General features: G+C 47.3%; 56 protein-coding genes and 1 tRNA gene (1 of these 57 running past the window's edge). 32 read left to right on the forward strand and 25 right to left on the reverse strand.

Going from position 1 to position 57,671, the window contains the following annotated elements; translation table 11 throughout:
• The first annotated feature begins 340 nt into the window (after positions 1-340).
• Complete coding sequence (locus ABLV11_RS10335) at positions 341-1,072, forward strand: arginine ABC transporter substrate-binding protein (RefSeq protein WP_070557104.1); 732 nt, start codon at positions 341-343, stop codon at positions 1,070-1,072.
• A gap of 41 nt (positions 1,073-1,113) precedes the next feature.
• On the opposite strand, the gene orn is transcribed toward ABLV11_RS10335, so the two are convergent.
• Entirely contained in the window at positions 1,114-1,659 is a 546-nt protein-coding gene (gene orn, locus ABLV11_RS10340) for an oligoribonuclease (protein WP_004097954.1), read from the reverse strand.
• 94 nt (positions 1,660-1,753) lie between these two features.
• On the opposite strand from orn, the gene rsgA reads away from it, so the two are divergent.
• The 3 genes from rsgA (at position 1,754) to mscM (ending at position 7,223) form a co-directional block, all read left to right on the forward strand.
• The gene (gene rsgA / locus ABLV11_RS10345; RefSeq protein ID WP_004109167.1) at positions 1,754-2,815 is read left to right on the forward strand and encodes a small ribosomal subunit biogenesis GTPase RsgA; all 1,062 of its coding nucleotides are present in this window, start codon (positions 1,754-1,756) and stop codon (positions 2,813-2,815) included.
• Positions 2,816-2,910: 95 nt separating this feature from the next.
• On the forward strand, positions 2,911-3,873 hold the full coding sequence (gene asd, locus ABLV11_RS10350; protein ID WP_004117363.1) for an archaetidylserine decarboxylase: 963 nt from the start codon (positions 2,911-2,913) through the stop codon (positions 3,871-3,873).
• Between the two features lie 23 nt (positions 3,874-3,896).
• Entirely contained in the window at positions 3,897-7,223 is a 3,327-nt protein-coding gene (mscM, locus tag ABLV11_RS10355) for a miniconductance mechanosensitive channel MscM (RefSeq protein ID WP_004109171.1), read from the forward strand.
• Between the two features lie 119 nt (positions 7,224-7,342).
• Here the strand turns inward: mscM and epmA are convergent, their stop codons facing one another.
• Positions 7,343-8,320 (reverse strand): elongation factor P--(R)-beta-lysine ligase, encoded by a 978-nt coding sequence (gene epmA, locus ABLV11_RS10360; RefSeq protein WP_004117360.1) that lies wholly within the window; start codon positions 8,318-8,320, stop codon positions 7,343-7,345.
• Between the two features lie 275 nt (positions 8,321-8,595).
• Here epmA and frdA point away from each other — a divergent pair, with 275 nt between their 5' ends.
• The 5 genes from frdA (at position 8,596) to ABLV11_RS10385 (ending at position 12,549) form a co-directional block, all read left to right on the forward strand.
• The gene (gene frdA, locus ABLV11_RS10365) at positions 8,596-10,386 is read left to right on the forward strand and encodes a fumarate reductase (quinol) flavoprotein subunit (protein WP_026055996.1); all 1,791 of its coding nucleotides are present in this window, start codon (positions 8,596-8,598) and stop codon (positions 10,384-10,386) included.
• On the forward strand, positions 10,379-11,113 hold the full coding sequence (locus tag ABLV11_RS10370) for a succinate dehydrogenase/fumarate reductase iron-sulfur subunit (RefSeq protein WP_004109180.1): 735 nt from the start codon (positions 10,379-10,381) through the stop codon (positions 11,111-11,113). The genes frdA and ABLV11_RS10370 overlap by 8 nt, the downstream gene beginning before the upstream one ends.
• A 10-nt stretch (positions 11,114-11,123) precedes the next feature.
• Entirely contained in the window at positions 11,124-11,519 is a 396-nt protein-coding gene (gene frdC / locus ABLV11_RS10375) for a fumarate reductase subunit FrdC (protein ID WP_004117355.1), read from the forward strand.
• A gap of 10 nt (positions 11,520-11,529) precedes the next feature.
• Entirely contained in the window at positions 11,530-11,889 is a 360-nt protein-coding gene (gene frdD, locus ABLV11_RS10380; protein WP_004109192.1) for a fumarate reductase subunit FrdD, read from the forward strand.
• A 129-nt stretch (positions 11,890-12,018) separates the two neighbouring features.
• Complete coding sequence (locus ABLV11_RS10385; RefSeq protein WP_004109193.1) at positions 12,019-12,549, forward strand: lipocalin family protein; 531 nt, start codon at positions 12,019-12,021, stop codon at positions 12,547-12,549.
• On the opposite strand, the gene sugE is transcribed toward ABLV11_RS10385, so the two are convergent.
• The 4 genes from sugE to efp form a co-directional block, all read right to left on the reverse strand.
• Positions 12,546-12,863, reverse strand: coding sequence for a quaternary ammonium compound efflux SMR transporter SugE (gene sugE / locus ABLV11_RS10390; RefSeq protein ID WP_004109196.1), 318 nt, complete (start codon positions 12,861-12,863; stop codon positions 12,546-12,548). The two genes, ABLV11_RS10385 and sugE, sit on opposite strands and share 4 nt — an antisense overlap.
• Positions 12,864-13,002: 139 nt before the next feature.
• Positions 13,003-13,149, reverse strand: a complete 147-nt coding sequence (gene ecnB / locus ABLV11_RS10395; protein ID WP_004109200.1) for a lipoprotein toxin entericidin B — start codon at positions 13,147-13,149, stop codon at positions 13,003-13,005.
• 164 nt (positions 13,150-13,313) lie between these two features.
• Positions 13,314-13,445 (reverse strand): entericidin A/B family lipoprotein, encoded by a 132-nt coding sequence (locus tag ABLV11_RS10400; RefSeq protein WP_024273613.1) that lies wholly within the window; start codon positions 13,443-13,445, stop codon positions 13,314-13,316.
• A 69-nt stretch (positions 13,446-13,514) separates the two neighbouring features.
• On the reverse strand, positions 13,515-14,081 hold the full coding sequence (efp, locus tag ABLV11_RS10405; RefSeq protein ID WP_004109203.1) for an elongation factor P: 567 nt from the start codon (positions 14,079-14,081) through the stop codon (positions 13,515-13,517).
• 42 nt (positions 14,082-14,123) lie between these two features.
• Between efp and epmB the strand changes: the two genes are divergently transcribed.
• Positions 14,124-15,152 carry an EF-P beta-lysylation protein EpmB gene (epmB, locus tag ABLV11_RS10410; protein WP_126488224.1) on the forward strand — a complete coding sequence of 343 codons (1,029 nt, stop codon included), beginning with the start codon at positions 14,124-14,126 and terminating at the stop codon, positions 15,150-15,152.
• Positions 15,153-15,311: 159 nt separating this feature from the next.
• Here epmB and ABLV11_RS10415 read toward each other — a convergent pair whose 3' ends face one another.
• Positions 15,312-15,878, reverse strand: coding sequence for a winged helix-turn-helix domain-containing protein (locus tag ABLV11_RS10415; RefSeq protein ID WP_126488222.1), 567 nt, complete (start codon positions 15,876-15,878; stop codon positions 15,312-15,314).
• 491 nt (positions 15,879-16,369) lie between these two features.
• Here ABLV11_RS10415 and ABLV11_RS10420 point away from each other — a divergent pair, with 491 nt between their 5' ends.
• The 8 genes from ABLV11_RS10420 to yjeJ all read left to right on the forward strand — a co-directional run bounded on the left by ABLV11_RS10420 (position 16,370) and on the right by yjeJ (position 26,418).
• Complete coding sequence (locus ABLV11_RS10420; protein ID WP_004117347.1) at positions 16,370-16,930, forward strand: type 1 fimbrial protein; 561 nt, start codon at positions 16,370-16,372, stop codon at positions 16,928-16,930.
• Between the two features lie 59 nt (positions 16,931-16,989).
• The gene (locus ABLV11_RS10425; RefSeq protein WP_024273611.1) at positions 16,990-17,682 is read left to right on the forward strand and encodes a molecular chaperone; all 693 of its coding nucleotides are present in this window, start codon (positions 16,990-16,992) and stop codon (positions 17,680-17,682) included.
• A 30-nt stretch (positions 17,683-17,712) separates the two neighbouring features.
• Positions 17,713-20,256 carry a fimbria/pilus outer membrane usher protein gene (locus ABLV11_RS10430; RefSeq protein ID WP_126488219.1) on the forward strand — a complete coding sequence of 848 codons (2,544 nt, stop codon included), beginning with the start codon at positions 17,713-17,715 and terminating at the stop codon, positions 20,254-20,256.
• An 18-nt stretch (positions 20,257-20,274) separates the two neighbouring features.
• Positions 20,275-21,300, forward strand: coding sequence for a fimbrial protein (locus tag ABLV11_RS10435; protein WP_126488217.1), 1,026 nt, complete (start codon positions 20,275-20,277; stop codon positions 21,298-21,300).
• 348 nt (positions 21,301-21,648) lie between these two features.
• A complete protein-coding gene (locus tag ABLV11_RS10440; protein ID WP_004117338.1) occupies positions 21,649-22,017 on the forward strand; it encodes a hypothetical protein in 369 nt (122 codons plus the stop codon).
• 109 nt (positions 22,018-22,126) lie between these two features.
• Positions 22,127-23,413 carry an HlyD family secretion protein gene (locus ABLV11_RS10445; RefSeq protein WP_126488215.1) on the forward strand — a complete coding sequence of 429 codons (1,287 nt, stop codon included), beginning with the start codon at positions 22,127-22,129 and terminating at the stop codon, positions 23,411-23,413.
• Positions 23,406-25,529 carry a peptidase domain-containing ABC transporter gene (locus ABLV11_RS10450; RefSeq protein ID WP_126488213.1) on the forward strand — a complete coding sequence of 708 codons (2,124 nt, stop codon included), beginning with the start codon at positions 23,406-23,408 and terminating at the stop codon, positions 25,527-25,529. The genes ABLV11_RS10445 and ABLV11_RS10450 overlap by 8 nt, the downstream gene beginning before the upstream one ends.
• A 22-nt stretch (positions 25,530-25,551) precedes the next feature.
• Positions 25,552-26,418 carry a YjeJ family protein gene (yjeJ, locus tag ABLV11_RS10455; RefSeq protein WP_105889528.1) on the forward strand — a complete coding sequence of 289 codons (867 nt, stop codon included), beginning with the start codon at positions 25,552-25,554 and terminating at the stop codon, positions 26,416-26,418.
• Positions 26,419-26,468: 50 nt separating this feature from the next.
• Here yjeJ and ABLV11_RS10460 read toward each other — a convergent pair whose 3' ends face one another.
• From ABLV11_RS10460 to ABLV11_RS10470, 3 genes are all read right to left on the reverse strand, one after another.
• The gene (locus ABLV11_RS10460; protein WP_004109236.1) at positions 26,469-26,822 is read right to left on the reverse strand and encodes a DUF4156 domain-containing protein; all 354 of its coding nucleotides are present in this window, start codon (positions 26,820-26,822) and stop codon (positions 26,469-26,471) included.
• 134 nt (positions 26,823-26,956) lie between these two features.
• Entirely contained in the window at positions 26,957-28,603 is a 1,647-nt protein-coding gene (gene groL / locus ABLV11_RS10465) for a chaperonin GroEL (protein WP_004109240.1), read from the reverse strand.
• Positions 28,604-28,646: 43 nt separating this feature from the next.
• Positions 28,647-28,940, reverse strand: coding sequence for a co-chaperone GroES (locus tag ABLV11_RS10470; protein WP_003855929.1), 294 nt, complete (start codon positions 28,938-28,940; stop codon positions 28,647-28,649).
• 232 nt (positions 28,941-29,172) lie between these two features.
• On the opposite strand from ABLV11_RS10470, the gene yjeH reads away from it, so the two are divergent.
• Positions 29,173-30,432, forward strand: a complete 1,260-nt coding sequence (gene yjeH / locus ABLV11_RS10475; RefSeq protein WP_126488211.1) for an L-methionine/branched-chain amino acid transporter — start codon at positions 29,173-29,175, stop codon at positions 30,430-30,432.
• A 22-nt stretch (positions 30,433-30,454) separates the two neighbouring features.
• Here yjeH and ABLV11_RS10480 read toward each other — a convergent pair whose 3' ends face one another.
• Positions 30,455-30,931, reverse strand: a complete 477-nt coding sequence (locus ABLV11_RS10480) for an FxsA family protein (RefSeq protein ID WP_004109245.1) — start codon at positions 30,929-30,931, stop codon at positions 30,455-30,457.
• A gap of 338 nt (positions 30,932-31,269) precedes the next feature.
• Here ABLV11_RS10480 and aspA point away from each other — a divergent pair, with 338 nt between their 5' ends.
• The 8 genes from aspA (at position 31,270) to ABLV11_RS10520 (ending at position 40,674) form a co-directional block, all read left to right on the forward strand.
• Positions 31,270-32,706 (forward strand): aspartate ammonia-lyase, encoded by a 1,437-nt coding sequence (gene aspA / locus ABLV11_RS10485; protein ID WP_004109248.1) that lies wholly within the window; start codon positions 31,270-31,272, stop codon positions 32,704-32,706.
• 118 nt (positions 32,707-32,824) lie between these two features.
• Positions 32,825-34,126 carry an anaerobic C4-dicarboxylate transporter gene (locus ABLV11_RS10490; protein ID WP_126488209.1) on the forward strand — a complete coding sequence of 434 codons (1,302 nt, stop codon included), beginning with the start codon at positions 32,825-32,827 and terminating at the stop codon, positions 34,124-34,126.
• Positions 34,127-34,220: 94 nt separating this feature from the next.
• Positions 34,221-34,544, forward strand: coding sequence for a divalent cation tolerance protein CutA (gene cutA / locus ABLV11_RS10495; RefSeq protein WP_004109254.1), 324 nt, complete (start codon positions 34,221-34,223; stop codon positions 34,542-34,544).
• Positions 34,520-36,283, forward strand: coding sequence for a protein-disulfide reductase DsbD (locus ABLV11_RS10500; protein ID WP_126488207.1), 1,764 nt, complete (start codon positions 34,520-34,522; stop codon positions 36,281-36,283). Before cutA ends, ABLV11_RS10500 begins: the two co-directional genes overlap by 25 nt.
• 26 nt (positions 36,284-36,309) lie before the next feature.
• On the forward strand, positions 36,310-36,900 hold the full coding sequence (locus ABLV11_RS10505) for a transcriptional regulator (RefSeq protein WP_004109259.1): 591 nt from the start codon (positions 36,310-36,312) through the stop codon (positions 36,898-36,900).
• Between the two features lie 68 nt (positions 36,901-36,968).
• A complete protein-coding gene (locus tag ABLV11_RS10510; protein WP_126488205.1) occupies positions 36,969-39,059 on the forward strand; it encodes a DUF1176 domain-containing protein in 2,091 nt (696 codons plus the stop codon).
• A gap of 115 nt (positions 39,060-39,174) precedes the next feature.
• Positions 39,175-39,250: transfer RNA gene (locus ABLV11_RS10515), tRNA-Phe, on the forward strand.
• Positions 39,251-39,429: 179 nt separating this feature from the next.
• Entirely contained in the window at positions 39,430-40,674 is a 1,245-nt protein-coding gene (locus tag ABLV11_RS10520) for an integrase arm-type DNA-binding domain-containing protein (RefSeq protein ID WP_121540678.1), read from the forward strand.
• A gap of 52 nt (positions 40,675-40,726) precedes the next feature.
• On the opposite strand, the gene ABLV11_RS10525 is transcribed toward ABLV11_RS10520, so the two are convergent.
• Together ABLV11_RS10525 and kwaA are read right to left on the reverse strand one after the other, a co-directional pair.
• Positions 40,727-41,734 (reverse strand): Kiwa anti-phage protein KwaB-like domain-containing protein, encoded by a 1,008-nt coding sequence (locus tag ABLV11_RS10525; protein ID WP_000787138.1) that lies wholly within the window; start codon positions 41,732-41,734, stop codon positions 40,727-40,729.
• Between the two features lie 21 nt (positions 41,735-41,755).
• Positions 41,756-42,391 carry an anti-phage protein KwaA gene (gene kwaA / locus ABLV11_RS10530; protein WP_121540677.1) on the reverse strand — a complete coding sequence of 212 codons (636 nt, stop codon included), beginning with the start codon at positions 42,389-42,391 and terminating at the stop codon, positions 41,756-41,758.
• Positions 42,392-42,687: 296 nt separating this feature from the next.
• Here kwaA and ABLV11_RS10535 point away from each other — a divergent pair, with 296 nt between their 5' ends.
• A complete protein-coding gene (locus tag ABLV11_RS10535; RefSeq protein WP_000572864.1) occupies positions 42,688-43,695 on the forward strand; it encodes a hypothetical protein in 1,008 nt (335 codons plus the stop codon).
• A gap of 65 nt (positions 43,696-43,760) precedes the next feature.
• On the opposite strand, the gene ABLV11_RS10540 is transcribed toward ABLV11_RS10535, so the two are convergent.
• The 3 genes from ABLV11_RS10540 to ABLV11_RS10550 form a co-directional block, all read right to left on the reverse strand.
• Complete coding sequence (locus tag ABLV11_RS10540; protein ID WP_000214245.1) at positions 43,761-44,861, reverse strand: DNA cytosine methyltransferase; 1,101 nt, start codon at positions 44,859-44,861, stop codon at positions 43,761-43,763.
• A 233-nt stretch (positions 44,862-45,094) separates the two neighbouring features.
• Complete coding sequence (locus ABLV11_RS10545; protein WP_024173387.1) at positions 45,095-45,571, reverse strand: very short patch repair endonuclease; 477 nt, start codon at positions 45,569-45,571, stop codon at positions 45,095-45,097.
• A 142-nt stretch (positions 45,572-45,713) separates the two neighbouring features.
• Positions 45,714-46,025, reverse strand: a complete 312-nt coding sequence (locus ABLV11_RS10550) for a conjugal transfer protein TraD (RefSeq protein WP_121540676.1) — start codon at positions 46,023-46,025, stop codon at positions 45,714-45,716.
• 834 nt (positions 46,026-46,859) lie between these two features.
• On the opposite strand from ABLV11_RS10550, the gene mobQ reads away from it, so the two are divergent.
• The gene (gene mobQ / locus ABLV11_RS10555) at positions 46,860-48,353 is read left to right on the forward strand and encodes a MobQ family relaxase (protein ID WP_121540675.1); all 1,494 of its coding nucleotides are present in this window, start codon (positions 46,860-46,862) and stop codon (positions 48,351-48,353) included.
• A gap of 160 nt (positions 48,354-48,513) precedes the next feature.
• Here mobQ and ABLV11_RS10560 read toward each other — a convergent pair whose 3' ends face one another.
• The 5 genes from ABLV11_RS10560 to ABLV11_RS10580 all read right to left on the reverse strand — a co-directional run bounded on the left by ABLV11_RS10560 (position 48,514) and on the right by ABLV11_RS10580 (position 52,800).
• The gene (locus ABLV11_RS10560; protein WP_001621629.1) at positions 48,514-50,304 is read right to left on the reverse strand and encodes an AIPR family protein; all 1,791 of its coding nucleotides are present in this window, start codon (positions 50,302-50,304) and stop codon (positions 48,514-48,516) included.
• Between the two features lie 238 nt (positions 50,305-50,542).
• Positions 50,543-50,818, reverse strand: coding sequence for a hypothetical protein (locus ABLV11_RS10565; protein ID WP_121540674.1), 276 nt, complete (start codon positions 50,816-50,818; stop codon positions 50,543-50,545).
• Positions 50,819-50,828: 10 nt separating this feature from the next.
• Positions 50,829-51,380 carry a lipoprotein gene (locus ABLV11_RS10570; protein WP_121540673.1) on the reverse strand — a complete coding sequence of 184 codons (552 nt, stop codon included), beginning with the start codon at positions 51,378-51,380 and terminating at the stop codon, positions 50,829-50,831.
• A 15-nt stretch (positions 51,381-51,395) separates the two neighbouring features.
• Positions 51,396-51,962 (reverse strand): hypothetical protein, encoded by a 567-nt coding sequence (locus ABLV11_RS10575; protein WP_032667107.1) that lies wholly within the window; start codon positions 51,960-51,962, stop codon positions 51,396-51,398.
• Between the two features lie 505 nt (positions 51,963-52,467).
• Entirely contained in the window at positions 52,468-52,800 is a 333-nt protein-coding gene (locus ABLV11_RS10580; protein WP_001059602.1) for a hypothetical protein, read from the reverse strand.
• A gap of 884 nt (positions 52,801-53,684) precedes the next feature.
• On the opposite strand from ABLV11_RS10580, the gene ABLV11_RS10585 reads away from it, so the two are divergent.
• From ABLV11_RS10585 to ABLV11_RS10595, 3 genes are all read left to right on the forward strand, one after another.
• Positions 53,685-54,386: a hypothetical protein gene (locus ABLV11_RS10585; protein ID WP_060617326.1), complete on the forward strand. Its 702-nt coding sequence runs from the start codon at positions 53,685-53,687 to the stop codon at positions 54,384-54,386.
• A gap of 101 nt (positions 54,387-54,487) precedes the next feature.
• Complete coding sequence (locus tag ABLV11_RS10590; protein ID WP_121540671.1) at positions 54,488-54,955, forward strand: DUF4756 family protein; 468 nt, start codon at positions 54,488-54,490, stop codon at positions 54,953-54,955.
• A 153-nt stretch (positions 54,956-55,108) separates the two neighbouring features.
• Complete coding sequence (locus tag ABLV11_RS10595) at positions 55,109-55,513, forward strand: H-NS family nucleoid-associated regulatory protein (protein ID WP_001287394.1); 405 nt, start codon at positions 55,109-55,111, stop codon at positions 55,511-55,513.
• A gap of 918 nt (positions 55,514-56,431) precedes the next feature.
• Here the strand turns inward: ABLV11_RS10595 and ABLV11_RS10600 are convergent.
• From ABLV11_RS10600 to ABLV11_RS10615, 4 genes are all read right to left on the reverse strand, one after another.
• Positions 56,432-56,812, reverse strand: a complete 381-nt coding sequence (locus ABLV11_RS10600) for a hypothetical protein (RefSeq protein ID WP_021569616.1) — start codon at positions 56,810-56,812, stop codon at positions 56,432-56,434.
• 49 nt (positions 56,813-56,861) lie between these two features.
• Complete coding sequence (locus ABLV11_RS10605) at positions 56,862-57,152, reverse strand: hypothetical protein (RefSeq protein WP_000041813.1); 291 nt, start codon at positions 57,150-57,152, stop codon at positions 56,862-56,864.
• 94 nt (positions 57,153-57,246) lie between these two features.
• Positions 57,247-57,534, reverse strand: a complete 288-nt coding sequence (locus ABLV11_RS10610) for a hypothetical protein (RefSeq protein WP_004199725.1) — start codon at positions 57,532-57,534, stop codon at positions 57,247-57,249.
• Between the two features lie 16 nt (positions 57,535-57,550).
• Positions 57,551-57,671 carry the 3' end of a hypothetical protein gene (locus tag ABLV11_RS10615; protein ID WP_110219827.1) on the reverse strand. 266 nt of this gene lie beyond the right edge of the window, so only the last 121 of its 387 coding nucleotides appear in the window; the start codon falls outside the window, past its right edge; the stop codon is at positions 57,551-57,553.

Consider the following 57,671-nt stretch of genomic DNA (forward strand, 5'->3'; position numbering starts at 1 on the left):
ACTCGCGACCCCGACCTTGGCAAGGTCGTGCTCTACCAACTGAGCTATTCCCGCAAACTTCTGGCCATATTTCTATGGCGTCGTGATTTGCATTTCTGCTTCGTCACGGGAGGCGCATTATACGAGAATTCGATTTACCTGCAACCCCCCTGAAAGCAATTTTTTTCGTTTTTGATTTAAGTGACCACTTTATCGCCACATTCAGGCATGTTTTGTCTAAATAAGCAGCAAATGCGGCAAAATGACTTTTTCCGGGCTCGCTAAAGGCGCAAAATCACTCAAGTTTACAGGCGGATATCGCCCGCTGACGGTCAACAACGATGATAACCAGGGAAATAAAATGAAAAAAGCGCTTACCGTCCTGCTGCTGGCTACGCTTGCCACAGGAACAGCATCGGCAACAACGCTACATTTTGGAACAACGACGGCCAACCCGCCGTTTGAAACCGTCAGTGGCAAAAACCAACCCACGGGTTTTGATATCGATTTGGCCAACGCGTTGTGCAAGCAGATGCAGGTCGAATGCAAATTTACTCCCCAGGGCTTCGATACTCTCATCCCGGCGCTGCGCTTTAAGAAATTCGACGCCGTGATTGCCGGTATTGAAGTGATCCCAATGCGAGAAAAGCAGGTTGCATTCAGCCATCCCTATCGCCAGGAGCTCTCCGGTGCAATAGTCACAGCGAAAGACGCTGCCCATACCTTTGCCGATCTCAAAGATAAAAAACTCGGCGTCGTAAGGGGCACCATTCATCAGCACTACCTGCGTGATAAACAAAAAGCCGTGCACGTGCTGCCTTATGACAGCGATGAAAGCGCCCTGAACGCGCTGAAAGAAGGTGTGATTAGCGGAGTGATGGGCGATCAGGAGACCTTAACGAAATGGCTCGAGGATAATCCCGAATATGCGATTATGGACGAGCGCGCCACGGATCCCAGCTACTACGGTAAGCAGTACGCCATTGCGGTGCGTAAAGATGATCCTGAGCTGCTGAATAACATCAATGCCGCTCTGGATGTCGTCAAAGCCTCGCCGGAATTCCAGGCGATGGAACAGAAGTGGTTTAAATAGTCAGACGTACTACCGGGGCGCTTCTGGCCCCGGCATAAGCATTAGAGCTTGATGAAGTGCTCGCGGTAGTAAGCCAGTTCCGCTACCGATTCGCGAATATCGTCCATCGCCTGATGCGTTCCTTGTTTTTTAAAGCCGTCGAGAATTTCCGGCTTCCAGCGACGAGCCAGCTCTTTAAGCGTACTGACGTCAAGATAGCGATAGTGAAAATAGGCTTCCAGCTCAGGCATATATTTAAACAAGAAGCGACGATCCTGGCCGATGCTATTGCCGCAGATCGGTGACTTACCCGCCGGCACCCACTTTTTGAGAAATTCGATAGTCGCCAGTTCTGCCTCACGATCGCCCTGGGTACTCGCCTTCACCCGCTCCACCAGTCCGCTACCGGTATGGGTACGCACGTTCCACTCATCCATTAATGCCAGCTGCGCGTCTGACTGATGTACGGCAATCGTCGGCCCTTCCGCCAGAATGTTCAGATTCGCGTCAGTCACCAGGGTGGCGATTTCGATGATGCGATCGCGCTCCGGATCCAGCCCCGTCATTTCAAGATCGATCCAAATCAGGTTGTTTTCATCTGCACTCATGTTATTTTCCACCCTTCTTACGTCACTATATTCATCTAAAATAGCGTGTATCATAGAGGTTTTGCCCGTACAGGGCGACCAGGAGCCAGTTCGATTGAGTAAAAATAAACTCTCCAAAGGCCAACAGCGCCGCGTGAAGGCCAACCACCAGCGCCGCCTGAAAACGACTTCGGAGAAGGCCGATTTTGATGACAACCTGTTCGGTGAAAAATCCGAAGGGACCGTTATTAGCCGCTTTGGCATGCATGCCGATGTCGAATCCGCCGACGGTAGCGTCCACCGTTGCAATATACGCCGCACTATCCGTTCGCTGGTCACCGGCGATCGTGTGGTCTGGCGGCCAGGCAAAAGCGAAGCTGACGGCGTCAACGTCAAAGGCATCGTCGAGGCCGTGCATGAACGGACCTCCGTACTGACGCGCCCGGATTTCTATGACGGCGTCAAACCTATCGCCGCCAATATCAATCAGATTGTCATCGTTTCCGCCATCTTGCCTGAGCTTTCTCCGAATATTATCGACCGCTATCTGGTGGCCTGCGAAACGCTGAACGTCGAGCCGCTGATCGTGCTCAATAAGATCGATCTCCTGGATCAGGAGAGCATGGACTTCGTCAACGAGCAAATGGACATTTATCGCCATATTGGTTACCGCGTACTGATGGTCTCCAGCCGCACGCAGGATGGCCTGAAGCCGCTTGAAGAGGCGCTTACCGATCGGATCAGTATCTTTGCCGGGCAGTCTGGGGTAGGCAAATCCAGCCTGCTGAACGCGCTGCTGGGCCTGCAGGATGACCAAATCCTTACCAATGACGTTTCGGATGTCTCCGGACTGGGGCAGCACACCACTACGGCCGCGCGCCTGTACCACTTCCCGCACGGCGGCGATGTGATTGACTCGCCGGGGGTACGCGAGTTCGGCCTGTGGCATCTCGACGCGGAACAAATCACCCACGGCTTTGTCGAATTCCATGATTATTTAGGCCGATGCAAATACCGCGACTGCAAACACGATACCGATCCGGGCTGCGCCATTCGCGAAGCGGTGGAGAAGGGCGAAATCGCTGAAAGCCGGTTTGAAAACTACCATCGCATTCTGGAAAGCATGGCGCAGGTGCAGGTAAAAACGCGTAAAAGCTTTTCATCAACCGATGACTGACATTTAAGCTGAGCATCGTTAGAATCGTCCCCCTTTTTCAGGCCCCCGCCGACGCGCGGGGGTCAGGAACGACAAATAATGGCCTGGAGGCTACCTTGTTAAACGATCTTAAACTTTCACTGCAATACATTCTGCCTAAACTGTGGCTCACCCGCCTCGCAGGCTGGGGTGCACGCAAGCGGGCAGGCTGGCTGACAAAACTGGTCATCGATCTGTTCGTGAAATATTACAAGGTCGATATGAAAGAGGCGCAAAAGCCTGATACTGCCAGCTACCGGACCTTTAACGACTTTTTTGTTCGCCCGCTGCGCGATGACGTTCGTCCGTTAAATACTGACCCGAACGTACTGGTGATGCCCGCCGATGGCGTCATCAGCCAGCTCGGCGCTATTGAAGACGATAAAATTTTGCAGGCCAAAGGCCACAACTACAGTCTGGAAGCGCTGCTGGCCGGCAACTACCAGATGGCGGATCTGTTCCGTAACGGCAGCTTTGTCACTACCTATCTTTCCCCGCGCGATTACCACCGCGTGCACATGCCGTGCAACGGTATTCTGCGTGAAATGATCTACGTACCGGGAGATCTGTTCTCCGTAAACCATCTGACCGCGCAAAACGTGCCGAATCTTTTTGCCCGCAACGAGCGCGTCATCTGCCTGTTCGATACTGAGTTTGGCCCCATGGCGCAGATCCTGGTCGGCGCCACCATCGTCGGCAGCATCGAAACCGTGTGGTCCGGTACCGTCACGCCGCCGCGTGAAGGCATCATTAAGCGCTGGACCTGGCCTGCGGGCGAGAGCGAAGGTTCCGTCGCCCTGCTTAAAGGCCAGGAGATGGGCCGCTTTAAGCTGGGTTCCACGGTGATTAACCTGTTTGCTCCGGGTCAGGTGAAGCTGGTTGAGCAGTTACAAAGCCTGTCGGTAACCAAAATAGGCCAGCCGTTGGCGATCGCGCCTGAAGCCGTGACGCCGGTCGAGCCCGCTCCGCTGGCAGCCGAAGAAGTCCGCGCTGAACACGCCGCCAGTCCGCTGGTTGACGATAAACAAGACGAAGGTTAATTCCTGAAAGAAAAGGTTACGCCGTGCGCCTGATATACACTTTCCTGTTGGCCTGGTGCCTCAGTTTCGGGGCGTACGCAGCGACAGCCCCGGATGCTAAACAGATAGCCCAGGAGCTGGAACAGGCGAAAGCGGCAAAGCCCGCCCAGCCTGAAACCGTCGAAGTCCTGCAGTCTGCCCTGAATGCGCTTGAGGAGCGTAATGCCTCCCTTGAGCGCGCCCGTCAGTATCAGGACGTTATTGATAACTTCCCCAAACTGTCGCAAACCCTGCGCGCGCAGCTCAACAATCTTAGCGATGAGCCGCGCCAGGTCTCCACTACCCTCTCCTCCGATGCCCTGAACCAGGAGATTCTCCAGGTCAGCAGCCAGCTGCTGGAAGCCAGTCGTAAAGCTCAGCAGGAGCAGGACCGCGCCCGCGATATCGCCGACTCGCTCAACCAGCTGCCGCAGCAACAGAGCGATGCCCGCCGCCAGCTGAATGAGGTCGAACGCCGGATCGGCGCGCAAAGCAGCAATACGCCGCTGGCGCAGGCGCAAAATCTTGGTTTACAGGCGGAGTCCGCGCGGCTGAAAGCGCTGGTCGATGAACTGGATCTGGCGCAGCTTTCCGCCAATAACCGCCAGGAGCTATCACGGTTGCGATCCGAGCTGGCGCAGAAAGAGAGTGAGCAGCTCGACGCCTGGCTACAGGCATTAAGAAATCAGCTCAATAACCAACGGCAGCGCGAGGCGGAGAAAGCGCTGGAAAGCACCGAGCTGCTGGCGGAAAACAGCGAAAACCTGCCGCCGGATATTGTGGCGCAGTTCAAAGTGAACCGCGAGCTGTCGCAAGCGCTAAACCAGCAGGCGCAGCGGATGGACTTGATCGCCTCTCAGCAGCGCCAGGCGACCAATCAAACCCTGCAGGTGCGTCAGGCTTTAAACACGCTCCGCGAGCAGTCCCAATGGTTAGGTTCTTCCAATCTGCTTGGCGAAGCCCTGCGCGCGCAGGTGGCGCGTCTGCCGGAAATCCCGCGACCGCAGCAGCTGGATACCGAAATGGCGCAGCTGCGCGTGCAGCGCCTGCGCTATGAGGATCAGCTCGGCAAGCAGCCGCAGCTAAGACAAATTCGTCAGGCCAACGGTGAACCCCTCACCAGCGAGCAGAACCGCATTCTTCAGGCTCAGATGCGCACGCAGACAGAGCTGCTCAACTCCCTGCTGCGCGGCGGCGATACGCTTATGCTCGAACTGACCAAGCTGAAAGTCGCCAACGGCCAGCTAGAGGATGCGCTCAAAGAGATCAACGAAGCGACCCACCGCTATCTGTTCTGGACCTCCGACGTCAGCCCAATCGGCTTCTCCTGGCCACTGGAGATTGTTCAGGATTTACGCCGTCTGATCTCGCTCGATACCATGAGCCAGCTCGGTAAGGCCAGCATGATGATGCTGACCAGCAAAGAGACCCTGCTGCCGCTCTTCGTCGCGCTCATTCTGGTAGGGTTCAGCGTCAGCTCGCGGCGCCATTTCACCAGCTTCCTGGAGCGTTCCAGCGCGCGCGTCGGCAAGGTTACGCAGGATCACTTCTGGCTTACCCTGCGAACGGTGTTCTGGTCTATACTGGTGGCCTCGCCGCTGCCGGTACTGTGGATGACGCTGGGCTACGGTCTGCAGTCTGCCTGGCCTTTCCCGCTGGCCGTGGCGATTGGCGATAGCGTCACCGCAACGGTGCCGCTGCTGTGGGTGGTAATGATTTGCGCCACTTTTGCCCGCCCGAACGGTCTGTTCATCGCCCACTTTGGCTGGCCGCGCAGTCGGGTTAGCAAGGCGATGCGCTACTATCTGATGAGCATCGGGCTCATTGTGCCGCTTATTATGGCGCTGATTACTTTTGATAATCTCAACGATCGCGAGTTCTCCGCCTCGCTGGGTCGCCTCTGCTTTATGCTGATTTGCGGCGCGCTGGCGATGGTGACCCTGAGCCTGAAACGCGCCGGCATCCCGCTGTATCTCGATAAAGAAGGCAGCGGCGACAATATGCTGAACCGACTGCTGTGGAATATGCTGCTCGGCGCGCCGCTGGTGGCAATGCTGGCGGCGGCAATCGGCTATCTCGCTACATCGCAGGCGCTGCTCGCCAGGCTCGAAACGTCGGTCGCCATCTGGTTCCTGCTGCTGGTGGTTTATCACATCATTCGCCGCTGGATGTTGATTCAGCGCCGTCGCCTGGCGTTCGATCGCGCTAAGCACCGTCGGGCGGAGATCCTCGCCCAGCGCGCGCGTGGCGAAGAGGACGTCCAGCATACCAGCAGCCCGGAAGGTTCAATGGAAGCCGAGGTCAGCGAGGTCGATCTGGATGCTATCAGTACCCAGTCCCTGCGTCTGGTGCGCTCCCTGCTGATGCTGATCGCGCTGGTGTCGGTTATCGTGCTATGGTCAGAAATCCACTCCGCATTTGGCTTCCTGGAGAATATCTCGCTGTGGGACGTGACCTCCACGGTGCAGGGCGTTGAGAGCCTGGAGCCGATCACCCTCGGCGCGGTGCTGATTGCTATTCTGGTGCTGATTATTACCACCCAGCTGGTGCGCAACCTGCCCGCTCTGCTGGAACTGGCCATCCTCCAGCACCTGGAACTGACGCCGGGCACCGGCTACGCCATCACCACCATCACCAAGTATCTGCTGATGCTGATTGGTGGTCTGGTCGGTTTCTCGATGATTGGGATTGAGTGGTCGAAACTGCAGTGGCTTATTGCCGCGCTCGGTGTAGGTCTCGGTTTTGGTTTGCAGGAGATCTTCGCCAACTTCATCTCCGGCCTGATTATTCTGTTTGAAAAACCGATACGCATTGGCGATACGGTCACCATTCGCGATCTCACCGGTAGCGTGACGCGCATTAATACCCGCGCCACCACCATCAGCGACTGGGACCGTAAAGAGATTATCGTGCCGAACAAGGCGTTCATCACCGAACAGTTCATCAACTGGTCGTTGTCGGATTCTGTAACCCGCGTGGTGTTAACGGTGCCTGCCCCGGTGGATGCCAATACCGAAGAGGTGGCGCAGATCCTGCTAAATGCCGCGCACCGCTGTTCGTTGGTTATCGATACCCCGGCGCCGGAAGCGTTTCTTGTTGACCTGCAGCAGGGGATCCAGATTTTCGAGCTGCGTATCTACGCCGCCGAAATGGGTCACCGTATGCCGCTACGCCATGAGATGCATCAGCTGATTCTGGCCGGATTCCGCGAGCACGGTATCGATATGCCGTTCCCGCCGTTCCAGATGCGCCTGGAGAGCATCGATGGCAGAAAAAGCAGCAGGGCGCTGACCTCGGCAGGGAAAACCAGTCGCGCGCCCGGCAGTCTGTAATATCGGCCTTGCCTGAACGCGGGCAAGGCCAGAACTGTCGCACTCCCGGACAATCAACCATACCGCCGCACATCGGCGGTCATCCCGGTCAATATCCTGCGGGAAAGCGGAAAGAAAGATCAGGCGCGGTCGACGGTAAACGAGATAACGTCGCCGATGCTTTCTGCGCCCAGCGCCAGCATCACCACCCGGTCAACGCCCAGCGCTACGCCGGAACAATCCGGCAGCCCGGCTTCCAGAGCGGCCAGCAGATGATGATCGATTGGCTGCTGCGGCAGACCGCGAGCCGCACGCTTGCGGTTATCCTGCTCAAAACGCTGCCGCTGTTCTCGGGCGTCGGTGAGCTCATGAAAACCATTAGCCAGCTCAATGCCTTTGTAATAGACCTCGAAACGTTCCGCTACGCGATGATCTTCGGTGCTGATTTGCGCCAGTGACGCCTGGCTGGCCGGGAAATGATAGATAAACGTCGGACGATCCTTACCAATATGCGGCTCAACGCCCATGACAAAAAGTAGCTGAAGCAGCGTGTCCCGATCCTCTTCCGTATCGGCAATATTGCTCAAATCGAGCTTAGCCGCCACTTCGCGCAGCTGCGTTTTATCTGCCGACAGCGGGTCGATTTCCAGATGACGCAGGAAGGCTTGCTGATAAGAGAGGCTTTCGGCCGGCTGGCAGTCGAGTACCTGCTGTAGCAGATCGTCTACTTCGTTGATTAGCCGGTACATGTCATAGCACGGACGATACCACTCCAGCATGGTGAATTCCGGATTATGGTGGCGACCCATCTCTTCATTGCGGAAGCTACGGCATAGCTGAAAAACCGGGCCGCAACCGGCCGCCAGCAGGCGCTTCATGTGATACTCCGGGCTGGTCATCAGATACAGATTCAGCCCCTGAGAATGACCCGGTCCTACGAAACGCGTTTCAAACGGGACCATATGGATATCCGTCACCGTCGCCTGACTCATGCAGGGCGTCTCCACCTCCAGCACGCCGCGGTCGGTAAAGAAACGACGAATTTCCGCCATCACCGCTGCACGTTTTAACAGGTTTGGAATGGATGCGCTCGGCTGCCAGGTTGCCGTTTCGCTCATGGTACTTTCTCCGATTTGAAACAAGGGCCCGAAGTCTACTCGTAACTGGCGAATGAAACAAATTTTGTGCGAAAAGGCAAAAGCGTCACATACGCTTAATTTATTGATAGCCCAAAAACATACAGTGGATAGATAAACAACCGCACATAACGATAAAAAAATCGAACACGTCAATTTTCCCTCATAACCCTGCGGCTATACTCCTTACCTATAAAGGAGCAGTGATACGTTTTCGCCAGCCCGGCGGCGAAATAAACAAAAACTGGAGGAATGTCGTGCAAACTTTTCAAGCCGATCTTGCCGTTATTGGCGCAGGCGGAGCAGGTCTTCGTGCTGCAATTGCCGCCGCGCAAGCTAATCCAAATGCTAAAATCGCTCTAATTTCAAAAGTCTATCCTATGCGCAGCCATACCGTTGCTGCTGAAGGGGGTTCCGCTGCCGTCGCGCAGGATCATGATAGCTTTGAGTACCATTTCCACGATACTGTTGCAGGCGGCGACTGGCTATGCGAACAGGATGTCGTCGACTACTTCGTTCATCACTGCCCGACGGAAATGACCCAGCTTGAGCAGTGGGGTTGTCCGTGGAGCCGCCGCCCTGACGGCAGCGTCAACGTCCGGCGCTTCGGCGGTATGAAGATCGAGCGAACCTGGTTCGCAGCCGATAAAACCGGCTTTCATATGCTGCACACCCTGTTCCAGACCTCGCTTCAGTTCCCCCAAATCCAACGCTTCGACGAACACTTTGTCCTCGATATCCTGGTCGACGAAGGTCAGGCGCGCGGTCTGGTCGCGATGAATATGATGGAGGGTACGCTGGTACAGATCCGCGCCAACGCGGTAGTTCTGGCGACCGGCGGCGCAGGACGCGTATATCGCTACAATACCAACGGCGGGATCGTCACCGGCGATGGTATGGGTATGGCGCTCAGCCACGGCGTACCGCTGCGCGATATGGAGTTCGTGCAATATCACCCAACCGGCCTGCCAGGTTCCGGTATTCTGATGACGGAAGGCTGCCGCGGTGAAGGCGGTATTCTGGTCAACAAGAATGGCTACCGCTATCTGCAGGATTACGGCATGGGCCCGGAAACTCCGCTGGGCGAGCCAAAAAATAAATATATGGAGCTGGGTCCGCGCGACAAAGTCTCCCAGGCTTTCTGGCACGAATGGCGTAAAGGCAACACGATCCCAACGCCGCGAGGCGACGTGGTCTACCTCGATCTGCGTCATTTGGGCGAGAAAAAGCTGCTTGAACGTCTGCCGTTTATCTGTGAACTCTCAAAAGCCTACGTGGGCGTCGATCCGGTGAAAGATCCCATTCCGGTACGTCCAACCGCGCACTACACCATGGGCGGTATCGAAACCGACCAGCAGTGTGAAACCCGTATTAAAGGGCTGTTTGCCGTTGGCGAATGCTCTTCTGTCGGTTTGCACGGCGCTAACCGTCTCGGCTCCAACTCGCTGGCGGAGCTGGTGGTGTTTGGTCGTCTGGCCGGTGAACAGGCCATGCAGCGCGCCACCGAAGCGGGCGAAGCCAATAGCGCCGCGCTGGACGCGCAGGTCGTCGATATCGAGAAGCGCCTGAAGGACCTGGTGAATCAGGAAGGTAACGAAAACTGGGCGAAGATCCGTGATGAAATGGGTCTATCGATGGAAGAAGGCTGCGGCATCTACCGTACGCCGGAGCTCATGCAGAAAACGGTTGATAAGCTGGCCGAGCTGCAGGAGCGCTTCAAGCGCGTGCGTATCACCGACACCTCCAGCGTGTTCAATACCGACCTGCTGTATACCATCGAACTGGGTCATGGTCTGAACGTCGCCGAATGTATGGCGCATTCCGCCATCGCGCGTAAAGAGTCCCGCGGCGCGCATCAGCGTCTGGATGAAGGCTGCACCGAGCGTGACGACGTCAACTTCCTCAAGCATACCCTCGCCTTCCGCGACGCCAACGGTAATACCACTCTGGAGTACAGTGATGTGAAAATCACCACTCTGCCGCCGGCAAAACGCGTGTACGGGGCGGAAGCGGAAGCAGCCGAGAAGAAGGAGACGACGAATGGCTGAGATGAAAAACATGAAAGTCGAAGTGGTGCGCTATAACCCGGAAGTGGATATCGCACCGCACAGCGCTTTCTATGAAGTTCCCTACGACGAGCAAACCTCGCTGCTGGATGCGCTGGGCTATATCAAAGATAACCTCGCGCCGGATCTTAGCTACCGCTGGTCCTGCCGCATGGCGATTTGCGGTTCCTGCGGCATGATGGTGAACAAAGTACCAAAGCTGGCCTGTAAAACCTTCCTGCGCGAATACACCAAAGGCATTAAGGTTGAAGCGCTGGCTAACTTCCCGATTGAACGCGATCTGGTGGTCGATATGACCCACTTTATTGAAAGTCTGGAAGCCATTAAGCCGTACATCATCGGCAACCCGCGCACGCCCGATCAGGGACCAAACAAGCAAACGCCGGCGCAGATGGCGAAATACCATCAGTTCTCCGGCTGCATTAACTGCGGCCTGTGTTACGCGGCCTGCCCGCAGTTTGGTCTTAATCCGGAGTTTATCGGCCCGGCGGCGATCACCCTCGCCCATCGCTATAACGAAGACAGCCGCGACCACGGTAAAAAGGAACGTATGGCGCAGCTTAACGGCCAGAATGGCGTATGGACATGTACTTTCGTGGGCTACTGCTCCGAAGTCTGCCCGAAACACGTCGACCCGGCAGCCGCGATCCAGCAGGGTAAGGTAGAAAGCTCGAAAGACTTTCTTATCGCCACCCTGAAACCACGCTAAGGAGTGCAGTATGACGACTAAACGCAAACCCTACGTGCGGCCGATGCCGTCCACCTGGTGGAAAAAGCTGCCGTTTTATCGCTTCTATATGCTGCGTGAAGGAACAGCGGTCCCCACGGTCTGGTTCAGTATCGTGTTGATCTACGGGCTATTCGCGCTGAAGCACGGTGCGGAGAGCTGGGCCGGGTATATCGGTTTTCTGCAAAATCCGATTGTCGTGATTCTGAACCTGATCACGCTTGCGGCCGCGCTGCTGCATACCAAGACCTGGTTTGAGCTGGCACCGAAAGCTGCCAATATTATCCTCAAAGGCGAAAAAATGGGGCCAGAGCCAGTGATTAAAGGGCTTTGGATCGTCACCGCGGTCGTCACCGTAGTGATTCTGTTTGTCGCCCTGTTCTGGTAAGGAGGCTGGAATGATCAATCCTAAACCAAAACGTTCTGATGAGCCCGTATTCTGGGGGCTGTTTGGCGCTGGCGGTATGTGGGGAGCAATTGTCGCTCCTGTCATCGTACTGCTGGTAGGTATTATGCTGCCGCTGGGCCTTGCGCCCGCAGACGCCTTCAGCTACGAACGCGTGCTGGGCTTTGCCCACAGCTTCATTGGCCGTGCGTTTATTTTTCTGATGATTGTGCTGCCGCTATGGTGCGGACTTCATCGTATTCACCATGCGATGCACGATTTAAAAATTCACGTACCCAACGGTAAGTGGGTCTTCTACGGCCTCGCGGCGATTCTGACCGTCGTCACGCTGGTCGGAATATTGTTCATCTAAACCGCTGCTTTAACCTCGACTGCGGCAAGCCCGGTAGCAGGATGTTACCGGGCTCTCTTCTCAAGAAAAATCTGCCGCATTTTTCCTGCCTGAATCTACACTTAGCTTAAAACTGGCAAGGAAATAACTATGCGTCTGCTCCCCGTCATGGCGGTTGTTGCCGCTTCATTTCTGCTTATCGCCTGTAGCACGCCGACGCCGCCTACCGGCGTCACCGTGGTCAGCCCATTCGACACGCAACGCTATCTCGGTACCTGGTATGAAATCGCCCGTTTCGATCACAATTTTGAGAGTGGCTTAGAAAAGGTCACCGCAACGTATAGCCTGCGCGATGATGGTGGGCTGAACGTGGTAAATAAGGGATATAACCCCGACCGGGGTATGTGGCAGAAAACCGACGGCGTCGCTTACTTTACCGGCGATCCCACGCGCGCCGCGCTGAAGGTCTCATTTTTCGGCCCTTTCTATGGCGGCTATAACGTCATTTCACTGGATAAGGATTATCGCTATGCGCTGGTTTGTGGGCCTGATCGCGACTATCTCTGGCTACTGGCGCGTGCGCCGAAAATCCCGCCGGAAGTGAAGCAGCAGATGCTGGATATCGCCAGCCGGCAGGGATTTGACGTGAGCAAGCTCATCTGGGTCAATCAACGCTATTAATGAGCGCTCATTTTCAGGCCAATGATGCCAATGACAATACATGCCAGGCTGGCAATGCGCATCGGGCTGGCGGATTCTCCTAGCAGGATAATCCCCGTGACCGCTGCGCCAACCGCGCCAATACCGGTCCAGACGGCGTAAGCCGTTCCCACGGGCAGCGTTTTCATCGCCCATGATAAAAGCGCCATACTGATAACCATGGCGGCAATCGTAATTACGCTCGGCACAAGCCGACTAAAACCATGGGTATACTTCAGACCGACTGCCCAGACAACTTCCAGCAGCCCCGCGATAAACAGAATTAACCAGGACATAAGGCTCCTTTGATGGGGCCGTCCCCAGATGTGGAACGCTTACGGGTCGTCCCGCAAGGTAGATGATAATCCGCGGAAATAATACACGATGTCGCTAAAGAGAGGAAGAACGGTACGACCACGGCCGTACCGCCATGGTCTATTGCTGAGCTTTGGTTGCGGCGCCAGAAATCGCATCGCCGCCATCTGAAATATCCTGACCGACACCGCGCGTGGTGTTACATCCGGTCAATGCTGAGGAGAGGACCAAAACCGTAAAGACCGCTGCAATCGCTTTTTTTACCATGATGTTATCCTTAATTTACCAGTTTTAGTTATCGTGCCTTATAAGCATAGACAACCTGGTTCAGGATGAGGGAATCTCAACGTTTTTTCGGAGAAAAAGAGGTTTAAGGTATTAAGTCAGGAAAAGAAATGGATTATGAATGAGGATTTCCTGATGAAATCAGGTTAGCTGGCAGCGTGAGAAATAGCATGACCCAGGCTTTGGATATCCTCACCCACGCCGCGGGCCGTATTGCATCCGGACAGAAGGGCACAGCTAAGAAATAATAATACCGGGAGCGTTAATTTATAACCCATCTTCCCTGCCTGCAGTTACGCCGGTAGAGGGCGCAGCGAAAGGCTGCGCCAACCGTCTCAGCGCATCGATTACTTCACGCGGGATACGTATTCGCCAGAGCGAGTATCCACTTTGATGACTTCGCCAATCTGAACGAACAGAGGAACTTTAACCACTGCGCCAGTGGACAGGGTAGCCGGTTTACCGCCGGTGCCAGCAGTATCGCCTTTCAGACCTGGATCGGTTTCAACGATTTCCAGCTCAACGAAGTTCGGCGGGGTAACGGAGATCGGCTGACCGTTCCACAGAGTAACGATACATTCAGCCTGATCCAGCAGCCATTTAGCATTATCACCAACGGCTTTAGAATCTGCGGCCAGCTGTTCAAACGTCGAGTTGTTCATGAAGTGCCAGAACTCACCGTCGTTGTACAGATAAGTCAGGTTCATATCGACAACGTCTGCGCCTTCAGCAGAATCTGTAGACTTGAAGGTTTTCTCTACGCGGGTGCCGGTCAGCAGGCGGCGCAGCTTAACGCGCGCAAAAGCCTGGCCTTTGCCCGGTTTAACGAATTCACTGGCTTCAACTGCATAAGGTTCGCCGTCCATCATGATTTTAAGACCGGCACGAAAATCGTTGCTATAGTAAGTCGCCATAAGGCCCTCTGAAACTTTGTTAATTGGTAGCTAAGCCACAAAATGGCGCATATTGTAACCCTAAATACCCCATCCAGAGAAGATTGGTTAACGCAACTTGCCGATGTTGTGACCAGTCCCGATGAACTGCTGCAGCTTTTAAATGTAGACGCTGATGCGAATCTATTGGCAGGACGCGACGCTAAGCGCCTGTTCGCACTGCGTGTCCCACGGGCATTTATTGCTCGTATGGAACCAGGAAATCCAAACGATCCTCTTCTCCGTCAGGTACTTACCTCCCAGGAGGAGTTTATTCATGCTCCAGGATACTCCACCGATCCGCTGGAAGAACAGCATAGCGTTGTGCCAGGTCTGCTGCATAAATACAGCAACCGCGCTTTACTGTTGGTGAAAGGCGGCTGCGCGGTAAATTGTCGATATTGTTTCCGTCGGCACTTCCCGTACGCGGAAAACCAGGGCACGAAGCGCAACTGGCAGAAGGCTATGGAATACATCGCGTCTCATCCAGAGCTGGATGAAATTATTTTTTCCGGCGGTGACCCGTTAATGGCGAAGGACCATGAACTGGACTGGCTGCTTACCCAGCTGGAATCCATTCCACATATTAAACGCCTGCGCATCCACAGTCGGTTACCCATTGTGATTCCTGCGCGGATTACCGATACCCTGGTTGCGCGCATCTCTGTATCCTCGTTGCAGGTGCTGCTGGTGAACCATATTAACCATGCCAACGAGATTGATACCGCGTTTCGTAGGGCAATGAAGAGCCTGCGTATGGCTGGCGTCACCTTACTCAATCAAAGCGTACTGTTACGCGGTGTGAACGATAATGCGCGCACGCTCGCCGATCTGAGCAATGCGTTATTCGATGCCGGGGTTATGCCTTATTACCTGCACGTTCTGGACAGAGTGCAGGGAGCAGCGCATTTCATGGTCAGTGACGAAGAGGCCCGGGTAATCATGCGCGAACTACTCACTCTGGTCTCCGGTTATTTAGTCCCTAAACTTGCACGGGAAATCGGCGGAGAACCCAGCAAGACCCCCCTGGACTTAGGATTGAAGCAACGATAGCGAATCCGTCTGCCGGGCACTGCCTGGCAGACTACCTGTTGCTATTACTTACTGGTGTATAAATACTGACGCTTTATAATTTTCGTAGAATCAGTAGTTATTCTTCCAAGGGAGAGTAAATCGAATATAAAATCAAACGGTTAATCCATTCATTATTACTTACAAAAAAAGAGAAAGGATGTTTGCTGCGGTCATCACCAATAACAGAGGCAAAATCCATCCAGGTAATTTAAATACTGTTGCTTTATCGTCTGGGGAAATTTTTTGCGCATCTTCGCGGACAGCGGAATTATTCATCACATTTTTCTCAATCGGAGGCGAAGAGGTACTTGCGGTAACCTGCACATTTTCAGAGTTTTCCGGTTCCTTTTCTTCCGAGCGTAAGAATGAGGCAATATTTGAGCCTGCGGCGAGAACAAACCCGCGCTGCCTGACTGTAACAATAATATCTTGCGATAATCCTGCTTTCACTAACGACTTTCTTAACAATGATATGTTTTGATAAAAAGTATTCTGAGAAACGACAACCCCTCTGGTTTTCCAGACACTATCCAGAAACTCTTCTCGGGATATAATTTTTCCATTGCTTTCCAGTAAAAGTTGCAGGCAGCGTGCAGTCGGCGCGTTCAGCGTCACGCTCTCACCATTTTCCCCCACGGGCTGCAGCTCATTCATATTTACATTAAAAATAACTTCATTGTTAATGATATATTCATTGAATATCATAATCCCTTTCCTCCCTCACCATTCCATATGAAACAAAGATGAATTAAATTCAAATTCATCTTTAGCTATCACAGTACATCCCTTTAAGCCTGCCAGATTAGATAATTTCAAAGAAAAATCCCAGCTCTTCCCAGAGCAAAGATAAGATTATCATGATATTTGAACCAAAGGGAAGACTGATTTACAACTATACCTTCCAGGCACACTCATTATTATCTACGAAATCTGCTTGTGAAATTGCAACCTTCAATAAACAGAGTTTAAATTCAAACAGAATTCACATGCATTTTATCAGTCCTGCACTTAGATTTGTCACCGCTCCGGCACATTACGCTCTATGTATACCAGGTATACAAAATGCGGCGGCAGGAGAATGATAACGATAGCGATCGGGCAGACATAGCAGAATGTTAGTTATTACCTATCAGACTAATTAACATCTTCGTCTTGACGCTATTCAGGACTTTAGTATCTATAAATGGATTAAATAAATGAAAAAAACAATTGTAGCTGTAATGGTTGCTGCTTCTGCAGTTCTGAGTGCTCAGGCTTTCGCGGCAGGGAACAGTTCTTCTCTGACTATTCTGGGTAACGTTACCGACACCGGCGAATCCTGTAACGTAACGCCGTCCGCTATGATTTCCGGCGGTTCTTTAACTCTGGACGATGTTAAAGCATCTGTACTGGACGCAATGGCAGTTAACACTCCGTATATGTCAACTGCAAAAGACATTGAGTACAAAATCGAAGATTGCCAGAAAGGTGCAACTAATTACACCGGTAACATCAACGTGACCGTAACCGGCGACTATATCAGCGGCCAGGACAACGTGCTGACCAACACGGCTGCCAGCCCGGCAACTAACGCTGCGGTTACCGTAGTGAACACCGACGGCACTCGCGTAAGCTTCACCGGTACGACTCCAAAAGTTGTTGCTTATACCGCGGGTACCCCGTCTTACCTGCGTTATAAAGCTGCATACGTTAAAACTGCAAACGGCGTTACCGATGGTGCAGTTAAAGGTGTAGCCACCTTTACTATTAGCTACTAATAAGTACAACGGGGTTTGCCTCAGGCAGGCCCCGTTATTTTTTATTCAGGGAATGAATTATGCTGAAGTCATTATTAAGATTAGCTGCAATTTCTTTTATTTCTGTCAGCTTTGTGGCCCAGAGTGGAGTCGTGGTTGATTCAACCCGCCATCTTTATAAAGAAGGTTCGCGAGAAATCAGTACGAACATTGAAAACAAAGATGACACGCCTTATTTAATTAAATCCTGGGTAGAAGCGTCTGAAGGAATGAAAGACAGCTTTTTTATGGTGACTCCCCCGCTTTTCCGCCTAGAGGGCAAGCAAACCAACACGGTACGTATTTTCCCTAACGCGTATATCTCTAAAGCGCCTCAGGATCGTGAAACCGTCTACTTCTTTAACGTAATGTCTATTCCGCCAACCAGCGACAGTGAAGCGGATAAAAACAAACTGCAGCTGGCGGTACGCCATAGAATGCGTCTTATCTATCGTCCTCGCGCCATTCAGGATATGAATATTAATACCGAAGCTAAAAATCTGCAGTGGCATAAATCCGGTAATAAGATAACGCTAAAGAATCCGACACCCTTTTTCATTTATTTTAAGTCGATAAAAATAAACGGCAGAGATATTAGCAACTCAGTCAATAACATTGATGCTTTTTCCAGCAAAGAATTTACTTTGCCTGCAGGTATAAATGGTTCAGAAATCGAGTGGAAGGTCGCCACTGATAACGGAGGCTCGGGTTCTGCCCACACATCATCGATTTAAATTTTTTTTTGATTGGCCAGGGTGAAAAGTATGTCTATTTCTATAAAAAAAAGGGGAGGCGCGCTATCCGGAACCTCCCACACATTTTTCGTTCTTGTTCCTGCGCTAGCTCTCGGTTTATGCGCCAATGCTTTAGCTCGTGATTTTTTTGACCCCGCATTTATAAAATCTGTCGGTCAGAGCGACCCCTCTTCAATACCGGACTTATCCCCCTACGCCACCCGCGATGCCCAGGCTCCGGGGGAGTATCGCATTGACGTTATTTTAAATAACAGTCTGCAAGAAACGGCTGATATCCGGTTTGTGGAAAAAAAAGATCCAACAACAGATACGTTGAAATTAGTTCCCTGTTTAAGCATTGCTAAATTAACCAGCTATGGTTTGCGTGCTGACGCTTTTCCTGGCTTAAAAGAAGATGCGAATGGCTGCGCAGATACTCATGTTATTCCTGATTTCACCACCGATTTTAACTTCAATACTCAACAGCTGCTGGTATCCATACCGCAGGCGGCGCTGTCCACTATCGCCCAGGGTTTCGTTTCCCCAGATGAGTTTGACGACGGTATTAATGCCTTACTGACCAACTATCAGTTTAGTTCAGGCAAAGACTATGAAGCCAATAATGAGTATTACAATCTTAACTTACAATCCGGCCTGAACCTCGGGCCATGGCGCCTGCGCAATTTGAGTACATGGAATAAGTCAGCGGGGGCAAAGAGCGACTGGGATTCCGTATATCTCTATGCGCAGCGGAGCATTGTCCCGTTAAAAAGTACTTTAGTCATGGGCGAAAGCAGCTCGCTGTCGAGCATCTTTGACAGCGTGCCGTTCACCGGGATTCAGCTGGCAACCGACACGGACATGATTCCTGAAAGCCTGCGTGGATTCGCGCCCATCGTTCGCGGTATTGCCCGAACCAATGCGCGTATCGTCATCAAGCAGAATGGCTACCAAATTTACCAGGCTTTTGTCGCTCCGGGCGCTTTCGAAATTACCGACCTCTACTCAACCGGCGGCAACGGTGACCTTTACGTCACCGTCGAGGAGTCCGATGGCTCCCGACAAAACTTCGTGGTGCCCTACGCTTCTCTGCCATTAATGCTCCGGGAAGGCCAAATGGAGTATGAGATTACCAGCGGGAAATATCGTCCCTACGATGGCAACGTTGACGAGAAACCCTTTACGCAAGCAACGATCAGCTACGGCGTATTAAGCAATACCACTCTCTATACGGGCGTACAGGCGGCGGCCAATTACCAGGCGCTCGCTTTCGGCGCCGGGCAAAACCTCGGCGATATTGGCGCGGTTTCCGCCGATGTAACGGCGGCATGGTCTAAAAAGAAAGATGAAGAGAAAACGTCCGGCCAGTCATGGCGCATTCGCTACGGTAAAAATATCCTTGAAACCGGCACCAATATTACCGTAGCCGGCTACCGCTATTCGACCTCCGGGTACAATACGCTAACTGATGTGATGAATACCTATAACAACAGCTACGGCGGATATACGCCACACTCGCTGCGTAACAGAACCAATATTACCGTGAGCCAGAGCCTGGGTTCGGGGCTAGGTAACCTTTCTGTATCCGGCATTTTTGAGGATTATTGGGATAGCAATCGCCGCAATAACTCGCTGAATATTGGCTATAACGGCGGGTTCCGCCGCTTTAACTATTACGCTGGCTATAGCTATAGCCGCTATAGCTGGGGAAATAATGGTTCCAGCCGTCACGTTGAGGATGACCATGTTGTTTCATTTAATATCTCCATTCCTTTAAGCGATTGGTTACCTAATGCCTATGCGACCTATAACGTGACCAACAGCAGTCCGGGTTCAACCGATCAGTATGTTTCTCTGAGCGGCGTCGCGCTGGAAAACCATAACCTGGACTGGAACGTCCAGCAGGGCTACAGCAATCGTGAAGATGCCAGCGGCGGCGTCTACGGCAACTATCGTGGTTCCATGGGTTCAGCTAACGCTGGCTACAGCTATGCCAAAAATAGTCAGTTAATTAACTACGGCCTGAGCGGCGGCGTGCTGGTTCATGCTGACGGAATAACATTAGGTCAGGAAATGTCTGAAACCGCCGTATTGGTTAAGGCGCCCGGCCTGAAAAACGTCCGTCTGGAAAACGACGCGACGATCGAAACGGACTACCGCGGCTATGCGATTATTCCTTACGTTACGCCATACCATCGAACCAGCGTGACTTTAGATAGCACGACTTTGGGAGATAATATGGAATTGCCAAATACGACGCAGAAAGTGGTGCCAACCCGTGCAGCCGTGGTACGGGCAAATTTCGCGGGCAATATTGGCCGCCGCGCGTTCCTTATTCTTAAGAGAGCGTCGGGTGAAAACGTTCCTTATGGCGCCACGGTAACGTTGACCACGGATAAAAACGCCCAGGCCAGCATCGTTTCTGATGGCGGTATGGTCTATTTGTCCGGCCTGAAAGATAACGGTGAAGTCTATGCTCAGTGGGGTTCAAAGAGCGGGCAGCAGTGTAAAGCGCCTTATAACCTGGCTGCGGTAAACGAAGGTATTGCTCAGGCCACTGCGGTTTGCCAGTAACAGGGATGGATACAGACAATGAAGAAAATACTCCTTTTTATTAGTTTACTTTTTATAAATATACCGGTTATGGCGGACTGTAGTTATGATGGTAGTTATTCATCGGTGAACGTTGTATTTAGTCCAGCAAAGATTCTATCAGATTCTACTTTAAGAGCCGGGAGCGTACTGGGAGTAAGAACAGTCGGTGGAAATGTGGTTAATGCGAAAAATTTTAGTAACTGTAAAGCAAATGACATTTACGCTATTATCGCCACGCCCGGCGTCAATCTCGCTCCTGGCGTTACCGGAGTCCTCGGCGGTCCGGTGTATGAAACAGGGATACCGGGTATTGGTTTTGAGATTTCGGAGATCACAAAGGGCGTTAATGGTCGTCCTGTTCCGGCAACATTAGGAACCGTATCTGCCTACGGTCTCCCAGATGCAACCGTTGAACAGTTAACCGTTTGGTTAATCAAAACTCAGGATGATATTGATACCAGTTTCTCCGGTAAAAAAGAGATTGCCGTATCCTATCGGGCGGGAAGCGTCAATCAGGTGAATGCAAACTCTGCAACTGCCCGCTTATTACAGGCAAACATCAAACTGGGTCCTTTCACTTACAGGGAAACTACCTGCAATATAAATCCACGGGGCGGTAGCACCGTCAATCTATCTAATATAGAAGCATCGCAGCTTAAAGCTATCACTCAGGGCGGAGTAACTGGCAAGCAGAAAGACTTTACGCTCGATATTAGCTGCCCTGACTCATCCGTTGGAACCAAATATACCTACTGGTTTAATCCTATAACTGAGAACTCAGCGTCAAAAGATGGCGTACTGCTAAACTCCATCCCTGACACTATCGGAGGAGCCAAAGATGTTGGTTTCATAATTAAACAGGGTTCCAGCCCTATCACCTTTTTTGATTATAAAAACTACTCTATTGCCAGTGTGAAAAAGAGCCAGTCTCTTACCTTCACTGCGGACTATTACAAGCTATCTAACACTATAACACCAGGTAACGTTCGAGCTATATTTGAAATTATTCTCCAGGAAGAATAAAAATCATCTAATAACATAACCAATCCGATTGTGGTATATAGCATTGTTATACCACAATCGATACCATATTCCTTAAGCTAACGATTAGAAAAGTCAAGAGTAAATTTCCTCTCCAATCGCTAAATATTGAGTCGTTGAATTATGAATTCATCCTTCACAAATACATGAACAACTAAAATTCATCATTAACTAATAAAAATCAATTGGAATTGAAGTAGTCACCCTTACAATTCGTCGTGAAATGAAAGTCCAAAACACCTACTGGATTCATTTCAAAAAAACCAATCAATCACAAACAATATTATATTGTAAATATTATTATAGAAGCTCGATAAATAAGGAAAATTTATGAAACAATTAACTGTTTTTGAAATGGAAGCTATTTCTGGTGGCTATTCTTGGGACTTCTCTTCACTCGGCTCAGCTCTTTCATCTCTGGTTTGTAACGGTGCCGAAGCGGTTGCCAGCGCTGTATTAGCAGGAACGATGGCCGGTATGTATGGTTCCATCATTGGTGGTGCTCATGGTAGCAATGGGGGCGGTATCTTTGGCGTTGGCTCCGCTGCAGCAGGTGTAGGGATGATCTGGGGCTTAGTAGTCGGCGCAATTGGTGGGGCTCTTGCTGGAGCTTCTGTTGGTTGGGATGTGACTTTTGAAAAAACGATGGGTATGGTTGATGGTCTGATCGATGGCACCCTGACTCCCTGGACAAAATAATATTCTAAGCTAATACAAAGCCCCCTTATTTGGTTAGGTCTTGTAGCCTTTAATAAAAGGCCTGGGTATCCGGGCCTTTCTTTTGTGAAGAAAAATAAAGTGGTATCACATGTTAAAAAATATCTATCGCAAGGAAGCGATTGAGTACAAAAAAACCCACTGGAAAGGAAAGGCATTATTATTAGCAGGCATTCCCGCGTGGCTAGTCACTCTTCTGGCATTTATTTTTCTTATTGCCATTGTGCTTTCACTCATATTTTGCACCTTTACCCAGCGTATTGATGTGCGCGGAGAGGTCATTACGCTCCCTCACTCCGTTAACGTCTTTGCCCCACAGCAGGGTTTTGTTGTGAATCTGCATGTAAAGGTGGGAGACATTGTCAAAAAAGGCCAACCGCTTTACGAGCTTGACGTTTCACGTAATACGATCGGTGGCAACGTTAGCGCGGCTCAGATTGAAGTTATCAATGAAAAAATTGCTAACGCAGAAGATATTATAAGCAAACTGACGCGTAATAAGGCTGAAACGCTCGCTGCTCTTGAAAAACAGATTAAGACCACCAGCGCCTCGTTAACGGAAACCAACCGTATGCTGGCTAATACTCAGGTAGGCTTAAACAAAATGCATACCAACCTGGCCAGCTATGATAAATACTTAAAGGATGGTCTGATAACTAAAGATCAGTATAACTATCAGCACTCGCTATATTTTCAACAGCAAAGCGCCTATCAATCCCTGGTGACCCAAAAGATGCAGCTGGAATCTCAGCTCACGCAAACCAGCAGCGATAAAATCACCAAAGCAGCAGACTTTGATAATCAGATTTCAAGCCAGCATAACCAAATCAATGATTATAAAAATCAGCTGGTAGAATCGAACGCTAACGGTAATCTGATTATTAAAGCAACGACCAACGGTAAGATTGAATCGCTGGCCGTGACTAAAGGGCAGATGGTAGAGAACGGCAGCAGCCTGGCGCAGATCAAACCTACCGGTGATATTGAGTATTATCTGATCCTCTGGTTACCCAATAACACCATCCCCTACGTGAAACCCGGGGACACCATTAATATTCGCTATGATGCTTTCCCTGCCGATAAATTTGGCCAATTTCCAGGTAAGGTTGTTTCTATTTCCTCAGTCCCGGCGTCACGTCAGGAGATGGCAGAATATACCAATGTCAGCAACGGCACTAATCAGCAGGAATTAGCGCTCTATAAAGCAATTATAAAAATCAAGGACAAGACCTTTAGCTACAATGGAAAAACGCTCACGCTCTCTAACGGTCTGAAGGCTCAGGCGGTAGTTTTCCTTGAAGAACGCCCGCTTTACATGTGGATGTTTACTCCTTTCTATAAGATGACGCAAAGCGTGAGTGGCCCGATCGATGAATAAAGAACTATTTAAAACCATTACCGATAAGCTTAATTTCTCATTCCGTCATAAAACGCCGGTTATTTTACAGTCGGAAGCCGCCGAATGCGGTATCGCCTGTCTGGCAATGGTATGCGGCTTTTACGGGCTTAATATCGACCTGTTCAACTTCCGCCATCGTTACGGTAGCCCTTCTCAGGGCGTTACGCTCATGTCGCTGAGCAAAACGGCGGAACATGCCGGTCTGAAAAGCCGGGCCCTCTCTCTGGATCTGGATGAAATCAAGCAGCTGAAGCTACCCTGTATTATCCACTGGGGAATGAATCATTACGTCGTGCTCACTAAGGTACGTAAAAACAGCTTTATTGTTCACGATCCGGCGCTGGGTAAGCGGGTTATTGGTATCCAGGAAATGTCCAATAACTTTACCGGCGTTGCGCTGGAGCTATGGCCGGACCAAAACTTTCAGCAAGAACAGGCAAAATCACGCCTGCGTCTATTAGACCTGATGCGCAATATTGTGGGACTTAAATCGGTCCTGCTAAAAATCTTTGCCTTTTCGGTGGTGGTTGAAGCTATCGGCCTGCTATTACCTATTGGTACGCAGCTGGTGACTGACCATGTCATCATGGCGCACGACCAGAGCCTGCTTTCGGTTATCTGTATCGGCCTGGTCTTCTTCACGCTTTTCCGTACCTTTATTAGTATGCTGCGAGCGTGGACCTCATTAACGCTAAATACGCTGACGAACATCCAATGGAAAACCACGCTGTTCGATCATCTGACGAGCCTGCCGTTATCCTTTTTTGAAAAACGTCATTTAGGGGATATTCAGTCTCGTTTTTCGTCGCTGGATACTATCCGTTCCACCTTCACCAATAGCATTGTTACCGGCATTATCGACTCAATCATGACGATTGGCCTGCTGGTCATGTTAACGCTGTACGGCGGCTGGCTGGTTTGGGTCGTGGTTGGGTTCACCTTATGCTATGCCATCATGCGTTTTGCCACCTACAGCTTCTACCGTCGCGTTGCCGAAGAGCAGGTTATCAAGGGCGCACGCTCCAGCTCGCACTTTATGGAGTCCCTATACGGTATTTCCACCATTAAAGCGCTGAACTTAAAAGAGCGTCGTTCGCAGCACTGGTTAAATATCAACATTGACGCCTGCAATGCCGGTATCAAACAGACTCGCTTCGATATGATGTTTGGCGGTATTAATACTTTTATTACCTCTATCGATCAGGTCGCCGTACTCTGGCTGGGCGCGATCATGGTCATTGATAACAATATGACCCTCGGTATGTTTATGGCTTTTAACGCCTATCGTGGGCAATTCTCCCAGCGCGCATCAAGCTTGATCGACCTGGTCATGCAGCTGCGAATGCTGTCGTTACATAATGAGCGTCTTTCAGAAATTGTATTTAGCGAGCCGGAAAAAGAGCTGCCTGCACGCCGGGTTTTTGCAGAAAATACTGGCGTGAAATTAGAAGTGAAGAATCTCAGCTATCAGTACGATCCGTTCTCACAACCTATTTTTTCTAATTTAAATATTACCGTTGAGCCCGGCGAATCCATCGCGCTGGTTGGCCCTTCCGGCGTCGGTAAGACCACGCTGCTGAAAGTCATGTGCGGTCTGTTAGCGCCCACCAGCGGTGACGTGATAGCGGATAACCTTGATATTCAAAAAATTGGCATCAATAACTTTCGTCTCGGAACGGCCTGCGTCCTTCAGGAGGACCGCCTTTTCTCAGGCTCGCTTATCGATAATATCAGCGGCTTTGAAGATAATGCCGATATGGACTTTATCGTTGAGTGCGCACGCAGATGTAATATCCATGATGAAATCATGAAAATGCCGATGGGGTACGAAACGATTGTCGGCGAGCTTGGCTTAGGTATCTCAGGTGGACAAAAACAGAGAATTTTAATCGCTCGCGCGCTCTATCGAAAACCCAGCATTCTTTTTATGGATGAAGCCACCAGCCATCTCGACCTGAAAAATGAATCGGTCATTAACCAGTCTATCTCTGGTTTAAGCATTACCCGAATCATTGTTGCCCATCGGCCATCCACCATTGCCTCAGCCGATCGCATCATTGATATGTCACAGCTCCATATGCAGGTACCAGCGTAACCACCAGGAAAAGGAGATCCGTATGCAAGGAACATTTATTGGTTTTAATACCGCATCTATTAAATATGATGACAAATTTTTGGCTTTAATGCTCAAAGTCAAACAGAGTAATCAACTCTGTCAGTCTTATTATCTTCAGGCGCCGATTCTTGCGGATCTCCTGTTAGTTCTGCAGCACAGAATGGCCATCGTCCTGCAGCGCTTAAATGCTGAAGGTGAAAGTTATAAGAATGAACTGGTGGCCTTTAATGAACGCCTTATAGAAAATACACCGGCGATCGATATACCTGAAGTACAGCACCCTAATCCGGAAAGGCGTATTATGTCGATAACGTTAAAACCCGGCGACACCTGGTCAACGCTCATTCTGGTGCTGCAAAATGAGCAAATTGCTACGCTGCGTATTGATGATATGCAAGTTGAAGCGCTGCTGGTGGGCATTCAGCAGTCTCTTAAACACACGGGTGATAGCGATCTGATTAATTATTTAACTTCCTCGCTGGAAGGCCTGATGCTTTATGCGGTGGATTTAACGAATACCAGCAACGTTGATTATCAGCAGTATCTTCAGGATGAATGGAAGCTCAATCTGTTTTCCCATTATCTCGGCGTGTTGTACTGCTGTGACACAGAGGAAGGGCGAAAAATCATCTCCGGCGCAGTGATTAAAACCAACGCCGCTCATCCATCAGAGCAGGAAAATATCGTTGTAATGCGCTTAATTGAGAGAAGCCCAAAGCTGAAAGAAGTGCATACCCAGCGCCAGCCCAGCCAGATTTTTAGCCAAATCATCCCTTCTCAGCCAGGAAGAATGATGACGCTGGAGGAGTGTCTGCGTCCTTTGCATGCGTTCTACCAGCAAACTCAGGCGCAACTCAGCAAGCAATAAAAAGAGATCAAGAGGGTGCCTCAATTTAGGCAAGAGAGGCACCGGTTAAATCAGTTCGGGCACTTATAAACCTGGCCGTTCATTTGGCTATCGGTCGGCACAAAGCTGGACAGCAGATTCTGCGTCGGGCTGCTGACGCCGTAAATGACGTTGCCACCCATCTCTGCGGCCTTGTTACGCAGGGCGTTTGCCGCGCCGCGCATGGAGCCGCCTTCGTCACCATTCTGTCCGGACAGCCAGTTGCTCTGCGTGCCGCTTGCGGTACCTAACAGCTGGCATTCAGAACCTGGTTTATCTTCAACAAAGCGTACGTTCTGGCCACCAGAGGTCAATTCGTTGCTGGAGCTGCAACCTGCTAACAACAATGCTGCGCCGACAATCCCTGCTAAATATTTTACCTGCATGTTATTCCCCACGATCAATGAGCTGGACGCACTGGCCCGGATGTACAACCTTATACTAAAAAGACGACAAAAAGAAAAACCCCCGAGCATTTCTGCCCGAGGGTTTCTTTATATCTAAGGGGTATAGCGCACGATTACATCATGCCGCCCATACCGCCCATGCCACCCATGCCGCCAGCAGCACCTAAGTCAGGCGCGTCGCTTTTCGGCAGGTCGGTGACCATGCACTCGGTGGTGATCATCAGACCAGCAACGGATGCTGCGTACTGCAGAGCAGAACGAGTCACTTTAGTTGGGTCCAGAATACCGAAGTCGATCATGTTGCCATACTCTTCGGTTGCAGCGTTGTAACCGTAGTTACCTTCACCACCTTTCACAGTGTTCGCCACAACAGACGGTTCTTCACCGGCGTTGGACACGATCTGACGCAGCGGAGCTTCCATTGCGCGCAGCGCAACTTTGATACCGACGTTCTGATCTTCGTTCTGAGCGGTCAGGCCAGCCAGTTTAGCGGCAACGCGAACCAGCGCTACGCCACCACCGGCAACCACACCTTCTTCAACCGCAGCACGGGTCGCGTGCAGGGCATCGTCAACGCGTGCTTTCTTCTCTTTCATTTCAACTTCGGTAGCCGCGCCCACTTTGATTACTGCAACGCCGCCTGCCAGTTTAGCCACGCGCTCCTGCAGTTTTTCACGGTCGTAGTCAGAAGTTGCTTCTTCAATCTGCTTACGGATCTGAGCAACGCGGCCCTGGATCGCAGCTTCTTCGCCCACGCCATCGATGATGGTGGTGGTGTCTTTGTTGATAACAACGCGTTTCGCCTGACCCAGATCTTCCAGAGTCGCTTTTTCCAGTTCCATACCGATCTCTTCAGAGATAACGGTACCGCCGGTCAGAGTTGCGATGTCCTGCAGCATAGCTTTACGACGGTCGCCGAAGCCCGGTGCTTTAACCGCAGCAACTTTAACGATGCCGCGCATGGTGTTCACTACCAGGGTCGCCAGCGCTTCGCCTTCTACGTCTTCAGCGATGATAACCAGCGGTTTGCCCGCTTTTGCTACGGCTTCCAGAACTGGCAGCATTTCGCGGATGTTGGAGATTTTTTTGTCAGCCAGCAGGATGAACGGGCTTTCCAGTTCAACAGCGCCGGTTTCCGGCTTGTTGATGAAGTACGGGGACAGGTAGCCGCGGTCAAACTGCATACCTTCAACCACGTCCAGTTCGTCTTCCAGACCAGTACCGTCTTCAACGGTGATCACGCCTTCTTTACCGACTTTGTCCATCGCTTCAGCGATCAGTTTACCTACGGTTTCGTCGGAGTTAGCGGAGATGGTACCAACCTGAGCAATGGCTTTAGAGTCAGAGCACGGTACGGACAGCGCTTTCAGTTCTTCAACAGCGGCTACGACAGCTTTGTCGATACCACGTTTCAGATCCATCGGGTTCATACCCGCAGCAACGGCTTTCAGGCCTTCAGCAATGATAGCCTGAGCCAGTACGGTTGCGGTGGTGGTACCGTCGCCTGCAGCGTCGTTCGCTTTAGAGGCGACTTCTTTAACCATCTGCGCGCCCATGTTTTCGAACTTGTCTTCCAGCTCGATTTCACGCGCTACGGAAACGCCGTCTTTAGTGATGGTCGGCGCACCGAAGGATTTGTCCAGAACCACGTTACGGCCTTTCGGGCCCAGGGTTACTTTAACTGCGTCTGCCAGTACGTTTACGCCGCGCAGCATTTTCACACGAGCGTCGTTACCGAATTTTACGTCTTTAGCTGCCATTTTATCTTTCCCTTAAATTCGTATGTTCAGTGTCGTTCGCGGATTAAGCTTCAACAATTGCCAGAATGTCGCTTTCGGACATGATCAACACTTCTTCATTGTCGATCTTCTCGGATTTCACGCCGTAGCCATCGTTGAAAATTACGATGTCACCAACTTTAACGTCCAGAGGCTGCACGGTTCCGTTTTCCAGGATGCGGCCCTTACCGACAGCGATGATTTCGCCACGAGTTGATTTTGCTGCCGCAGAACCGGTCAGAACGATGCCGCCAGCAGATTTCGTTTCAACTTCTTTACGTTTGACGATCACACGATCATGTAACGGACGAATACTCATTGATAGCTCTCCTTTGAGAAAGTCATTATCAGTTATGGATGACGCCGGTCCGCACACGGTTTTCCGGCTAGTGCCCTGAGAGATGGGGGTGGGGTTTTACCGCTTCAAGGGGAAAAGTAAAAAAAAATTTGTCCTCGTGCTCAGACGCACACAAATTTGCCGCCGTTGCCTGACGTCATAAGCAAAAGCGATTGTGATACCATCCCTTTTTTGCCGGGCGCAGGGTTGAAACATGAGTGGTTTAAAACAGGAGTTGGGACTTGCCCAAGGAGTGGGGTTACTCTCCACATCATTACTGGGAACCGGCGTCTTCGCCGTTCCGGCGCTGGCCGCATTGGTCGCTGGTGACAACAGCCTGTGGGCCTGGCCGGCGCTGATTTTACTGGTGTTTCCCATCGCTATCGTCTTCGCCACGCTGGGTCGGCACTTTCCCAGCGCCGGCGGCGTGGCCCATTTTGTGGATATGGCTTTTGGACCGCGTCTGGCGCGCGTCACCGGCTGGCTCTTTTTATCAGTGATCCCGGTCGGATTACCCGCGGCCCTGCATATCGCCACCGGCTTCGGTCAGGCGCTTTTTGGCTGGCACGATAGCCAGCTGCTGCTGGCTGAACTGGGAACGCTGGCGATTATCTGGTGGGTCGGCTCTCGCGGAGCCAGCTCCAGCGCCAATCTACAAACGCTGGTTGCCGTGCTGATTGTCGCCCTGATCGTCGCTATCTGGTGGCGCGGCGGGATCAACCCCACGCAGATCCCCTTCCCGGCGCCCGCTGAAATCGATAGTTCGCAGCTTTTCTCCGCACTTTCGGTGATGTTCTGGTGTTTTGTCGGTCTGGAGGCTTTCGCTCATCTGGCCTCTGAATTTAAGCAACCGGAGCGCGATTTTCCCCGCGCGCTGATGATCGGCTTATTACTGGCGGGTTCGGTCTACTGGGCCTGTACCGTGCTGGTCCTGCACTTTCATGCCTTTGGTGAGGAGATGGCCGCCGCCGCGTCGCTGCCCAATATCGTCGTACGCCTGTTCGGCATTCAGGCGCTGTGGATTGCCTGCGTTATCGGCTATCTCGCCTGCTTCGCCAGCCTCAATATCTATATCCAGAGCTTTGCCCGCCTGGTGTGGTCGCAGGCGCAGCATAAGCCTAAGAGCTATCTGGCCCGCCTGTCGCCGCGACAAATTCCGCGCAATGCGCTGAACGCGGTACTCGGCTGCTGCGTGATTAGCGCTTTGTGCATTTACGCGCTCAATATCAACCTGCACGCCCTGATCGTCTACGCCAACGGCATTTTTATTATGATCTATCTGCTGTGTATGCTGGCGGGCTGCCGGTTGCTGCATGGGCGTTATCGCGTGTTAGCGGCGTTTGGCAGCGTGCTGTGCCTGCTGCTGCTGGCGATGGTGGGCTGGAAGAGCCTGTACGCGTTTATCATGCTGGCGGTACTGTGGCTGTTTTTACCAAAGCGCAGGCTCGCGGAGAGAGTCACCAGGCCGGAGTGACCGGCCCGGACAATGCTAAATGTTAATCACGACGATCGTCTTTATGTTCGAGGCGGTCGCGCTCGTCATCTTTGCGCTGATATTCGCCTTCAAAGGTATCGCCGCCACCGGTTCCGGCGCTAAACCCGCCGCCCGGCATCCGACTAAAGCGCAGATGCGGCATCAGCTTTAAGGTCAGGTGCTTCTGCACCGGAGGCAGCAGCAGCAGCAGCCCCAGGAAATCGGTAAAGAATCCCGGCAGAAGCAGCAGCAAACCGGCGATGATCAGCGACACGCTTTTGATCATTTCAGCGGCCGGGCTCTCTCCCGCCGCCATCTTCTGCTGCATCAGCATGAGGTTTTTAAAGCCCTGGTTTTTTACCAGCGATATCCCCACGACCGAGCTAAAGATCACCAGAATCAGCGTCAGCAGGACGCCAAGCACGTGGGCGACCTGGATAAAGATCGATATCTCAATGTAAACGTATAAAAAAACGGCAATTAACGGAATCCAACGCACCGGCGTCTCCTTCATTAACAGGCGCCAGCGTCGGCGCCCGTAGTCATAGATATGCTATTCGCATCGAAAAGATGTTGGGCCAAAACGTCACTTTTCAATCGTAAAAAAAGCTTATTTTTTTTAAGAATAGAAAACCGGTGACTCATTTCACAGATTAATAATTCTTATAGGATTCACTACATAATAAGTGATCAGGGTGACTGATATTCGCTATTATCAGCATATGATCGTGGGCACCGGGCCGATTAAGGAAATAATCTGCGGCCAGAAAATGCGCGAGATCCCATAAATTCTGCGTATTTGGTGAATTCATAGGCAGCTTGAAAGAGAAGGTTCACATGTTAAACAACATTCGTATCGAAGAAGATCTGTTGGGCACCAGGGAAGTTCCAGCTGACGCTTACTACGGCGTCCATACTCTGAGAGCGATTGAAAACTTCTACATCAGCAACAACAAAATCAGCGACATTCCTGAATTTGTCCGCGGAATGGTGATGGTGAAGAAGGCCGCTGCGCAGGCTAACAAAGAGCTGCAAACTATCCCTAAAAGCATCGCCAACGCCATTATTGCCGCCTGCGATGAGGTGTTGAATAACGGCAAGTGCATGGACCAGTTCCCGGTTGATGTGTTCCAGGGCGGGGCAGGCACCTCCGTTAACATGAACACCAACGAAGTCCTGGCGAACATCGGCCTTGAGCTGATGGGCCATCAGAAAGGCGAATATCAGTATCTCAACCCCAACGACCACGTTAACAAATGTCAGTCCACTAACGATGCTTACCCGACCGGTTTCCGCATCGCGGTCTACGCCTCTATTCTCAAACTGATCGATGCAATCAACCAGCTTGGCGAAGGTTTCCAGCAAAAGGCCGTTGAGTTCCAGGACATTCTGAAAATGGGTCGTACCCAGCTGCAGGACGCGGTGCCGATGACCCTGGGGCAGGAGTTCCACGCGTTTAACGTTCTGCTTAACGAAGAGACCAAATGCATTCTGCGCACCGCTGAGCTGCTGCTGGAGGTAAACCTCGGCGCGACCGCTATCGGCACCCGCCTGAATACCCCGGATGGTTATCAGCAGCTGGCAGTTCAAAAACTGGCGGAAGTCAGCAACCTGCCGGTTGTGCCAGCCGAAGACCTGATCGAAGCCACCTCCGACTGCGGCGCCTACGTGATGGTCCACAGTTCCCTGAAGCGGCTGGCGGTTAAACTGTCCAAAATCTGTAACGACCTGCGCCTGCTCTCTTCCGGCCCGCGCGCCGGCCTGAACGAAATTAACCTGCCCGAACTGCAGGCGGGCTCCTCTATCATGCCAGCCAAGGTAAACCCGGTGGTCCCTGAGGTCGTCAATCAGGTGTGCTTCAAAGTGATTGGTAACGATACAACCGTCACCATGGCTTCCGAAGCGGGGCAGCTGCAGCTGAACGTGATGGAGCCGGTGATTGGCCAGGCGATGTTTGAATCTATCCATATTCTGACTAACGCCTGCTACAACCTGCTGGAAAAATGCGTGAGCGGCATCACCGCCAACAAAGCGGTATGCGAAAGCTACGTCTACAACTCCATTGGCATCGTCACCTACCTCAACCCGTATATTGGTCACCACAATGGCGATATCGTCGGCAAGATTTGCGCCGAAACGGGCAAGAGCGTCAGAGACGTGGTGCTTGAGCGCGGGCTGCTGACCGCGGCGGAGCTGGACGATATCTTCTCCGCGCAAAACCTCATGCATCCGGCCTATAAAGCGAAGCGGTATACTGATGAAAGCGAACAGTAAAGTTTCAGGTTAAACTAATCACGGGCATGTCAGCGATGACATGCCTTTTTTGTTCTTATTGATCTACTAAATTACAACAATCCAATATCAACTTGTTAATAAAACAAGGAAGGCATATATGTTTGGTGCAGAACTCGTTATTGTCCTGCTGGCTATTTATCTGGGAGCCAGACTCGGGGGTATCGGCATCGGTTTCGCCGGTGGCCTGGGCGTCCTCGTCCTGACCCTCTTTTTTCAAATTAAACCCGGCGCGATCCCCTTCGACGTCATCGAAATCATTATGGCGGTTATCGCCGCTATCGCCGCCATGCAGGTCGCCGGAGGGATGGACTACCTGGTCAGTCTCGCCGAACGTATGCTGCGACGTCACCCCAAATACATCACCTTTCTCGCCCCGCTGGTCACCTGGTTTATGACCATACTGGCCGGAACCGGACACACTGCTTTCTCTACGCTTCCGGTGATCACCGAAGTAGCGAAAGAGCAGGGTATTCGCCCCTCGCGCCCTCTTTCCATCGCCGTGGTTGCCTCACAGATTGCGATCACCGCCTCGCCGATTTCCGCTGCGGTGGTCTTTTTTGCCGGCATCCTTGAACCGCTGGGCGTCAGCTACCTGACTCTGCTGGCAATCTGTATTCCGGTTACCCTGATTGCCGTGATGCTCACCGCCATCGTCTGTAACTTCCTCGGCTGTGAGCTAAAAGACGATCCGATTTATCAGGAGCGGTTGGCGAAAGGGGAAGTCAAGCTGCGCGGCAGCCAGGTTTTCGAGCTTAAACCGCACGCCAGACGCTCTGTGCTGCTGTTCCTGATTGGTATCGTCGCGGTAATGTTTTACGCCACCGCCATTAGCGACACCGTCGGCCTGATTAAAGATCCGGTTTTGCCGCGCAACGAAGCGATCGTGGTATTTATGCTGACTATCGCGACATTGATCAGCATCACCTGCAAAATCGACACCGGTGAAGTACTCAACGCCAGCACGTTTAAATCCGGCATGAGCGCCTGCGTTTGCGTTCTCGGCGTCGCATGGCTGGGGGATACTTTCGTTAAAGCCCACATCAGCGATATCCAGACGGTAGCAGGCGACCTGCTGCACAACTATCCGTGGCTGCTGGCGGTCGTGCTATTCTTCGCCGCAACCCTGCTCTATTCCCAGGCAGCCACCACCAAGGCGCTGATGCCCGCCGCGCTGATGCTGGGCGTAAGCCCTCTCACCGCCATCGCCTCATTTGCCGCCGTCTCTGCGCTGTTCGTTCTGCCAACCTACCCAACCCTGCTGGCGGCGGTCGAAATGGATGACACCGGCTCCACCCGCATCGGTAAATACGTCTTCAACCACGCCTTCCTGGTCCCCGGCGTCATCGCCATTACGCTATGCGTGATCCTCGGGTTTATTTTTGGCGGCATCATGCTGTAAATCTCTTCAAATTCGGGCCAGATCCTGGCCCGTTTCGTTAATCCTCCCTATCTTGCGTGCTATAGTGCCTCTTTTCGCTGATACGAGGTTCACGATGACTACGCCTGATGCTGTTGTTGTACTCTGTACCGCGCCGGATGAAGCGACCGCCCAGGACCTGGCGGCCAAAGCATTGGCGGAAAAACTTGCCGCCTGCGCCACGCTCCTGCCGGGAGCGACGTCGCTCTATTACTGGGAAGGAAAACTGGAGCAGGAGTATGAAGTGCAAATGCTGCTGAAAACCGACCTTGCCCATCAGCAGGCGCTGCTGGACTGTCTGAAGTCCCATCACCCGTATCAAACCCCTGAACTTTTGGTTCTGCCCGTTATTCACGGAGACAATGATTACCTCTCATGGCTCAACGCATCATTACGCTGATCCTGCTGCTTTGCAGCACATCGGCCATTGCCGGCCTGTTCGACGCCCCCGGTCGTTCGAACTTTGTTCCTGCTGACCAGGCTTTTGCCTTCGATTTTCAGCAGAATCAACACGATCTCAATCTGACCTGGCAAATCAAGGAGGGTTACTATCTTTACCGCAAACAGATTAAGCTGATCTCCGCCGATGCGACGTTTATCGAACCCTCGCTGCCGTCAGGCGAATGGCATGAGGACGAGTTTTACGGTAAAAGTGAAATTTACCGCCAGCGCCTGACCGTCCCGGTCACTCTGACGCACGCCGCCGCTGGCGCAACCCTTACCGTCACCTGGCAGGGCTGCGCGGATGCGGGTTTTTGCTATCCGCCAGAAACCAAAATCGTGCCGCTTGGCAAAGCGCTGGCGCGCTCCAGCAACGATGCGCACGCCGGGGAACCCAGGCTGAACCCGCCGCTGCCGCTGGAAACGCGCCCGGCGCTGCCGGTCGAGTCGCCGTCCGACCTTCCTTCTCCCGTCGCGGACAACCACAGCGCCGATCTCCCCTTTAGCGCGCTTTGGGCGCTATTAATTGGTATCGGCATCGCGTTTACCCCCTGCATTCTGCCGATGTATCCGCTGATTTCCGGCATCGTGCTGGGCGGTCAAAAACGCCTCTCCACCGCCCGCGCGCTGCTGCTGGCCTTTATCTACGTTCAGGGAATGGCGTTAACCTACACCGCGCTGGGTCTGGTCGTCGCCGCTGCGGGCCTGCAGTTCCAGGCAGCGCTGCAGCACCCTTATGTGCTGATCGGCCTGTCGGTCGTGTTTATCCTGCTGGCGCTGTCGATGTTTGGTCTGTTTACGCTCCAGCTGCCTTCGTCGCTGCAAACGCGTCTGACGCTGATGAGCAATAAACGCCAGGGCGGTTCACCCGGCGGCGTATTCGCCATGGGGGCAATTGCCGGATTAATCTGCTCGCCCTGTACCACCGCGCCGCTGAGCGCCATTCTGCTGTATATCGCCCAGAGCGGTAATCTGTGGCTGGGCGGTGGAACCCTGTATCTCTACGCGCTCGGAATGGGGCTGCCGCTGATCCTGGTGACCGTATTTGGCAACCGCCTGCTGCCGAAAAGCGGCCCGTGGATGGCTCACGTGAAAACCGCTTTTGGCTTCGTGATCCTCGCGCTGCCGGTATTTTTACTGGAACGCATCCTGGGAGACCTGTGGGGCCTGCGGCTTTGGTCGCTGCTGGGCGTCGCCTTTTTTAGCTGGGCGTTTATCACCTCGCTGGGCGGCACGCGCCCCTGGCTGCGTCTCGTACAAATCGCCATGCTTGGCGCCGCGCTGGTCAGCGCCCGTCCGCTGCAGGACTGGGCTTTCGATGCACCGGTCGTGCAACGGCAATCCCATCTCCAGTTTACCCGTATCCATAGCGTCGATGAGCTCAATCAGGCGCTGGCGCAGGCGAAAGGCAAACCGGTGATGCTCGATCTTTACGCCGACTGGTGCGTGGCCTGCAAAGAGTTCGAGAAATACACCTTTACCTCACCTGAGGTTCAACAGGCCCTGAAAGAGACCGTTCTGCTACAGGTGGATGTCACGAAAAATAGCGCACAAGACGCGGCGCTGCTGAAGCACCTCAGGGTGCTTGGCCTCCCCACGATTCTGTTCTTCAACGAACAGGGCGAGGAGCAGCCCGCGCAGCGTGTCACCGGGTTTATGGATGCCGCGGCATTCAGCGCCCATTTGCGCGATCGATAACCGTGAGCGACACTTTAGGAGGGAAAATGGAGGAGAAGACCGTGCAACGTGAAGAAGTCCTGGGTGAAGCCATCCAAATCCTCGAAATCGAGGGTATCGCTAACACCACGCTGGAAATGGTCGCCGAGCGCGTGGCTTACCCGCTCAATGACCTCAAACGTTTCTGGCCCGATCGCGAGGCGCTGCTGTATGACGCGCTTCGCCATCTTAGCCATCAGGTCGATGCCTGGCGCCGTCAGCTTTTACTCGACGAGTCGCTAAGCGCAGAGCAGAAACTGCTGGCCCGCTACGCCGCGCTGACCACCTGCGTTAGCAACCATCGTTATCCCGGCTGCCTGTTTATCGCCGCCTGTACTTTTTACCCGGACGCTCAGCACCCGATCCATCAGTTGGCCGAGCAGCAGAAGCAGGCTTCTCTGGCCTATACCCACGAACTGCTTAGCCAGCTGGAGGTTGACGATCCGGCGATGGTCGCGAAGCAGATGGAGCTGATCATCGAAGGTTGCCTGAGCCGCCTGCTGATCAAACGTAGCCAGACTGACGTCGATACCGCACGTCGCCTGGCAGAAGATATTTTGCGTTTTGCCCAGTGCCGGATGGGCGGTGCGCTGACCTGATTCCGATATCTTAACCGATTCATCGCGCATATAATTCCCCACTCATCGATATGCTGACAGGGTTTGATATGCGCTCTCTTCTTTGGGCTGCCATTATGGGGCTGTGTTCGACACCGCTTCTGGCAGCCTCTCCGCAAGGTTTCTCTTTCGCGCATAAAGACTGGGAGCTCGCCTGCGACAACACCGGCACCTGCCGGGCCGCAGGCTATGGCGTCACCATGGGCGAAGTCAGCGTTCTGCTGACCCGCAATGCGGGCGCGGCGCAGCACGTCGTCGCCGTTGCGACCTTCGCGCAAACCGAACGCGATATTCCGCCCGACGCCACGGTCACTCTGTTCATCGACGATCGCGACAACGGCGCCCTCGAAGCCGTCGACGAGAGCCATTTTCGCTTTGATGATAGCCAGACGTCGGGCCTGATTCAGGCCCTGGAGCATAACGGCAAAATTGAGCTGGCGATTAACGGCGAGCGCAAGGTGCTGTCCAGCGCAGGCAGCAGCGCCGCATTTCTGAAAATGGATGAGTTCCAGCAGCGCCTGGGCACCGCCGATGCGCTGATGCGTCAAGGAGATGCCGGCGATGACAACGTTTTGCCGGCGGCGCCCGCGCCGGAAATCATCGCCGCGCCGGTCATTAACAATGCCGCTGCCGCGACGCTGACGGCAAAACAGCGGCAGAAGCTTCTTCCGCAGCTAACCCCCGTGCTTAACAGCCATTGCGACGACTGGCAAAACGCCGACATCCCGGCCTCCGAGCGTCAGCTCACCGCCACCCCGCTGGATAAAAACCACACCTTGATTCAGGCCCTTTGCTGGCGCGCGGCCTACAACGACGGCTACGCCATATGGGTGGTCGACAAAGCATTTATGACTCAGCCTCAGCTGATCGCTACCGACGCCTCCAGCTATGGCGATGGCGTGCTTACCTTTTTCAACAAGGGCCGCGGTATTGCCGACTGCATCAGCGGAGAAGAGCGCGTGTGGGACGGCCGGACCTTTGTTCAGAGCCTGAAATACACCACCGGCGACTGCCGGGAAATCGCCCCCGGCGGCGCATGGATGCTGCCCACTTTCGTCAGTCAGGTTATCCCCAGGCAGCAAAAAGAAGCCGATAATAATGCGCTGAAAGCGCTGTATAACGCCGTGTTAAAAGAGCAGAAGGTCAACCCTGAACTGGATCTGAATAAGATCGCCGAACAGTTTCCCCTCAGCGGCAAGGTCAGCCATTTTACGCTGACCTACGCGGACGACTCTCTGATCTCGACGAGCAAACCTTCCGCCGATATCAGCGATGATGAGTGGCAGGCGTTTCTCCAGTCCGATATCAGCGCCGACTCCGAAAACGGTAAAGTCAGCTTCACCCTGGTGGATCTCGACGGTGACGGCAGACGCGATTTAATTATCGATAGCTACGTCGGCGGCACCGGACTCTTTAGCTATACCGGAGTCTTAAAACGCAACGACGACGCTTTCGAAACGGTCAACAGCGACGATAGCGGCAACGGCGATGATTTTGACGCAGGGGTTCCCGGCGCGCTTTTTTCCCTTAACGGCCGCGGCGCCAACCAGTGGAGCCAGTGGATACGCATTAATGGCCAGGTTTATGCCCTCTGGTACAACGGTCAGTTTGGCGAAGATAATCTCTATTTATTGCGCCCGTTTGCCCCCTCGGGCAGTAGCGCGCCTGCGGTGACGATCCGCTATCGCTACACTCTCAATGATATCCGCTCGCCGGAAAAAGGCCAGCCGCTGACGCCCGCGTTAAGCGACGGGGAAAAAACGGATCTGCTGAAGTCGCTGGAGGTGATGCAGAGCAGCCTGCTTAAGGATAAGCCGCAGAGCGACGGCGAAGCCCCAATCTGCCCTATTCCTCCGGGCACGTCGGCCGACGATGCGGAAAGTTACTATAGCGGCGTGGCGTCTAACTATATTTATGAAACCGTCGCCTATATTCCGGTCTGGCTGAATGATAAATGTTTTATCGGCACCATCTTTAGCCACCACGGCGCATATCGTCACGGCGTCGACGCGGAAATTACCATCAGCTCGCCGCGCGATGACGAAGACGTCGTCGGAGACTACGCGATCTCCGGACTTCGCCGCGCGATCTCAGTGACCAGCGGCTGGAAGAACCGCGAAGGCGATAACGGCATGATGTAATTTCCCGCAGAATAGCGCGCTCAGACGCAGAATTGCCGCAAAGTTAAGCAACCGGTAGATAAATCGAGAAATTTGATTGACGGAGCGTACGGATTACGGTTTAATGCGCCCCGTTGCCCGGATAGCTCAGTCGGTAGAGCAGGGGATTGAAAATCCCCGTGTCCTTGGTTCGATTCCGAGTCCGGGCACCACTTATTCATACACGGACGTCCATTGACGTCCGTTTTTCTTTTTAAAGTCAACAAACTATCTACTTTACCCCCCTCACTGACGTTCACTAACATTCATCAACATCCACATTGCCTTGATGGTATATCTGTTGGTATTGTTAGTTCGATACATTTTGTACCATCACAGGGAGGGGTAAACGATGGCTCTCACTGATGTTAAAGTAAGAAATGCCAAGCCCGCCGACAAGCCTGTAAAGCTCACTGACGGCAACGGCATGCATCTTCTTATTCATCCCAATGGCTCCAAATACTGGCGTCTACAATACCGCTTTGCAGGAAAACAAAAGCTACTGGCTCTTGGGGTCTACCCTGCTGTCTCTCTTGCTGATGCCCGTAACCGTAGAGATGATGCCAGAAGATTAATTGCTGCTGGTATCGACCCCTCCGAAAAGAAAAAAACAGAAAAGGTAGAGCAAAGCGGCGCTCTTGCTTTTGAGTCCGTTGCCAGAGACTGGCATGCAAGCAACATCAACTGGTCAGAAACTCACGCAGAGAGAGTGCTGAACAGCCTTACCAACCATGTGTTCCCTGTTATTGGTAAACGAAACATTACCGACCTCAAAACCCGTGACCTACTTCAACCAATTAAGGCGGCTGAAAAGTCTGGGCATCTTGAGATTGCTGCTCGTCTCCAGCAACGCATCACCGCTATCATGCGATATGCTGTCCATAACAGTATTATCGATAGTAATCCTGCACAGGACTTAGCAGGTGCCATTGCAACAGCAAAACGAGTCCATCGCCCGGCTCTTCCGTTTGAACGCATTACAGAGCTTCTCAGCCGTATTGAGAGCTACAGAGGAAGACTGCTAACCCGTCTTGCTGTGCGACTCACTTTACTGACTTTTGTCCGTTCAAGTGAGATGCGTTTTGCCCGTTGGTCTGAAATTGATTTCAAGAATGCGCTCTGGACGATACCTGCAGAACGTGACGAACTTCAAGGGGTGAAACACTCCAGCCGTGGCTCAAAGATGAAAACCCCTCACCTTGTTCCATTAAGCAAGCAGGCTTTAGCCACCTTGAGAGAAATTCAGAAGCTCAGTGGAGATCAGGAAATCATCTTCATTGGCGATCACTATGCCTATAAACCAATGAGTGAAAACACCGTCAACAATGCGCTTCGTAAAATGGGCTATGACACTAAAACGGAAGTTTGTGGACATGGTTTCCGCTCTATGGCCTGTAGTGCCTTGATCGAATCCGGCTTATGGTCAAAAGATGCTGTTGAACGTCAAATGAGCCATCAGGAGCGTAATAACGTTCGCGCCGCTTACATCCATCTTGCTGAACATCTCGATGAGCGGAGGCTAATGCTTCAGTGGTGGGCTGACTATCTTGATGCCAACCGTAAAGGGATATTACGACCTTACGATTTTAAAGACTGACAGTTCGTTGTAAAAAGAGGGCTGAGAAGCCCTTTTTTACGAATTTATTACATCATGTGGGAGTGATATTTTTTTCAGGTTTGTGATTTTGTGCAATCGATGGCTTTTGTGTTAAGACTGAACGTACGGCTTCATCATTCAACAATCTGATAAAAGCTTTTTTGCGTGCTTTACTTGTCAGCTTTATATATTGCATACCATTATCATCATTAATTATATCAATATTCCTTCCTATTGTGGGGAAACTAGTCTTTATCTCATTAACAATGTTAACATCGATATTTAGTTCCAATATTCCGTTTTTAAGAACTCTGGCTAATTTTCTCATGAAACCACGATCATCTTTCATATCGTCGAAGATTTTCTCTGGCTCGGCTAAGACAGATTTATTGACAATCTCCATTTCAATGATTTTTGGAGTTACTTCAGAAACCATATTGTCAATTACTTGAGTAAGTCCATATCTTTCTTCTAATAATTTAATGTTAATAGCATAACTAATTCCATCAAAAACAAAAAAATCAATTACTTTGGATATGTTTATCATATCGTAAGGTATAGGAACTAATACATCCCCCTCACCTAAAAATGAGAGCCTTGATTTTTTGTGTAAAAAATTGGGGTATCTATGTTGATACAAAAAAATATTTTTATCACCATCACTCATGTGATAAACAAGACCAATAATGTTATCGAGATTTACGTCATTGAATTTAAAGTCAATAGGGTTGTCAGCAACTGTCAACGACGATATTTCTTCAATTATTTTAATGATAGTGCTTTTATCTTCGCTGGCGATATCAAAATAGTAAACACCTTTATGTTCATAATTCATATCCGTGATATTATCTATTATTGCATCACCATTATCGTTAATAGATATTCTCTTTATAATTTCATCAGTGATAGATTTTTTGAAATTTTCAGTGATGAGAGGTTCAGTATTTTCATCATGTAAAATAACACGTCGATAAATATAGTTGTCATTATCGTTTATGATGAAAAACATCTCACCTGTAAGACCATTATTTTGAACGAAGGCCTCTAATTCATTTTTCATTCAACATGACTCCTGATAAGATCAAATAAGTTTTGCGATCAAAGTATCATCATCAATTTTCTTTATTTTAACTTGACAATCATTAGACATTTTCCCCCTACATATTACTGTGTACTCCTTACCAGAAGGATCATTTTTAATAACACATTTATATAACCTGAAGCCAAGTATTGCCAACGATGGGTTGGCATAAAATCTGTTTGTCCTGACATAAATAACACCGATAAAACAAATCATCAGCAGCAGGTTGATTACTGTTCTTTTGCTATTAACGTCAGTGAATACAAGAGGCATAACATAAGTAGTTAAAAATTCAAGATGTTCATGCGTTTGATTTTTAACGTTACTCACTTTATGAGTGCTTCCCCAACCTCTTGATAACGATGAAAATAAATATACTACAGATGAAATACCCGAAAAAACCATCGAAATACAGAAAATGAAAACAAAGTTCCTGACTTTTAACTTGTTAAAGTTGTTAAATACATCCTCAAATGTATACTTCAATAAAATAAATCTAACCAATCTTTCAATAAAAACCCAATCAAAGGACATTATTGAAACAGATAGAAATAAAATCCACAAAGATAAAAAATAAAGATAATATTTGAACTTTATATGGTCGCATGATGCACTGTTAGAATTAGTAGATGTCATAGTATACCTTACAAAAATACAGTGCTGTTAATATTATAATAGTAATTTTAACAGAAGAGATGAGTGAAAAACAACACTAACAACAGGCATGATATCTGTCGTAAAAGAATTTTGTATATACATCACACATTGAGGTGCGAATTGAGGCTTCAGATACATCATCTAGTAATTCAGTGGCTCCCCGTGCAAGCATAGCCCTTATCATTATGATTTTTATGAATTCTTTCTAACTTGTGACGGAGGCGTATATCGTTGTAATCTAGTGATACATACGGATAAGGAAGATGTAGAAGAAAATGATCGAACGCATGCTTTTTGAAAACTTACTCACGAAGGCGACTGAAAGACTCTCTCAGGATCTGAATACATCAAGTAAATATCACAACTCGAGAGGATTTGAGCAAAGGGTTAGGGAAGTTTTAGGTGATTTATTAACTGAAATGGGGTTGTCTGTAGACATGAGTCCACCAGCGCAAGAATTTCCGGATATAATTATTGGAAATTTTGGTGTGGAGGTAAAGTACTCAGATAACAATACATGGAGATCAATAGCAAACAGTATCTTTGAGGGAAGTCGAAAGCAAGGAGTAGATTATGTATATCTCTTATTTGGAAAAACTGGCGGTGTACCCGATGCTAAATGGGGTCGCTATGAAGAATGCATAATGCATGTAAGAACATCACATGTTCCAAGGTTTGAGGTGGAAATAAATGCTAAAGAGCCGTTATTTGATAAATTGAATATAGCCTATAATGATTTTAGAGTGTTAAGCCCGGAAGAAAAAATGCCTTTCATTAGAAAATATGCAAAGAATAGATTGAAACCCGGTGAAAGGCTTTGGTGGATTGATGATCAACCAGATGAAAGGACTCTACCATTAGAGGTCAGATTATATACTAAACTGTCCCAGCCAGAAAAGAGGAAATACAGAGCAGAATCAGCAGTGCTCTGCCCGCAGATAGTTAAATCAAGCCGCGCATCAGGAAAATATGATGATGTGACTATGTTTCTCCTCACATACTATGGAATATTGTGCAATCAGGCTAGGGATTTATTTTCCGCAGGAAGTGTCGCTATGCGAGCATCACCAGTAAGAGGTGGAAATTATCTTGAAAGAGCATTGAAAGATATAGAAAAAGAGATGATTAAAGCTTTTGATGAATTAGAAGATGCATTATTTGAAGAGTATTGGGGAGTAATTATACACAGAAATGAAAGAATCAAATACTGGCTAAATTTGGCTGATTCTTATGCGGTGGGATGGATACCATCTGAGACTTTATTTACCGAGATTGAGTATTGAGAGGATAAAGGGTACCATGATTAGTATATTTTACTAATCATGGTATCAATAAGTTTAATGGATTATTATAATTTGTCTAAATATTCCTCAACGGCTTGCGCTAAATGCCAAGCTAAAACAGGAGGAACTGCATTTCCAACTTGTCTTTCAGTTTCTCTCAAATTTGACTCAAAAACAAAGTTATCAGGAAATGATTGAAGACGAGCGGCTTCTCTCATTGAGATACGTCTGTCCAGTTTATAATGAAATTGTATATTACCATGGCATTCGGCCCTTATGGTCTGAGATGGTTTATCTTCTTTCAAACGCCTACTTCCTTGGTCTGGGCTTTTTTTTGCTTTACTCCAGATATGGTTAAAGATACGATCTTCATCGATATTTTCTAAATCATGAATTGCATCATAACAAGTCAACCATTCGTTTTTATGCAGTATATCAACGGGTTCTTTAAAGAGTGGATTTCCGTGTAGAGTCCCGACTATAAAAACGCGCTCTCTCGTTTGAGGAACTCCAAAATTAGCTGAATTATAAAGTTTATAGCTAACATTGTAACCGAGTTCGCTAAAATCTTTAATAACACGAGCTAACGACTCCTCGTTGTATTTCATAAGAAGCCCTTTAACATTTTCGGCGACAAAAATTTTTGGGCGAGAGCGTTTGACTGCTTCCACCATCGCAAGATATAAACCACTACGTTTACCATCGACGCCCGCTCTTTTGCCATTGATAGATATATCTTGACAAGGGAACCCACCAATTAAAACATCACATTCGTTAGGCACTAAATCTATAAGTTCCCAAATATCACCCTCAGCTATATTATGGCTGAAATTTTTTTTATATGTTTTAACTGCATTAGGATTAAATTCATTTGCCCAAGTTATTTCAAATTTTGTTTTTTTATATTGTTTATTTAGTACAGAAAACCCACCACAAAAACCTAAGTCCATCCCGCCACAACCAGAAAAAAGAGAAATAAGTTTATATTTTTCTTTTTGGAAAGTGTCATTGTTTGATGCTAAAGCTATCGATATTTTATTTTCAATCCAAGCAGCCAAACTAACACCTTGAGCTTCAGCTAAGGCTCTCCAAGTTTCTTTCTGAGAGGGAGTTATACGCAAATGTATTTTTTCGCTTTTAATTTCTGTTGCAATAACTGTTGTCATTTCGTTACTCTCGTTACCTTGGGTTTAACCTGATCTTATATACATAATAAACAAAATTTCATGTGTGTACAGCAAAAGTTACAAAAAAATCGCAATCAACAACAAGGCGTTGATTTGTATGAATTTTTTCGAGAATGACTCTTGCGCAAATCATATGAAAAAACGCCAAAACTGAAAGGGGAAGTACATACATTTGGAAAGGGTGAGAGAAAATATTTCATTCAAATTTAATGTTAAATACTCGAAACCATAGCTTTTAAACCTTTAGAATCTATTTCACAATTCCCATTCCCAGCTAAAAGCCACTCTTCAAGACAATCCTGTAGAACAAGGGTGTCTAATTTCCTTTTCCCGATTAAAGCGCATTCCCAAACAACAATGACCTTATAACCTAGGTTATTTAAAATAGAGACTACGCGAATATCTCTTTCAGAATTTTTCTGCAATTTACTTACCCAATATTTGTTCGTAGAGTCTGGTGTTCTGAACATATGACATTGATGACCGTGCCAGAAACAACCATTTACAAATATTGCGGCTTTATATACTTCGCACAAAAAATCAGGTTTACCATATAGGCTATGACAATGAGCCATATAATTAATATCAAGATTACTCAGAATTCCATCTACAATTATTTCAGGTTTTGTATTCTTTGAGTGTATTGACCTCATAATATGTGATCTTTTTTCTTGAGATATTCTCATCATAAGCTCCTTTATATGAAATCATAATGATATTATAGCATAAGGCGTAAAATTCAATATGTTAATTCATATAATGAATTTGATATCATACATGAAATATGATTTGAATTTGTTAACCTGTTTACGTGCTATAAATACCATAAAGTTATTTCTTCCTTCCCACTATAGACTCAAGAAATTTTTTCCCTTTTAATTTAAGTCTTGCCTTATCCTCAGCACCAACATTTTGAAAATGTATTAATATACCTAACACAAACTCCTTATCGACGTCTTCTACTTTACAGCCCACAGCTTTAGCAACTTCAGCACCAAGGATGATCTTCAGGCGTGTCTCAGCGCTCTTGGATAAAGATTTCTCTTTGGTCTTGAGACGATTCAAACGCATCTGCGCTGATGCTATTTTTTGCTTAATGTTTTTTTCTGTTCTTTGTTTTCTGTTTTTATCACCCGTATCCATAATTACTTTTCCTTTTAATTGTCAAAAACATGAAATACAATTAAAAAAGGAAAAGGTCAAACCATAGGCAGCAAGTTAAATACTTTTCATTTCAAATTATAAGTTGCAGAAATTGATGATTGTCTTAAACAATCACCTGCTGAACAGGCTTGCCCTGCTAATGATGGGATTTATCCCAACAAAAAATGGTGTTGTGGTTTTAAAAATATGATGCCAGTAAGCTCAAAATAAATTATGCAACACAGACCAGTGCAACTACTAACGTTAAATACCTGATACTCTCCCCGTTACTTATTTTATCAGAACAATGAAAAACATTTTACCTGTTGTTTTTAAACTCTAATTTTTGGCCTTAACCTGTGAATTGTGCAACACATAAAAGCATCTGTTATTTTCACTATTTTATCTCAATTCCACTTTCCCGCCTTACGGCGGGTGGAAAAATACTACTTTTGCCCTTGCGGGCGTTCTCTAAAGCCAAATATTCAATATTATCCCCCTACCTCAACCTTTCATCCGATTCTAGCCCTGTTAATTTCACAGCCTGTAAAACTAGCGTTATTATAAATAATATAGAAAAACTTAAAACATTGTCGTTATTTTTAGCTCCTTTAGGAGATATAAAAATAAAGCAATGCCCACCTATACACTCACTTCGTGAGCGTGTGGGGTCTACCGACGGTTGCCTGCCGCAGGCTAACACCGTTTCCTTCGGAAACAAGGTCAACGTCAACACCAGAGTTTTTCTTACGAAAAACTAAAACCAGCATAGTCGCATTGGAGATTTATATTTTGGTTTGATATTTAATTTTATATTGAGGTTGTTTTTATTGTATGGCTATTTTTCATCTGGATTTTAAAATTGTGAAACGTTCAGAAGGCAGGTCTTCCGTTGCGAAAGCTGCCTATCATGCTCGTACACGTATAACAGATGAAAGAACAGGTGATACGTATGATTATAGCCGCCGTACAGATTTATACGGGCATTTCATATTAGCACCTGCTAATGCTCCAGAACATATCGTAAAAGACTCCACAGCATTGTGGAATGAAGTTGAAAGAGTTGAGCGTCAACAGAATGGTCAAACCGCCCGTTATTTCGATGTTGCTATCCCTGCTGAGTTAAATAATGACGACAAGAAAAAACTTGTCCTTGAATACTGCCAGAAAAATTTCGTCGAGAAAGGCATGATTGCTGACATCGCTTTCCATGATCTTGATAGCGATAATCCACATGCTCACGTTATGTTGACATTAAAAACCATAGGCCCGGAAGGTTTTGGCAAAAAAGAAAGAAGCTGGAACGACAGAAAAATGTCTGTGTTGTGGCGTGAATCATGGGCATCGATGGCTAACAGCTACCTCGCTGCTGCTGGTTCGCCAGAACGTATTGATCATCGTTCCCTTCAAGCCCAGCACGAAGAGGCATTAGAAAAAGCGGCGGCTACTCTGGACAAAGAAGAACAAGCCCTATGGCTTGCTAAAGCCGCTGAAACAAACCGCCCTGCAATGAAACGTATCCATAGTGCCAGATGGCGTAGTAAAGCTGCTCAAGAGCAAAGAGCCGCAGAACAGGCTGTTCGTGATGCTGCCAAGCAAGAAGCCGTTGAAGTCTACAAAACATTCAGTGAGCTTGATCTTGAAATTGTTGTTGATGTCAGAAGCTTCACCGTGGCTGTTCTTGCTGAACCAGAAGAGATTGTATTACCAGAAACGCGTTCCGGTTCTTCTACCAAAGAAACGCAAAGACCTGTACTGGTAGCCCCGGCACCTCATACCCGCATCAGAGGGGTTAAATCCTATCGTGATAAATCCAAAGTCAGTAAGGTTGTTGCTGGTAAGAAACCATCGGTCAGGATTTCTGATTCTGGAATAAATACTATTCTGAAAACATCCTCCTCTCAAAACCCAAACGGGGCATCCAGAAGCACCCCTAAACGTGTTAAAAGGAAACATGCCACTCCACGTCAGGATAATATTTTTAAACGCTTCAAAACTCTTGTCATAGATTTTTTAAAGAAGAAGTTTGTATGGGCTAAAGCAAACAAAGACCAAATTGATCTTATCAGTGAGGAACATGATAAACGTATTGCTGAAAACTATGTCTTTGATGAAATATTAGGCCGTCATGTTACACGTGTTGAGTATGAAAAAAGAGCAGTTTTTAACAGTAATGGCAATAAACCAATAGGTAATGAAATGAAACGTTTTGCATCTCGCCCAAAATACGAACAGTCCGATATTAATGATGATATGAACCCAACGTTTTTAATTGTCTCAAAAAATAGCAATGGTTTAAGTTCAACTCCACTGAAGCAAAAAAAGTAATAGCAGCCTTGGTATAAACATGAACCTAAATTAAGAAAAAAGATCATAGCGGACTATAAATATAATTTAATATAGAATTTAGAACCTATAACATTTAGTAGTCGCGCAATAAAAGCCATCTGGGAAGATGGCTTTATTATACAACTCGTTAATCCTCTTTTTATTTTAATTCATTAATCAAACATTTATTTACAATATCTCGGAATGATCTTAACCGCACTAGTTGTTCATTCAACTGCCTTGTATTCTCTTCACGATGAAGTTGCTTTGCTTTATCGAAAATGTTGATTGCACGATCAAAAAGCTCTTTCATATTACTATAGTCATCAATTATATTTATTGCTTTTTCTATATTTCTTTCTGTTTTACTCGAGTTTAACATCCCTACGTTTATAGAATCCATTGACAAAACGCGAACTATCCAACAAATCCAATATTTTGCATAATTGACATCTTTGTATTTTTTCTTTTTTCTTGTTAATAAATGAAAATTATAAAGCAAAAGAGAAGGGAAATAGTAAGCAATATGCTTATGATCACTAATAAATATTTTTTCTTTATGTTCCTTTAGTATAGAAGTTGGATTATTGCTAAGCGCCAACTGTGGCTCACCAAGGATTATAGATACAAAAGATCTTATCTGCGAGTGTAAATTCACAACCCTGTTTTTTTCTATTCGTTCAGAGCCAAAACCTGTAAATTCCTTAGATCTTCGTTCGTAATATAATTTATTGGCTCTTTGGGAAGAGTAATATTTATAGAAATCCTGTAGCATTTTATGAAATGTTTCCAAAGATACAAATGCCTCTTCAGGTACTGGTGTCTGTCTATTTGTAGATCTTATAATGCTATTTATTACATCATTATTTCTCGTGTGTATTATCTTAACGGGAATATTTAATAATGTTCTGTCTTTTATTTTGCTTAAATTATGAAAAATTACATTGCTTGTTTGACAGCCATTGACAATATAATAATTAGATATTGCATATAATTTTGATTTTATGTTTGAAAAATCTTTAGCTACAATCGTCACTCCATTATTCAGTATTAAAAACTTATCTATTTTACTGTCATCACATAGAGTTTTAGACATTTCAGCATTAACTGTATTATCTATTCCTTGAAAATCCCTCACGTTCTCATAGAAAAGGTTTTTCCTTAATCTTTTATCACCATCAGTAATTAATTTTATAAATTCATCTACCGGTAGATAACCTATGAATGCTTGTTCGATATCTTCGATATCATTTCCGCAGTCAATGTTATTTTGGAACTCGATTTCTACTGTGTGGTTATTTTCTATTTCGTTGTAAGAAGTTATTAAGTAATCAGCACCAATTTGTACTATATTAACCTCACCGATCTCAGGATTATCTCTATTGATTGCTTTTTTCTGTTGGTTTAAGGCACCAAGGAATTTTTCGTCATCACTTTTAACTCCAGATGTAGCATAATAAAGATCGCAAACCGGTTTATTATTAGCAAAAAGACGCATGTTTTCTGGCTTGAATAGCTCATCTAGCATATTTTTACTATTCTTTAGATCATCTTCAATTTTGATCCCTTCGCCATCTTGAAGAAAATTACTCACTGCACTTGTGAATTTAAGGAAATCTCCAATATCTACTGATGTAGACCTTTTGGTTTGTATAAAAACGAATCTAACGTCCATTCTATTCGTTTTACGGAACCATTCAATCTCATTGGCATTTCGAACTATTTTATCGTTTATAAATAAAGCAAAAGAATCTATTCCGTATGTACCATTGCTATCAACATCCACGATATCAAAAGTATCAGTATCATCGAATGTTTCACTATCATATTTTGATAACACAACATAATTCACAAAAGATTCAAAAGATTTTGCTTCATCCTCATCTATATTAAAATCATTTTTGAAGTCATTTAAAACACCGAGTAAAATTCTATTCTTTAATACTTCCATTTAAATTCACCATAAATTAATATAGCACACTGATTAAAGTTATCCTGAGTTTAGTATATTCAATACAAAACCGTCTTTTATATTACCATCTATTAGATTTTTTTACAAAGGAAACGACATTTAGCCAATAATTTATATCTATCATAATTCCACGGTTATTCACATAATATCAACACCTTCCAATTTATAATGAAATCACCCATTACTTTCATTTAATGAGTGATTTTTTAATAAAAGATTACAACTGTCGCCTGAACACAACATTCTCAGAGAAGATAGCCTTGCCAGCCACAAACCCAACAACCGCAATGATTGGTAGGCTGATAGTAGCTCCCGCCATGCCTGTAGACATTCCGATCAATATAGACAGGCCGAAGGTCAATAATATAACCACGAAAGCATACCAACCGGGGTAGGCGCCATATAAAACAGTCGCCATGCATCCGGTGCAGACATGAACACCGCGCTGGCTCTCTTTCAGGCAAAACGGACACTGGATTGTATTGTTTTCCATGATAGACCCCTTAGAGCGCTTTCCAGCCATTGCTGGTTTGAACAAGATTAATCATGCTCTCTTCAGGTTCATTCATACCCTTGACACTTGAGAACACTTTTTTGTCTACCCATGAAGGAACATCCGCCAACTTCCATGTATAAGACACGCGAACAACTTTCTGATTACCGTTTCCCGGTTCAGTCCATTCCTTTATCTCAGCAACCGCACGATGACCAACACAGGCACCATCTTTACGATCCCAAAACTCAACCGCTTGGCCTTTGTCTGTTACTTCCAGAACATCGACACTACTGAAACCATTAGCTTGTTGAGAAACATCAAGCAGCCCCTGATTAGCCAGACCTTTCAATATTTCATCACTGGCACTGTATCCGGCAGAACGGTAGCCCCGGTTAACCTTAATTGGAAAACCTTTATTGAATACAATATCGTTGTCCTGCAGGGAGTAGCACAGCTTTGAATGTGAAATCTTCGCATTGATAGCTTTCTCAAAATCACCTTTTTCACCGCATCCCGATACAAGAGCAGCAAGACCCGCCACGAGTAAAAATTTACGCATAGTGTTATCCCAGAGTTAATGGTTGATTGTGCCGTTTCTCAGAACAACAAGACGAACTGGCATATCGGCGTTGTTGACGGTAGCGAACCCACGGACTTCGAAATTGTTTATCGTTCCGGTAACGCTGACTTTCTGGCCTTTCTTGTAAGTAAGAACGGCATCATCAATACCAGAGTAGTAATCCAGCCAGACCATCCCGCCGCAGTAGCTGGTATCAGAGGTTTTAAATAAAAGGTAATAGTTAGGGGCTGACTTAGGCATTCCCGTCATCATATCGCTGGCACTTCTGCCCTTCGTAACCTCGAGAACAGTGGCATTGGTGATAGAGATCCTTTTGCCAGTCCATTTCTTTTCTGCTGCCATTGCATTTTCTTCATAGTCTTTGCAAACAGCACCAAGACCAGAAACAGATGATACCGGGCCAATGCTTTGAGGTGTGGCAGTTCCCCCCAGTGCTTTGTTTACTGATGACAACGAAGAATTGATTGCTCCATTAACTGTATTCACGCCATCGTTGAGTTGCTGGCATCCTGTCAGTGCGGCAGCAGACAGCACCAGTGGCATCACTATCCGTAATTTCATATCTATCCCCAATGTGTGGAAACTTTATGTCAAAGACAGCCCTACCCATAGGTTGGTCTCTCTGGGCTGAAAAAAAGCATTAATCAATTGATAGGATTCAATTTATTTTTCTGTTCGTCATATCGTTTGTATCGATCGAATTCAAACCATTTAATAGCTCTAGACTATCATATATACACAATCGATCGATATAAACAATTAAAACACCGATCAATTGACACCCATTCAATAGTTTCAACCTATCAAAAGCAATTTATTGATCTTTTATACCGATCAATAAGTAGTGTAATGTGCACGAAGAGCCATGTCAGTAGCTGTTTGCACATGGATGGAGATAGAAAGGTATAGGTCAGAACAGGTAATACCCTGTCGACCATTACGCAGACAGGGATTGTTAGATCTCAGGTAACGTAGCTATCTTCCGATATGGTGTTGCAAAAACCTGTATGCAACGCATGTTTTAATATGCTGTTTCATATGGAATGGTTGCTACCATTCAGATTTTTCAATCATCTTCCAAAGCACTCACACCGCTTGCCGGGAAATTGCTTTTCATATTATTCGATATCTTCGGAACTAAGGACTCTATTGTTTCTTCGCTAACTTGGCTCAGTTCAGAAATCAATCTTCTATATGTATTAATCATTCGTTCCTGATCACACTCATGTGCTGATTCTGATAAGAAGAAATAGTCATAATCTTTGACATGAATATTATCACCATTTTGCAAAGTGAGTTTTATTACTTGTTCATTCTCTTCAACATCTTTAACAATACAAGTCATAAATGGTATTTTTTTATTTGTATGAAAGAGCGTAATAATCTTAATGTTGTTCATTCTTTATTTTCCTTCTTTTTTATTATTTAATACCATATCGAATCGGTAAAAATCAAATTTAACTCATTTAATAAACGTTTTACCTGTTTTTTCTTATTCTTTTGAAAAGATATATCTCTTATGAGCTAAAGCTCATGTGCTGACGCACGGCTACGCCCTAACTCTGTAAAATATATTTAACGATTTAACAATGGTCCTTGCTATGTTTTAGGGTAAAGCCAAAAGGATCAACATCTATTCTTTTATTCATGATTAAATATTTTCGATCCTATATTTCATAACAGCATTAGCACTAAAAGATATAGTATTTGCTCTTAAACGCATAGGAAAACTATATTCATAGAAGCAGCACTTAGTGATTGCTCAAGACAATCACACTGCTGAAACAGGGTTCATCCCTGTTAATGATGGATTTATCCATAAAGAATTGCGGCGTAGTCGCTATAACGTAGAGGAAAAACAATTGTATACTTACTAAAAAATCAGCAGCGCTTCGTGATTGTATAAAACAATCACTTGCTGTCCATAAAATCAAGTAAAAACAAAGCAAAAGAAAAATAGACGGTGCCATTTAACCGGCACACTCCCCGTTAAGGTTATTAAACATATTATAGTATTAAGGAGGCGTAACCTATTATATTTAAAAGAGATTTTACGGAAAAAGTTTCCTGTACGGAAATTTAAGTTTCTTCTGTGGAAACCGAAGTTTCCTGTACTGAAACCAAAGTTTCTTCTGTGGAAACTTTTTTATAGTTAAAATTTCCAGAAAGAAGTGAACGCTATTTCGCAAAAGTGTATTATTTTTCCTTTTTTCACATTTATTTTTGACAAAAGTATATCCTGCATTATATAGAATAAACATAAAAACAATAAAAGGATAAGCGATGAGCATTGATTACAATACAATAATGACCTCCAGCAGTGAAGAAGTGGAAGAATATATAAACAGAAATCATTTTACGGACAAACAGAAACTGGATATTTACAGTTTTTATAACAGAAACAGAAAAGATAAAATAACCGTAAATGTAAAAAAAGAGAGAGGTTCTGATATTCAACCGGGAATAGCCTATGTTCATGCTTTTCTTGATAATCTGGAAAAGCTCGGAAAAAATATGTCTGGCGCAGAATACACAATAATGATCCGCTTATGTAAACTCATGCAGCATGGAAACCTCATTGCCAGTATATCTCAGTCGGCACTCGCAGAAGAGCTTAATATGAGCAAATCTAACGTGTGTAAATGCTGGAACAAGCTAATAAATAAAGGCATTCTGGTCAAAGAAGGGAAGCATACCATGATAAACGCAAATCTCTTTCTGAAAGGCCAGTACAGAACATTAAATGCCACAAGGAAAGAATATGTTAAGAAGTCGCTGAGAACGACCAGTGAAGGTATAGAAGACGTATTCGTCACCGTTTATAAAGATACGGTACTTACAAAAAACGCAGAAAAACCCATCGATAAAGGAGATGATAAACCTTTACTTTCTACTCCCGACGAAGATATTGACTGGGACTCTGTTTCAGAAGATGACATTTTTGTTGATTATCCTGAAGATGTTGATCAAAAAGAAAGAATATAGTTTTCATCTGAATATTATCATTCTTATTTCCCGGTTATATTTGACACTTACACTATATCTCGTAATATAAATATATCCACTGTTTTATTTACGAGGTATATATGAGGAAAGTAAAATTAGACAATGATGATTTAATTCAGTATCTGAACACCATCAAAGCATTAAAAAAATATCCAACGATGTCTGAATACAGAGATGAATATCGCAGATTAAGAACCAATGGCTCCCCCTTGATTGAAGCAAAAGAATTTAAATCTGCACACACTAATCTCCTTAGATTAGACCGAAAGAAAAAATCACTGCTTGAAAAATTTATTGAAGAACTTAATCCTATTAGCCATGCATCGGCTCTTGCATCCAAGAGCCTTGAGAAGGTTCAGGAATCCATACTCTACAGAAAAACTTTATTGGAAAAAACACCTGATGAACTCTTCGCTCTCGTCATAAAACAGCGTACAGAAACTGCTCTTGAGTTCCAACGTTCTGTTGAACAGAGTCTTGAGCAACTTTCTAACATATCGTCAGAGTTCGAACGATCAAGTCAACTACGACGAAAAATGGCCCTATAAATCAGTCCTCCGCTTTTCGTTTGAAATGGTTCTAATAGATTGCTCTAATGCTAATATTTACTATATTATTAATATGTTGGTGTGTTTTAAATCGATCATCAGACAATACTGGACACCCTTCGATCCCCCATTTCAAACACAGGATGGCATAGTATGAGTGAAGCATTAAAGGTACTGAACAATATTCGTATACTTCGCGCACAGGCTCGTGAAACTGATCTGGAAACGCTGGAAGAGATGCTGGAAAAACTCTCTGTTATCGTGGATGAGCGCCGTGAGGAAGAACATGCAGTACTCAAGGAACAAGAACAACGTCAGGCTAAGCTTGAAGCCTTCCGCCGGAAACTGTTAGAAGATGGTATCGATCCTGCGGAGCTACTTTCAGCGGTAGGTTCCACTAAGCCTAAAACCAAATCGACACGCACTCCACGCCCTGCTAAATATAAATATACAGATGATAACGGTAATGAGCAGACTTGGACTGGTCAGGGCCGTACTCCGAAAGCAATAGTGGCTGCTATTGAGGCAGGTAAAACACTGGAAGATTTCCAGATTTAATCTCATTACATTTTTTATTAAAAGCCGCCAATGTAATATTGTCGGCTATGCTTTTCACTTTAATTCTTACGATACGAATATGAGAAAGATATGACTGACCTATTCGATATAATCTATTCAGATCACCCAAAATCTGCAATTTTTTTTCTGTTTTTCATAGTAGTAAATTTAATCCTATGGGGTTGGAACAAAAAGCACCCAAACAGAAAAGGTGAAAATGATGCTCTCAAAAAACCACTAGTTTTCTTTCTTATTGTTGCTGGAGTCATTTACTTTATTCTGGTTGGTATTTCTGTAGTAGATTATTCCAAGAGTAAAAACCCAGTCAGTGATGTTCAGTATAACTCTATTAAATAATAGTCTACCTCCCTCAAGGGAGGTTTTAAGCATAAAAGTAGATGTTCCATACAATGACAAATATGACACTAATGCATGTAATAACGTTAAAGTGTTCATCAAAGTATCGATATAATTTATTATCTTTGAGTGATGACAAGAATCTTACTGTTCTTTTTTTCATTGAAACCTCCTTTCTTATATAGTTACTAATTGAAAACCTCTCATAAGCGCCCTTCAGTCTTCTACTAAAAAGAGTAAGTCTTTTTTATATGAACCTCATTTATTTTTTATCAGACTTTATTATTTACATATAACATTGTTCATTAATATGTCAATTAAGTTAAAAATCGAAAATAGGTTTCAAAAATTTCGATGCAAGTGGTTTTTAATATTAAAAAAATTTATCAACTGGCTATTAACTTTTAAGTGTGTTCCGAAAATTCACTTGCTTATTCGCTAATAGGTCACTTCATCAGAAACTAGTTTCACCTCACATAGTCAGAGCACGTATTACCGGAATCCATCCCGGTAACACATTTTAGATATACTCATGTATCCCTCTGAATAACATTACTGATATTATCTATTTATGTCCACATCCCAGTCCAACACACTATAATCATCAAAAGATCGTCCCGACTCTATATTTCTTATCAACATATCCTTGACATATAAATCATGAAAAAACATCACCCTTTTTAATAGCTCTGTTATATTTATATATTCATACTTTTCCTTTCCTGTACCATAAGCAGACTTGTAATACTCAAACTCAGTTAATACTTCCTTCATGTGAATTCGTAGTGCAAACTCAACAACATCTTCATCATTTACATAAATCACTGCATCATCTTTGTTTACACTTGCCATGCTGTATATCCTGTCCACATACAACATTAGCGTTGCTGAAATGGCGAATATCATTGTTTCATCTTTTTTACTCAGATTATCTTTCTTCATCTATATCCTCTTTTTTGATTTTTAGTATTCAATAAAAAAACAGTTAGTATTAACAAAACACCCAAGCATTACGCACAAGCCGTTCTGCAACCTCTTCAAAGTTGACCTCTGTAAGGTTTCCTTGATTTCCTTCTTGTGTAGTAAACTTCTCAAAGTTATGACAAATATGATTAATAGTGAGTCGTATAAATGCGCTCATAAAATCAGCGTCATCAACAAGGTGCGAAATGCTGTCACTACACATATTTTGCATTGTTTTCCAGCTTGCTTCGAAAGAACGCTTTGCCAGATCATAGAACAGCTCAGTAGATGTATTTTTAATTTCAATATTTTTAGACATAATGATTCCTCATTTTAAAATGATATTTATTGGTTTATTATTTCCAGCCCCATATGTGGGGCTAAACAGGACTATATTTTTGAAACTTATATGCTCATCTTCTTTTATGATTAACACGCAGTGTTATCAATACCACCTCCTTATCAACCATTTTTACTGAATGCCCTTGCTCATAATACTCAGCTCTGGCTGCTTTTTTAAAAGTAGCACTTGCATTTTTAATGCACTCTTTATAAATACCTTCCATGAAGGCATCATCTGCCATTAACATCTCTGCTTCATTAGGCCGTGTTTCCTTCAGCGTATTTATTCTCATTTCATAAAATAACTCAGCAAGGTGCAGGAATACTTTTCTTGATTCTTTTATCAGTTTTTCACTCATCTCATCACCTCTTATTTTACATCACAGACTGTTTATTTGCGCTGATTTCTACTTTTTTGTAATAACGAACATAATCATCACCATTAAAGCATTTAATCAAAAACTCATGATAGCTACTTAGTATAGTTTTAACCTCT

The sequence above is a fragment of the Klebsiella sp. GW_Kp181 genome (genome assembly GCF_040062315.1).
GTDB lineage: Bacteria > Pseudomonadota > Gammaproteobacteria > Enterobacterales > Enterobacteriaceae > Klebsiella > Klebsiella oxytoca.

Bases quoted from the DNA above. Each gene is read 5' to 3' on its own strand.
- ABLV11_RS10335 (WP_070557104.1), top strand. From the start codon at position 341: ATGAAAAAAGCGCTTACCGTCCTGCTGCTGGCTACGCTTGCCACAGGA.
- orn (WP_004097954.1), bottom strand. From the start codon at position 1,659: ATGAGTGCAGATGAAAACAACCTGATTTGGATCGATCTTGAAATGACG.
- epmA (WP_004117360.1), bottom strand. From the start codon at position 8,320: ATGAGCGAAACGGCAACCTGGCAGCCGAGCGCATCCATTCCAAACCTG.
- ABLV11_RS10370 (WP_004109180.1), top strand. From the start codon at position 10,379: ATGGCTGAGATGAAAAACATGAAAGTCGAAGTGGTGCGCTATAACCCG.
- frdC (WP_004117355.1), top strand. From the start codon at position 11,124: ATGACGACTAAACGCAAACCCTACGTGCGGCCGATGCCGTCCACCTGG.
- frdD (WP_004109192.1), top strand. From the start codon at position 11,530: ATGATCAATCCTAAACCAAAACGTTCTGATGAGCCCGTATTCTGGGGG.
- ABLV11_RS10385 (WP_004109193.1), top strand. From the start codon at position 12,019: ATGCGTCTGCTCCCCGTCATGGCGGTTGTTGCCGCTTCATTTCTGCTT.
- sugE (WP_004109196.1), bottom strand. From the start codon at position 12,863: ATGTCCTGGTTAATTCTGTTTATCGCGGGGCTGCTGGAAGTTGTCTGG.
- ecnB (WP_004109200.1), bottom strand. From the start codon at position 13,149: ATGGTAAAAAAAGCGATTGCAGCGGTCTTTACGGTTTTGGTCCTCTCC.
- ABLV11_RS10400 (WP_024273613.1), bottom strand. From the start codon at position 13,445: ATGGGTTATAAATTAACGCTCCCGGTATTATTATTTCTTAGCTGTGCC.
- efp (WP_004109203.1), bottom strand. From the start codon at position 14,081: ATGGCGACTTACTATAGCAACGATTTTCGTGCCGGTCTTAAAATCATG.
- epmB (WP_126488224.1), top strand. From the start codon at position 14,124: ATGGCGCATATTGTAACCCTAAATACCCCATCCAGAGAAGATTGGTTA.
- ABLV11_RS10415 (WP_126488222.1), bottom strand. From the start codon at position 15,878: ATGATATTCAATGAATATATCATTAACAATGAAGTTATTTTTAATGTA.
- ABLV11_RS10420 (WP_004117347.1), top strand. From the start codon at position 16,370: ATGAAAAAAACAATTGTAGCTGTAATGGTTGCTGCTTCTGCAGTTCTG.
- ABLV11_RS10425 (WP_024273611.1), top strand. From the start codon at position 16,990: ATGCTGAAGTCATTATTAAGATTAGCTGCAATTTCTTTTATTTCTGTC.
- ABLV11_RS10430 (WP_126488219.1), top strand. From the start codon at position 17,713: ATGTCTATTTCTATAAAAAAAAGGGGAGGCGCGCTATCCGGAACCTCC.
- ABLV11_RS10435 (WP_126488217.1), top strand. From the start codon at position 20,275: ATGAAGAAAATACTCCTTTTTATTAGTTTACTTTTTATAAATATACCG.
- ABLV11_RS10440 (WP_004117338.1), top strand. From the start codon at position 21,649: ATGAAACAATTAACTGTTTTTGAAATGGAAGCTATTTCTGGTGGCTAT.
- ABLV11_RS10445 (WP_126488215.1), top strand. From the start codon at position 22,127: ATGTTAAAAAATATCTATCGCAAGGAAGCGATTGAGTACAAAAAAACC.
- ABLV11_RS10450 (WP_126488213.1), top strand. From the start codon at position 23,406: ATGAATAAAGAACTATTTAAAACCATTACCGATAAGCTTAATTTCTCA.
- yjeJ (WP_105889528.1), top strand. From the start codon at position 25,552: ATGCAAGGAACATTTATTGGTTTTAATACCGCATCTATTAAATATGAT.
- ABLV11_RS10460 (WP_004109236.1), bottom strand. From the start codon at position 26,822: ATGCAGGTAAAATATTTAGCAGGGATTGTCGGCGCAGCATTGTTGTTA.
- groL (WP_004109240.1), bottom strand. From the start codon at position 28,603: ATGGCAGCTAAAGACGTAAAATTCGGTAACGACGCTCGTGTGAAAATG.
- ABLV11_RS10470 (WP_003855929.1), bottom strand. From the start codon at position 28,940: ATGAGTATTCGTCCGTTACATGATCGTGTGATCGTCAAACGTAAAGAA.
- yjeH (WP_126488211.1), top strand. From the start codon at position 29,173: ATGAGTGGTTTAAAACAGGAGTTGGGACTTGCCCAAGGAGTGGGGTTA.
- aspA (WP_004109248.1), top strand. From the start codon at position 31,270: ATGTTAAACAACATTCGTATCGAAGAAGATCTGTTGGGCACCAGGGAA.
- ABLV11_RS10490 (WP_126488209.1), top strand. From the start codon at position 32,825: ATGTTTGGTGCAGAACTCGTTATTGTCCTGCTGGCTATTTATCTGGGA.
- cutA (WP_004109254.1), top strand. From the start codon at position 34,221: ATGACTACGCCTGATGCTGTTGTTGTACTCTGTACCGCGCCGGATGAA.
- ABLV11_RS10500 (WP_126488207.1), top strand. From the start codon at position 34,520: ATGGCTCAACGCATCATTACGCTGATCCTGCTGCTTTGCAGCACATCG.
- ABLV11_RS10505 (WP_004109259.1), top strand. From the start codon at position 36,310: ATGGAGGAGAAGACCGTGCAACGTGAAGAAGTCCTGGGTGAAGCCATC.
- ABLV11_RS10510 (WP_126488205.1), top strand. From the start codon at position 36,969: ATGCGCTCTCTTCTTTGGGCTGCCATTATGGGGCTGTGTTCGACACCG.
- ABLV11_RS10520 (WP_121540678.1), top strand. From the start codon at position 39,430: ATGGCTCTCACTGATGTTAAAGTAAGAAATGCCAAGCCCGCCGACAAG.
- ABLV11_RS10525 (WP_000787138.1), bottom strand. From the start codon at position 41,734: ATGAAAAATGAATTAGAGGCCTTCGTTCAAAATAATGGTCTTACAGGT.
- kwaA (WP_121540677.1), bottom strand. From the start codon at position 42,391: ATGACATCTACTAATTCTAACAGTGCATCATGCGACCATATAAAGTTC.
- ABLV11_RS10535 (WP_000572864.1), top strand. From the start codon at position 42,688: ATGATCGAACGCATGCTTTTTGAAAACTTACTCACGAAGGCGACTGAA.
- ABLV11_RS10540 (WP_000214245.1), bottom strand. From the start codon at position 44,861: ATGACAACAGTTATTGCAACAGAAATTAAAAGCGAAAAAATACATTTG.
- ABLV11_RS10545 (WP_024173387.1), bottom strand. From the start codon at position 45,571: ATGATGAGAATATCTCAAGAAAAAAGATCACATATTATGAGGTCAATA.
- ABLV11_RS10550 (WP_121540676.1), bottom strand. From the start codon at position 46,025: ATGGATACGGGTGATAAAAACAGAAAACAAAGAACAGAAAAAAACATT.
- mobQ (WP_121540675.1), top strand. From the start codon at position 46,860: ATGGCTATTTTTCATCTGGATTTTAAAATTGTGAAACGTTCAGAAGGC.
- ABLV11_RS10560 (WP_001621629.1), bottom strand. From the start codon at position 50,304: ATGGAAGTATTAAAGAATAGAATTTTACTCGGTGTTTTAAATGACTTC.
- ABLV11_RS10565 (WP_121540674.1), bottom strand. From the start codon at position 50,818: ATGGAAAACAATACAATCCAGTGTCCGTTTTGCCTGAAAGAGAGCCAG.
- ABLV11_RS10570 (WP_121540673.1), bottom strand. From the start codon at position 51,380: ATGCGTAAATTTTTACTCGTGGCGGGTCTTGCTGCTCTTGTATCGGGA.
- ABLV11_RS10575 (WP_032667107.1), bottom strand. From the start codon at position 51,962: ATGAAATTACGGATAGTGATGCCACTGGTGCTGTCTGCTGCCGCACTG.
- ABLV11_RS10580 (WP_001059602.1), bottom strand. From the start codon at position 52,800: ATGAACAACATTAAGATTATTACGCTCTTTCATACAAATAAAAAAATA.
- ABLV11_RS10585 (WP_060617326.1), top strand. From the start codon at position 53,685: ATGAGCATTGATTACAATACAATAATGACCTCCAGCAGTGAAGAAGTG.
- ABLV11_RS10590 (WP_121540671.1), top strand. From the start codon at position 54,488: ATGAGGAAAGTAAAATTAGACAATGATGATTTAATTCAGTATCTGAAC.
- ABLV11_RS10595 (WP_001287394.1), top strand. From the start codon at position 55,109: ATGAGTGAAGCATTAAAGGTACTGAACAATATTCGTATACTTCGCGCA.
- ABLV11_RS10600 (WP_021569616.1), bottom strand. From the start codon at position 56,812: ATGAAGAAAGATAATCTGAGTAAAAAAGATGAAACAATGATATTCGCC.
- ABLV11_RS10605 (WP_000041813.1), bottom strand. From the start codon at position 57,152: ATGTCTAAAAATATTGAAATTAAAAATACATCTACTGAGCTGTTCTAT.
- ABLV11_RS10610 (WP_004199725.1), bottom strand. From the start codon at position 57,534: ATGAGTGAAAAACTGATAAAAGAATCAAGAAAAGTATTCCTGCACCTT.